This window comes from Pseudomonas sp. FSL R10-0056 (genome assembly GCF_009600105.1).
GTDB lineage: Bacteria > Pseudomonadota > Gammaproteobacteria > Pseudomonadales > Pseudomonadaceae > Aquipseudomonas > Aquipseudomonas bubulae.
Window position 1 is genome coordinate 115,051 of sequence record NZ_WIWL01000193.1, and the last position, 48,023, is coordinate 163,073.

Genomic DNA, 48,023 nt, shown 5'->3' on the forward strand with positions numbered 1-48,023 from the left:
CCAATTGCTGCGTGAAAAACGCCGCTTTCGCGCCCAGGAGCGGCGTTTGGCCCACGCTCACGTAAGTCGCTTGCAGCGTAAAGTCACACAAAGTATCGAGACCAGTTCTATGCATCTGGAGCTGATCGCGGACATGAAACGCCTTAACTCGCTGTTTTGCGGCAGCGCCTACGTGGTGCTGGAGACCTCTGAAACCGGGGCCCTGGAGCTTGATGACGCAGCCGACACGCAACATTCGCCTTGAACGTTGTACGTCGGGCTGTTGTCAGCCGTTATGCAGCGACTAAGCTGCACGGGCTCAAGGATTCGAGAATTCAGGGATTTTTTATGCGTTGCCTGCTGTTTATCTGCTTGCTGCTTGGCGCTGCCCAAGGCTTTGCCCTGGATCGCTACAGCGTTGAGGGCTATCAACTGCCCAATGGTCTGCAACTGATCCTCAAACCCAACAACGATCGCGATCATGTGGCCATTCGGCTGGTGGTAGGGGTGGGTATGGATGACTTTTCCTGCGCCGATCAGCAATTGCCCCATCTGCTGGAACATTTGCTCTTCAGCGGCATCGACGACACCGGTGAAGGGGGGCTGGAGGAGCGCATGCAAGCGCTGGGGGGCGAATGGAACGCTTTTACCAGCAGCGCCGATACCACCTTTGTAATCGAGGCCCCGGCAAAAAATCAGCGCAAGATTCTCGACCTGCTGCTGGGGTTGCTGACCCGCACACAGCTGACCGAGCAGCGTATCAGCGACGCCAAGCAGGTGGTCGAGCGCGAAGACGGCGGCCATTATTCGCACTTGCAGCGCTGGCTGGACCGTCAGGACCTGGGCCACAGCGCCAGCAACCAGTTGGCTGTCGAATTGGGCCTGAAGTGCGCCGAACGGGCCGAAGTGCATAACCTGACGCGCCAGCAGTTAGAGGCCGTACGCCAGAAGTGGTACGCGCCCAACAACATGACACTGATTATCGTCGGCGACCTTGACCGTTTCTTGCCAGCTTATCTGGAGCGAGCCTACGGTGCCCTCGAGCCGGTTGACCCCAGCGAGCACCGTCCCCTGGCCGCCATCGATGCCAAGGCCGACGCAGAGCGCGAGCTGGTGCGCGGTGTGGTCGGCGACACGGCAACCCTGCACTGGTTGCTGCCCGAACCGGTTATCGAAGGGCAATCCGATGAAACCTGGACCCTGCTGCGCGATTATCTGGAGTGGGCGCTGTACAGCGAACTGCGGCTCAAGCACGGCTTGTCTTACGGCCCCTGGGCTGAGCGCGAGGTGTTTGGCGGCGTGAGTTTTCTGAGTCTGAATGCGGATCTTGAACGCGAGAACGTGCCCAGGGCCCGTGAGGTGATGCAGCAACTCACGTCACGGCTGCTCAAGGACGGGCTGGATCCGCAGGTGTTTGCCCGACTCAAGCAAACGGCCATTTCCCGTCAGGCGTGGACGGTGCAAGGCAGCAGTGCGCTGGCCGATTACTACTGGGCCTCGCTGGGAGACTACGATGAAGGCCGTTTTGCCGACCCTGCCCGGCAGTTGCAGGCCATTAACCTGGAGCAGGCAAATGCCGCACTGCGCGAGTTGTTTGCCGAGCCCGGGTACATTCGCATCGAAAAGCCGCTATTCAGCTATCACGGCTTGAGCATGGCCATTTTGGGCGGGTTGCTACTGTTGATCAGCGCTGCGGTGGGTTGGCGCCTCTGGCGCCGGCGTTAAGGCTTGATTGCCGGAGTCGCAAACGTTTTGATACCGTAAAATCATTGCCTATTCGCGGCTGGTTGATCCAGCCGCCAGCGTGCGGAGTATTCATCGTGAGTGATCGTTCCAATCCTTGGCAATTGCAGGCCATCGTCTGCCAACTGCGCGCGGCGCGAAACCAGTGGCGTACGCAAAACGGCCGCGTCAGTGGCGAACAGGGCGGTCGCGAGCTGCCGTCGCGTGCTGCAATGGCCGATATTCTTGAAGCTCTTTGCGGTGCTTTGTTTCCGATGCGTTTGGGCCCGGTGGACCTGCGTGAAGAGAGCGAAGATTTCTACGTGGGCCACACCCTGGACGTAGCCCTCAATGCGTTGCTGACCCAGGCCCGGCTGGAGTTGCGTTATGTCGCGCGTCAGGGCGGGTTGCCGGATGAGGGAGTGGATGCGACGGCGACCTTGCTGATTCAGGACTTCGCCCTGGCATTGCCGGGTTTGCGCAGCATTCTCGATACTGACGTACTGGCCGCTTACCACGGTGACCCGGCGGCGCGCAGCGTCGATGAAGTGCTGCTGTGCTACCCGGGAATTCTGGCGGTGATTCATCACCGGTTGGCGCACCACCTGTACCGTGCCGGGCTACCGCTGCTGGCGCGCATCAGCGCAGAAATCGCCCATTCGGCCACGGGGATCGACATTCACCCCGGCGCGCAGATTGGCCGCAGTTTCTTTATCGATCACGGCACGGGTGTGGTGATTGGTGAAACTGCGATTATTGGCGAGCGTGTGCGGATTTATCAGGCGGTGACGTTGGGTGCCAAGCGGTTCCCGGCGGATGAGTCGGGACAGCTGCAAAAAGGCCATCCACGTCATCCGATCGTTGAGGATGATGTGGTGATTTATGCGGGAGCGACGATTTTGGGGCGTATCACCATTGGTCAGGGTTCGACCATTGGTGGCAACGTATGGTTGACCCGCAGCGTACCGGCAGGCAGCAACCTGACCCAGGCCAACCTGCTGCATGATGACGGGACGCAGAAGTAATACTGTGTAAGCCTCTTGCCCTCACCCCAGCCCTCTCCCGGGGGGAGAGGGAGCCGATGTGTGGTGACATCCCCCAATCAGTCCCCTCTCCCTCCGGGAGAGGGGCTCTTGATCTAGCGGGCGCTACGTACACCTTCAGCCAGCGCAGCACACAAACTCAGCACACCATCCACCGCCTGTTCAGGCGTCGCTGCATTCTCGATCTTGTCGATCAGGGCCGAGCCCACCACCACGCCATCGGCCAGGCGGGCAATTGCCGCAGCCTGTTCAGGGGTACGGATACCAAAGCCCACGCTGATCGGCAAATCAGTATGCCGACGCAGACGCTCGATAGCCGCGCTCACCTGTTCCGTGGTGGCCGAACCGGCACCGGTCACGCCCGCCACCGAAACGTAATATACAAAGCCCGAACTGCCAGCCAATACGGTCGGCAGGCGTACGTCGTCCGTGGTTGGCGTGGTCAGGCGGATAAAGTCCAGGCCTGCAGCCTGCGCCGGGTCGCACAGCTCGTTGTTGTGCTCGGGTGGCATGTCGACCACGATCAGGCCGTCTACGCCCGCCTCTTTGGCTTCGGCGATAAAACGCGCCACGCCATAGTGGTGGATCGGGTTGAAATAGCCCATCAGCACCAGCGGAGTGTCGTTGTTACCGGTACGAAATTCACGAACCATCTGCAGGGTTTTTGCCAGGTTCTGCTTGGCGCCCAATGCACGGATGTTGGCCAGCTGGATCGCCGGGCCGTCGGCCATCGGATCGGTGAAGGGCATGCCCAGTTCGATCACATCGGCGCCTGCTGCCGGCAAGCCTTTGAGGATGGCCAGCGAGGTGTCGTAATCCGGGTCACCGGCGGTGACAAAGGTCACCAGCGCCGCGCGGTTTTGTTCCTTGAGAGCGGTAAAGCGCGTTTGCAGGCGGCTCATCAGTGTTGCTCCTGTTGAGACTGTTCCATGTGGTGCATCACGGTTTGCATGTCTTTGTCGCCGCGACCCGAAAGGTTGACCACCATCAGGTGATCGGCCGGCAGGGTCGGTGCGCGCTTGAACACTTCGGCCAGCGCGTGGGCGCTTTCCAGGGCCGGGATGATGCCTTCAAGGCGGCAGCATTTGTGGAAGGCATCCAGCGCCTCAGCGTCGGTCACCGAGGTGTACTGGACACGACCGATATCGTGCAACCAGGCGTGTTCAGGGCCGATGCCCGGGTAGTCCAGGCCTGCGGAAATCGAATGGGCGTCGATGATCTGGCCATCGTCGTCCTGCAACAGGAAGGTGCGGTTGCCGTGCAACACGCCCGGCTCACCGCCATTGAGGCTGGCCGCGTGCTTGCCGGTTTCGATACCGTAGCCGGCGGCTTCTACGCCGATGATTTCAACGCTGGTGTCATCCAGGAACGGGTGGAACAGGCCCATGGCGTTGGAGCCACCGCCGATGCATGCCACCAGGCTGTCCGGCAGGCGGCCTTCCTGTGCTTGCATCTGGTCGCGGGTTTCCTTGCCGATCACGGCCTGGAAGTCGCGCACCATCGCCGGGTAAGGATGCGGGCCAGCCACGGTGCCGATCAGGTAAAAGGTGCTGTCAACGTTGGTCACCCAGTCACGCAAGGCTTCGTTCATTGCATCTTTGAGGGTGCCAGTGCCGGCCACCACCGGGATCACTTCGGCGCCCAGCAGCTTCATGCGGAACACGTTGGCCTGCTGGCGCTCGATGTCGGTGGTGCCCATGTAGATCACGCACTGCAGGCCAAAGCGCGCAGCCACGGTGGCAGTGGCCACGCCGTGCATGCCGGCGCCGGTCTCGGCGATGATGCGTTTTTTGCCCATGCGCCGTGCCAGCAGGATCTGGCCGATGCAGTTGTTGATCTTGTGGGCGCCGGTGTGGTTCAGCTCTTCGCGCTTGAGGTAGATCTTGGCGCCGCCACAGAACTCGGTCAGCCGCTCGGCGAAGTACAGCGGGCTTGGGCGGCCCACGTAGTCGCGTTGGAAGTAGGCCAGCTCCTTGATGAACTCAGGGTCTTTTTTCGCCAGCTCGTACTCGCGATCCAGGTCAAGGATCAGCGGCATCAGGGTTTCAGCCACATAACGGCCGCCAAATGAGCCAAACAGGCCATTGGCATCAGGGCCGGTACGCAAAGTGGATTGAGTCATGTGACGCTCCAGATAAAAAATGGCGAAGGTCTATGGGCCTGACTGTACCCGTGACAGCCCGGGATGAAAACCGATAAGATCGCCGTAACCTGTCAGGAAAACTCACAGATACCATGAGCCGCGATCTCCCCCCTCTTAATGCCCTGCGTGCCTTTGAAGCCACCGCCCGCCTGAGCAGCGTCAGCCAGGCGGCTGAGCAGCTACACGTCACCCACGGTGCCGTCAGTCGGCAATTGAAAGTGCTGGAAGAGCACCTGGGGGTGAGCCTGTTCGTCAAGGAAGGGCGCGGGCTAAAGCTGACCGAAGCCGGTATCCGCTTGCGGGATGCCAGTAGCGAAGCCTTTGAGCGCTTGAGAAATGTATGCGCTGAACTCACGCAAAGCCAGGTTGACGCTCCGTTCGTGCTCGGCTGTTCAGGCAGTTTGCTGGCGCGCTGGTTTATTCCGCGCCTGGGCCGATTGAATGCCGACTTGCCTGACTTGCGCCTGCACCTGTCGGCCGGTGAAGGCGATCTGGACCCGCGTCGCCCCGGGCTGGATGCATTGCTGGTGTTTGCCGAGCCACCCTGGCCAGCAGACATGCAGGTTTACGAATTAGCCAGCGAGCGCATTGGCCCGGTGGTCAGTCCCCGTTATGCGCGGTACGAACAACTGCGCCATGCCCCGGCCAGCGCCTTGCTCGACGAACCGTTGCTGCACACCACTTCGCGGCCGCAGGCATGGCCGAGCTGGGCGCAAAAAAACGCAATTGAGACGAAGGATTTAAAATACGGGCAGGGGTTTGAGCACTTGTATTACTTGCTGGAAGCCGCCGTTGCGGGGCTGGGTGTGGCGATTGCTCCCGAGCCGCTGGTGGCCCAGGACCTGCAAGCAGGACGGCTGGCTGCGCCCTGGGGCTTCAATGAAACCCCGGGGCAACTGACGTTATGGTTGCCCAAGCGCGCCGCAGACGGACGCGCCAGGCAACTTGCGCAATGGCTCAAGGCAGAGCTTGCGCGCAGCGCAGATTAATTGCCGCGCTTGCACAACAGGAAGGCTGCCAGCAGACCCAGTGCGCCGATGGCAACGCCAGCGGTGGCATACGGATGCTCTTGGGCGTATTCACGGGTAGCGATCGCGGTTTCGCGGGTTTTGTCCTTCACTTCTTCCAGCGCATCGCTGAGCAGATGACGTGAATGCTTCAGCGCGTTCTCGGCGTTGTTTTTGAGGATGCCAAGGGTCTTTTTGGACTCGTCCGAAGCGTCGTGCTTGAGGCTTTCAAGAGACTTGAGCAGGCTCTCGATCTCTGCTTCCATGCTTTGCAATGAGGCTTTACGTAAAGAGTTGCTAGCCATTAGGGCTCTCCTGCATTGATGAGTGAGGTGCTTGTTAAGTCGGACTACAGGGGCGTGAGAAAGTGCAGTTAACCTGAACTTTTCCTTTTAGATTGCCTACAAAGTATTTAGCACATTCGCTGCTAGGCTTTGATTTACGACAAAGGAGAACGTTATGTCTGACCATCACACCTACAAGAAAGTCGAATTGGTAGGCTCGTCCCCGACCAGCATAGAAGACGCCATCGGTAATGCACTGGCCGAAGCCAACAAAAGCATCAAGCACCTTGAATGGTTCGAGGTGATCGACACCCGCGGCCATATCAAGGACGGCAAGGTGGCGCACTATCAGGTAACGCTCAAAATCGGCTTCAGGATTGCCAGCAGTTGATTTGAGGCAAGGTTTTGCCCCGCGGACTGGCCGTTTGCCATAAAGTCCGCTACACAGTCTGGGTGCAATGCGGCATGTTCGCATTGCACCCTTTTTGTTTTGACCGGGGAATGTGACCGATGAAAAAGCTTTTATTGGCTGTAGGTTTGCTGAGTCTGGCAGGAACGGCGTTCGCGGCGGGCAAGCCGTGCGAAGAACTGAAAAGCGAAATTGCGGCGAAGATTGAAGCTAACGGCGCCAGACATTATTCGCTGACGGTTGTGGAAAAAGGTGCTGCCGCTGACGGCAAGGTAGTGGGCTCTTGCGAAGCCGGCACCAAAGAAATTGTCTACAAGCGCGGGTAAGTCCAGCGCAGTAGTAGATCTTGTGGGAGCGGGCTTGCTCGCGATGCGCACGCTGCGGTGTTTCAGATCAATCGCGTCGATACCATCGCGAGCAAGCCCGCTCCCACACTTCCCTTTGCGTCAGGCTCCTTTCATCACCTGCGACAGCAATTCATACGAGTGAATGCGGTCTGCGTGTTCGTACAGATCACAGGTAAAAATCAACTCATCGGCCTGGGTCTGCTCGACCAGCACGTCCAGCTTGGCCTTGATCTTCTGCGGGCTGCCGACCATCGCCAGGCCCAGGAAACTCATCACCGCCTCTTTTTCGTGGGGCAGCCACAAACCGTCCATCGTCGCCACCGGCGCGCGCTGCACCAGACTCTGCCCGCGCATCAGCGCCAGGATTCGCTGGTACACCGAGGTGGCCAGGTACTCGGCCTGCTCGTCGGTGTCAGCAGCCACCAGCGGCACGCCCAGCATCACGTAGGGCTTGTCCAGCACGGCAGAAGGCTTGAAGTGGTTGCGATAAACGCGAATCGCTTCATGCATCAACCGTGGTGCGAAATGTGATGCAAAGGCGTAAGGCAAACCCAGTTCACCGGCCAATTGTGCACTGAACAGACTGGAGCCCAGCAGCCAGACCGGCACATTGGTGCCAGTGCCCGGCATGGCGATGATCCGTTGGTCGGGAGTACGTGGGCCCAGATAGCGCATCAGCTCGGCCACATCCTGCGGGAAATCATCGGCACTGCCCGAACGCTCACGACGCAGGGCGCGGGCGGTCATCTGATCCGAGCCGGGCGCGCGGCCAAGGCCCAAGTCAATGCGTCCCGGGTACAGGCTTTCGAGGGTACCGAATTGCTCGGCGATAACCAGCGGCGCATGGTTGGGCAGCATCACGCCGCCCGAGCCGACACGGATGGTTGACGTACCGCCGGCGAGATAACCGATCAACACCGAGGTCGCCGAACTGGCAATCCCATCCATGTTGTGGTGTTCCGCTACCCAGAAACGGTTGTAGCCGAATTTTTCCACATGCTGTGCCAGATCCAGCGAATTACGCAACGATTGGGCTGCACTGCCGTTTTCGCGGACAGGGACCAGGTCGAGGGTCGAGAATTTGATGTCAGACAGTCGTTTCATCAGCCGGCTACTCCAGGTGGGATGCAGGTCAGGGTGCTCGCATAACCTGCCAGTACTTACAGCAATATGGGCATATACCCGAGTTTCAATGGTCGACTGGGAATTGAGCTACTAAAAATGAAGATTGGTCCGACAGGGTGAACTTTGTGGGGCGAACTACCCTCACTAGTTCATTCAAGGCGTGAAACCTTCGCGCCGTTCTTCAGGAGGCACGCATGAGTATTAAAAAGAAAGCATCGGCTCATTGGGCAGGCGACCTTAAAACCGGCATTGGCTCCATCTCCACAGAAACCGGCGTGCTGCGCGAAGCGCCTTATGGCTTCAAGGCGAGGTTCGAAGGCGGTAAGGGCACCAACCCCGAAGAGCTGATCGGCGCAGCCCATGCAGGCTGTTTCTCGATGGCCTTGTCGATGATTCTCGGTGATGCCGGCCTCAAGGCCGACAGTATCGATACCACTGCTGAAGTAACCCTGGATCAAGTGGACGGCGGCTTTGCAATTACGGCCGTGCATCTGGTGCTCAAGGCCAAGGTGCCCGGCGCCACCCAGGCGCAATTCGACGAACTGACCACCAAAGCCAAAGAGGGCTGCCCGGTGTCCAAGGTACTGAACGCCAAAATCACCCTCGACGCGACGTTGGTGAGCTGACACCACCTGTGTGCCCCGCTAACCGCTAGCGGGGCACAATCGATACCCGGCTGCGACAGATCAGTCCTGCGCTGTGCGATATGTGATCGAATGGTCGTTACTCGCGTCAGATCATGACTTTGCGTTCTGCCTCAAGGGAGTCTCACCATGAAACGTTTTGCTCTAGCTGTAGTTTGCTGCGCCTTGGCCACCTCGGCTCTGGCGGCGCCCAAGCCGTGCGAAGAACTGAAAGCCGAAATCGAAGCCAAGATCCAGGCGAACAATGTGTCGTCCTACACCCTCGAAATCGTGAGCAATGAAGAAGTTCATGACGAGAACATGGTGGTTGGTTCGTGTGAAAGCGGCACCAAGAAAATCATCTACCAGAACAACGACCGTCAGCCTTCAAGGTAAGCAGTTGACCAGCCGCTCCTCGGCGACCACCTTGCCCGTTGCGTCGTACAGCCGGGCGTAGGCGTTGAAGCCCAGTGAGCGGGCCTGTAGCCGGTAACGCTGGCCGGGCTGGAAGTTGTCGTAATCGACGGTGACGTAACACAGGCGCTCCTGTGGGTCACTGAACATACCCATGCCGCCGACAAACACCTCGAAATCGAAGCGCACCATCAACTCGTGGCTACCTGGCGTTACTTGAAAATAGCGGCCATCGGCCTGTCGCTTGTTATCCAGACGCTCGGCCATTACCAGCTTGCCGGTTTGGGTCTCAAGCTCGACCCAGGCCATGGCGGGATCAGCCGGGGGGATTGGCGTGCTGGTACAGGCGCTGAGCAGACAAGCAGCCAGCAACCACAAAAGCGTGCGCATGATGATGTCCAAAAAAAGTGTTACGCAAGCATAGCGTGCATTATGGTCACATCACTCGCCTACTGGATCGCTTTATGACCTCGCGTGTTCGCGGCTTGTTGGTCCTTGCCTTGCCGCTTCTGCTCAGCGGTTGCTCCAGTGCGGGCTACTACTCGCAATTGGCCGCCGGCCAATGGAATTTATTGCAGGCCCGTGAACCCGTGAGCAAGGTGATTGTTGATCCCCGGCGCCCGACAGCGTTGCGTGAGCAATTGGCAAAAGCCCAGGCTGCGCGCTCCTTCGCCAGCGAGCATTTACACCTGCCGGACAACCAGAGCTATCGTCTGTATGCCGACCTGAAACGGCAGTACGTGGTGTGGAATGTCTTTGCCACCCCGGCGTACTCCCTCGACCCCGTCACCCATTGCTTTCCCATAGCCGGGTGCGTGGCCTACCGGGGTTATTACAGCCAGGGAGCGGCGCGAGGCGAGGCGGCCCTGCAACGCCAGCAGGGCATGGACGTGTTTGTCAGCGGCGTTGAAGCCTATTCCACCCTGGGATGGTTTGATGACCCGATCCTCAATGGCATGCTCAATTGGGGTGATGAGCGCTTGGCCACACTGATCTTTCACGAGCTGGCCCATCAGCAGTTTTATGTGAAGGACGACACTGAATTCAATGAGTCTTTTGCCAGTTTCGTGGAACAGGAAGGCACCCGCCAATGGCGCGTCGAACAAGGCTTGCCACCCTCCGACGGCAGCCATGTGCAGCAACGTGAACAATTTATCACCCTGGTGCTCGACACTCGCCAGCGCTTGAAGACCCTTTATGCACAGCCGTTGCCGGCAGCCGAAATGCAGCAGCGTAAAACCGCTGCATTCGAACGAATGCGCCGTGATTATCGTCAGTTACGGGATGAGCAATGGGCGGGAAATCCGCGCTATGACGCGTGGGTCAATGGCCCTCTCAATAACGCCAAATTGTTGCCCTTCGGTCTTTACGATCAATGGGTGCCTGCCTTCGCAGCCCTGTTCAAGCACGTGGGCGGCGACTGGCCGAGTTTTTATGCCGAAGTTGAACAGCTGGGTAAATTGCCCCCCGAACAGCGTAAGGCTGCCTTGTATAAATGGGCTGAACGCTGAGCTTTTTGAGGCTGCACTACATAGATAGCCCCCCTGAAATCCCTGTCTCAATAGGCTGAGAACCCACCGATACTCAGCCCGAAATGAAGCAGAACTTTCAAGGAATGCTGCCATGGAGCCAACCAACCCGCTGTTGAGCGCGCCCCTTCTGCCCCTTTACAGCAAGGTACGTCTAGAACATCTCAAGCCGGCAATCGAACACATTGTTGCCGACAACCTGCAGTCAATCAGCCGAATCGTCAGTGCCCAGTCCCAACCCACATGGTCGGGCCTGGTGTTGCCGATGGAAGCCCTGACGGCGCGGCTGGATGAAGCCATTGCCGTCATCACGACACTGGGGCAGGTACCAAGAGAAGTGTCATGGGAAACAGACATCGGCCAATGCTTTCTGGCTGCCTACAATTACAAGGCGCAAGTCTTGCAAAATCGCGAGCTTTATCTGGCCTGCAAGGCTTTGGCAGAAAGCCCTGAAGCCATGCAATTTGATCGCTCGCAGCAGGCTCTATTGGGCAAGATACTGCGCGACTACCGGTTGGCTGGGAGTGAGCTGTCAGCCTCTGGCAGAGGCGAACTCATCGAGCTCAACCACGAGATATCACGACAGGAATGGGTTTTTTACGAAAACGCACGACAATCCAGAAAATCCTGGAGCAAGCTGGTTACCGATGAGTCCTTGCTTGCGGGGCTTGCGAGTGAACTCAAGGGGCAGTTGGCAGACATTGCCACGGACGCCGACCTGCAAGGCTGGCTGATAACTCTTCAGGAGCGCGCTACCTACACCGCGATCATGCGCTCATGCGAAAACAGGGCGCTGCGCGAGGAGTTGTTCACGGCCTACAACACGCGGGCTTCCGAGCAGGGCCCCGCAGGCGGGCAATATGGCAATGGCCCGGTGCTCCATGATCTGCTCAGGCTGCGTCAGCAGAAGGCGCGCCTGCTGGGGTATGACAGCCATGCCGAGCTGAGCCTGCAGGGCAAGACGGCAACCTCGGTTGATGAGGTGCTGAGTTTTCTGCGCACTCGAATTGAACGCAAGTCGGCATTTTTTTCAACTCAAACCGCAGAGCTGCATGCCCTGGCGTCGGCCATGCAATACGACGGACTCAAACCATGGGATCTGTTGTTTCTGGCGCAAAAACGCGCTCTGCAACTAAGCCCGCTGGCGGGCGATCAATTGAAATCATATTTTGCGTTCACACGTGTTTTTGAAGGCATCGTGTTACTCGTCAAGCGCCTCTTCGCGGTCGATCTGGTCGAACAGGTATCGTTTGATACCTGGCACCCGGACGTTCGTTTGTTTGAAGTGGTCGAGTCAGGTATTCGGGTGGGGCATCTTTATCTCGATCCTTACCTTCGTGAATCCAAGCCGAATATGTGCTGGATGCAGTCGGCACGTAACCGCAGAATCAATCAGCAAGGGGGCCTGACCACCCCGGTGGCCATTCTCTATGGCAACTTCTCACCCGAATCCCCTGGCTCCCCATCACTGCTGACGCCGCAGCAGTTAACCCTGCTTTTCCATGAGTTGGGTTGTTGCATGAAGCAACTGCTGACCCGCAGTCCCTACGGTGCATTTTCCCGCGTGGATGTACTGAATGCTGAGGCGTCCGGGTTTTCAGGCAAATGCGCTGAAAAGTGGTGCTGGTCACGGGACGGTCTGCGCTGGTTGGCCAGGCATGCCCAGCATGACAGTGAGCTGACCTATGAGCAGATAGACCAAGTACTTGAAGCGCGCAGTGCCGAGCGTTGGCTTGAAACGGCCCGCGAGCTTGGGCTTGCGCTGTTTGATTTTGAACTGCACCGCACCTGGGGCGATGGCCGCAGCGTGGAAGAGATCTGGCGCAGTGCACACAATGAACTCCAGCCGTTACCGTTGGCGCAGAACGACCGATCTGCCAACACTTTCGACGCGATCGTCTCGGGCCATGATGGCGCTTATTTCGTCAATGAATGGGCCGAAGCGATGGCTGAGCAGGTTTTTGCACGGTTTGAACAGCAAGGTGTGTTTGACCCACAAACGGGCTTGGCCTATCGCGAAGCCTTCCATGCACCGGGCATCGAACGCCCGCTGCATGAGTCTTTCGAGATGTTTATGGGCCAGCCGCCCGCGAGCGTGTAGGTATCTTCAGGACTTGAGCCAGTTCTTCACCACGCATGAAGCAAAAGGGCTGGTACTGCATGCGCCGCTGCTCAGGGCTGCGCGCAACTGTGGGATATCCGCCTTCATCATGTAGCTCTCGCCATCTTTGTGGTGCGAGTTTTCGCCAAAGCCGCCCTGGGTCATTTCTTTCAGGGCGTCTTCCTTGCTCCAGTCCTGCACGACCACGCGATACATCGCCGCCATCAGCCCGGTACGGTCCGAACCGTGCTTGCAGTGCATCAATACAGGGCCCTGTGCTTGTGCCGTCTGGATGGCACGCAGCGCGGCCAGCACATCGGTGTCATCTACATGGTTGGTGCGATAAGGCAGTTGGACTTGAGCGACGCCTGGAGTCTTGAGCCAGGAACTGTCGGCATCAGGCAAGAAGTTGATGACGGTGGTTATCTGTAATTTTTCCAGCAGCGGCTGCGCGGCACTGTCAGGCAGTGCGCTGCGGTACAGGGTCGGGGACATTTGATAGAGGTTGTATTGCGTGGCAATGGGCTGTGCCCACTGTACAGGCCGGGCCTGGGCTGTTTCGTCGGCCAGGGCCTGAGGCACAGAAAACGCTGCCAGCAAGGTCAGGCACAGAGCAGGAAAAAACCGGGCTTTGGGCATATCAGTTCGACCATTTACAAAGAATTTGGAAGTTGAAACGCTAGATTGAGGGATGACTTATCAAAACTGTGTCAGGCATTTGTCAAAAAAGCGTGAGGGCGCAGCCAGTGATGGCCTGATGCTATTGGTGCGGCAAATTTACGCATGAAACGATTCATCTGGTCGCCTGGCCTGTTAGTATTTGTAACCAAACTTTGCCTGCGTTTTTTTTCTCAGGTCGATTTCGACCCGTATCGCTGCCAAAACGAAAAGCTGCCCATGAGCGGCTGTAATCCGTGAATGCCTGATGAGGTGCCCCGCATGTCTGAGCAAGACAACCCCCGGCGTGAGTTTTTGCGCAAAACCCTGACCCTGATTCCAGTGGTCACTGTTGCGAGCACGGGCCTGGGTGGTTCCGTTCTGATGGCTACGCCAGACGCTCAAGCCGCACCGGTCGCTGCGCCGCCTGTTGCCGCATCAGGCCCGGCCTATGAACCAACGTACTTCACGGCTGAAGAGTGGGCGTTCGTTAACGCCGCCGTCGCGCGTCTGATCCCGGCTGACGAGCAAGGCCCGGGGGCGCTCGAAGCTGGCGTTCCGGAATATATCGACCGTCAGATGAACACGCCTTACGCCAGCGGCGCGCTGTGGTTTATGCAGGGGCCGTTCAATGCCGACGCTGCGCCGGAAATGGGCTGGCAGAGCAAACTGGTGCCAAAACAGATCTATCGCCTGGGTATTGCTGCCACGGAGGAGCTCTGCAAAAAAGCCTATAACTCAACATTTGCTGGGCTAGACAGCGCTACCCGAGACGAAGTGCTCAAACAGCTGGAAGCCGGCACGCCTAAATTCGATAGCGTCCCGGCCAAGATGTTTTTCAGCTTTTTGCTGCAAAACACCAAGGAAGGCTTCTTTTGCGACCCTATTCACGGTGGCAACAAAGGCATGATCGGCTGGACCATGATCGGCTTCCCCGGCGCGCGCGCTGATTTCATGGACTGGGTAGAACGCAACGAGCAATACCCCTTCCCGGCAGTTTCCATTCGCGGCGAGAGGGCTTGAGCATGTCGACCGTTATGAAAAAAGTTGATGCAGTAATCGTTGGTTTCGGTTGGACCGGCGCGATCATGGCCAAAGAGCTGACCGAAGCTGGCCTGAATGTTGTGGCCCTGGAGCGCGGTCCGATGCAGGACACCTATCCTGACGGCAACTATCCACAGGTCATCGACGAACTTACCTACAGCGTGCGCAAAAAGCTGTTCCAGGACGTCTCCAAAGAAACCGTCACCATTCGCCATAGCGTCAATGACGTGGCCCTGCCCAACCGCCAGTTGGGTGCTTTCCTGCCGGGTAACGGTGTGGGCGGTGCAGGCTTGCACTGGTCGGGGGTGCACTTTCGGGTCGACCCGATCGAACTGCGCATGCGCAGCCATTACGAAGAGCGTTACGGCAAGAACTTTATCCCCAAGGACATGACCATCCAGGACTTCGGCGTCAGCTACGAAGAGCTGGAGCCGTTCTTCGACTATGCCGAAAAGGTTTTTGGTACGTCGGGTCAGGCCTGGACCGTCAATGGCCAACGGGTCGGTGAAGGCAAGGGCGGCAACCCTTATGCGCCGGACCGTTCGGACCACTTTCCGTTGGTGTCGCAGAAGAACACCTACTCCGCACAGCTGTTTCAGAAAGCGGCCAATGAGGTTGGCTACAAGCCTTATAACCTGCCGTCGGCAAACACCTCCGGGCCATACACCAACCCCTATGGCGCGCAGATGGGGCCGTGCAACTTCTGCGGTTTTTGCAGCGGTTATGTCTGCTACATGTATTCCAAGGCATCGCCCAACGTAAACATTCTTCCTGCCCTGAAGCCGTTGCCGAACTTCGAGCTGCGCCCGAATGCCCATGTGATCCGGGTCAACCTGGACAGCAGCAAAACCAAGGCTACCGGCGTGACCTATATCGATGCCCTGGGCCGAGAAATCGAGCAGCAGGCCGATCTGGTGATCCTGGGCGCGTTCCAGTTCCACAATGTGCGTCTGATGTTGTTGTCGGGCATTGGCAAGCCGTATGACCCGAAAACCGGCGAAGGTGTTGTCGGTAAAAACTTTGCTTACCAGAACATGGGCACCATCAAGGCCTACTTCGACAAAGACGTGCACACCAATAACTTTATCGGTGCAGGCGGCAATGGCGTGGCAATTGATGATTTCAACGCCGACAACTTCGACCACGGGCCGCACGGTTTTGTCGGCGGCTCGCCGATGTGGGTCAACCAGGCCGGTAGCCGGCCGATTGCAGGCACGTCCAACCCGCCGGGTACGCCGGCCTGGGGCAGCGCGTGGAAGCGTGCAACCGCCGATTACTACACTCACCAAGTGTCGATGGACGCCCACGGTGCGCATCAGTCCTACCGTGGCAACTACCTCGATCTGGACCCGGTGTATCGCGATGCCTACGGCCAGCCGTTGCTACGCATGACGTTCGACTGGCAAGAAAACGACATCAAGATGAACCGTTTCATGATGGAAAAAATGGGCAAGATCGCCGAAGCGATGAACCCCAAGGCCATTGCGCGTATCGGCAAACAAGTGGGTGACCACTTCAATACGTCGTCGTACCAGACCACCCACCTTAACGGTGGAGCGATCATGGGGACCAACCCGAAAACCAGTGCACTGAACCGTTACCTGCAAAGCTGGGACGTGCACAACGTGTTTGTGCCGGGTGCATCGGCTTTCCCACAAGGTTTGGGCTACAACCCTACGGGACTGGTGGCTGCATTGACCTATTGGTCGGCGCGGGCAATCCGCGAGCAGTATCTGAAGAACCCCGGCCCACTGGTTCAGGCATAAGGAGCGATGACCATGAAAGCACTTGTTATCGCAACCCTGAGCCTGCTCGCCAGCTTTTCGGCGGTGGCCGCTGAAAGCGACCCGCAGGCGTTGATCAAACAAGGTGAATATCTCGCCCGTGCCGGTGACTGCGTGGCGTGCCATACGGCCAAGGGCGGCAAGCCGTTCGCCGGTGGCCTGGCGATGGAGACGCCGATCGGCACCATTTATTCGACTAACATCACGCCAGCCAAAAACGGCATTGGCACTTACAGCTTTGAAGATTTCGACAAAGCCGTGCGTCACGGTGTTGCGCAGAACGGCAGCACCTTGTATCCGGCCATGCCGTATCCGTCCTATGCGCGGGTTAACGAGGCCGATATGCGGGCGTTGTATGCCTACTTCATGAAGGGCGTTAAACCTGTCGAGCAAGCGAACCAGGAAGCCGATATCCCGTGGCCGTTGAGCATGCGCTGGCCGCTGGCGATCTGGCGCTGGCTGTTTGCCCCTGCGGTTGAAGATTTCAAGCCGCAAGCCGGGCAGGACGCGGTAGTTAGTCGTGGGGCGTATCTGGTGGAAGGCTTGGGCCACTGCGGTGCATGCCATACGCCACGGGCCCTGACCATGCAGGAAAAAGCCTTGAGTGCCAGTGATAGCCCGGCATTTCTGTCAGGCAGTGCACCGCTGGAAGGCTGGATCGCGAAGAACCTGCGCGGTGATCACAAGGACGGTCTGGGCAGCTGGAGCGAAGACCAGCTGGTGCAGTTCCTCAAGACCGGTCGCAGTGATCGCAGTGCGGTATTTGGCGGCATGAGCGATGTGATCGTACACAGCATGCAGTACATGTCCGACGCTGATCTGACGGCCATTGCCCGTTACCTGAAGTCGTTGCCAGCGGTGAATCCGGCTGACAAACCGCATCAGTACAACCCGGCAGCGGCGGATGCCCTGTGGAACGGTGATGACAGCAAGCGTGGCGCTGCGGTGTACATCGACAACTGTGCGGCTTGCCATCGTACCGACGGTCACGGCTATACCCGTGTGTTCCCTGCCCTGGCGGGCAACCCGGTATTGCAGTCGGCCGACCCGACGTCGTTGATACATATCGTGCTTAAGGGTGGGACGTTGCCTGCAACGCATACAGCGCCATCGACGTTCACCATGCCCGCTTTCGACTGGCGTTTGTCGGATCAGGAAGTGGCCGATGTGGTCAATTTCATCCGCACCAGTTGGGGCAACCAGGCGGCTGAGGTGAAGGCCGGGGATGTGAAGGCGATTCGTTAACCCTGAGTATTCGGTGGGAGCGGGCTTGCTCGCGATGCAGACAACTCGGTATGCCTGACTTACCGAGTCGCTCCCATCGCGGGCAAGCCTGCTCCCACATTGGGTATTCAGGGCTGTCTTGCAGACATCCCGAACCACTTCTGCGACAACGCCTCCAGCCTCCCGTCTGCCTTGATCCGCTGCAAGGCCTTGTCCAGGCTGGCCTGGAACGCCGGGTTGCCTTTCTGGAAGGGGATTACCAGGGCAACTTCCTCATCTGTGACCGGCGTTTTCTGCGCCACCGTGACCAATGGCCCACGTTCGACAAACCCATTGCCCTGAGCTACGCCTAAAGTCTGGCCTTGAAACATTGCAAGGCTGTTGAGTGAGCGCGGCTGCTCTTGCCGGGCAATCGTCTGCGCTGGCAGATGGCTGTAAGGTTCGCTGAAATCGAACCGATCCTGGAGTTCCTGGGTCAAAGCCACATGATTGATCGCGACATCGTATTTGCCGCTCTCAACCCCTGACAGCAAGTCAGCGTTATCGGTGACCAGAATGGAGGAATGTACTTCCAGTTCCTGAGCCAGCAACTCGGCCAGTTCAACGTCAAAGCCGGTCAGACGCCCGTCCTGCTTGAAGCTGAACGGTGCCATGTCGGCTTCCAGGGCTATGCGCAGTTCACCACGGTCGTTGATGTCGTCGATCAGTTCGGCCTGAGCAAAAGGGCTCGCCAGTGGCAGTAAAAGCATCAGGCCCGGCAATAAACGCATGGTCACTCCTTTGGTTGGGATGCAAGCGAATCGCATTTAACGTTCGCTTTGCTTTATGTTGGTCACTTGCGGGGTTGGACAACGGTTTGGCTCTAAGTTGTCAGGCACCGAAGAATTTTGCAAAAAACCGGAGAAAAAAATGAAAGCTCTACTGTCTCGTGTTGCGCTGGCTTCTGTATTGATGGGCGCTTCGGTCATGGCCACAGCGGCTGGCCTGGAATCGGAGCCTGCACCAAAAGGCGCCAAAGTGTTTATCGTCGAACCTAAAGACGGTGCCACGGTTGATCAAACTTTCACCGTTAAATTCGGTATTGAAGGCATGCCTCTGGCGCCTATCACCGAGGCCACGCCGCATGCGGGCCATCACCACCTGCTGATCGATGTCGACCAGTTGCCGGCCGAGAACGCACCGATCCCGGCCGATGCCAACCATATCCATTTCGGCAAGGCCCAGACCGAAACCCAGGTCACCCTGCCACCTGGCAAGCACACCCTGCAACTGGTGCTGGGTAACCAGGTTCATGTGCCGTTCAAGCCAAGCATCGTGTCGGAAAAAATCACGGTTAATGTGAAATAAGCTTTTTCGACGCATAAAAAAGGGAGACCCGAGGGTCTCCCTTTTTAGTGAGAGGCGTTTAGAACAACACGCGGCAGCGAATAGTGCCGTTGATGGTCTGCAGCTTCTCTTGCGCCAGGTCCGAAGACTCGGCGTCGACGTCGATCACTACATAGCCAACTTTCTCGTTGGTTTGCAGGAATTGGCCGGAGATGTTGATCCCGTTTTCGGCGAAGATCTTGTTGATCTCGCTCATCACGCCCGGGATGTTCTGGTGGATGTGCAGCAGACGGTGCTTGCCAGGGTGGGCCGGCAGGGCCACTTCCGGGAAGTTCACGGACGATACCGAGGTACCGTTGTCGCTGTACTTGACCAGTTTTTCTGCCACTTCCAGACCGATGTTGGCTTGCGCTTCAGCGGTAGAACCGCCGATGTGCGGGGTCAGGATCACGTTGTCCAGGCCACGCAGCGGGCTTTCGAACACGTCGTCGTTGGAGCGCGGCTCAACCGGGAACACGTCGATGGCGGCGCCGATCAGGTGCTTGTCCTTGATTGCGTCAGCCAGGGCGTCCAGCTCAACCACGGTGCCGCGAGCGGCGTTGATCAGAATGCCGCCCTTTTTAATGGCACGGATTTCTTTCTCGCCGATCATCCACTGGGTGGCTGCGGTTTCCGGTACGTGCAAGGTGACGATGTCGGACATGCCCAACAGTTCGTGCAGATTGCCGACCTGGGTGGCGTTGCCCAATGGCAGCTTGGTCACGGTGTCGTAGAAGAACACCTGCATGCCCAGACCTTCAGCCAGAACCGACAGCTGAGTACCGATCGAGCCGTAACCCACGATACCCAGCTTTTTGCCGCGGATTTCGAAGGAGTTGGCTGCGCTTTTGATCCAGCCGCCACGGTGGCAGGAAGCGTTTTTCTCAGGGATGCCACGCAACAACAGGATCGCTTCAGCCAGCACCAACTCGGCCACCGAACGGGTGTTGGAGTAAGGGGCGTTGAAAACAGCGATACCGCGTTCGCGAGCAGCGTTGAGGTCGACCTGGTTGGTGCCGATGCAGAAACAACCAACAGCGACCAGTTTCTTGGCGCAATCGAACACTTCTTCGGTCAGCTGGGTACGAGAACGGATGCCGATAAAGTGGGCATCAGCGATCTTTTCCTTCAGCTGGGCTTCAGGCAAGGAACTGGTGATGTACTCAATGCTGGTGTACCCGGCGGATTTGAGCACTTCAACAGCGGATTGGTGGACGCCTTCCAAAAGAAGGAACTTGATCTTGCTCTTATCGAGAGAAGTCTTGCTCATCTGCGTAAACCTGTGTCCCAGAGAAAAAATGGCAGGGAATGGACAGCGAGAGCTGACCTGGCCGGCGTGAAAACCGGCCCCGAGAATCGTCCTGTGGCTCGATTCTGCGAGGGGGTCGTATGCTAGCATAAGCGCCCCGCTAAACACCCATTCCTGCGACGTGAAGCGTTCTCAGGATGACCATGAATTGTTCGAGAGTTCTGTTGATGACCCATCCTGCCTTGATTGATGAGCTGAAGACCCTGGTAGAGCCTGGCAAGGTTTTGACCGACGCTGACTCCCTTAATGCTTACGGCAAGGACTGGACCAAGCATTTCGCTCCCGCCCCGTTGGCCATTGTGTTCCCGAAAACCACCGAGCAGGTGCAGGCCATCGTGCTGTGGGCCAACGCCCATGACGTGGCACTGGTGCCGTCGGGTGGCCGTACCGGCCTGTCCGCTGCTGCAGTGGCCGCCAATGGCGAAGTAGTGGTGTCGTTCGACTACATGAATCAGGTGCTGGACATCAACCTGACCGACCGCACCGTGGTCTGCCAGCCTGGGGTGGTCACCGAGCATCTGCAGAACCTGGCCGAAGAAAACGGCCTGTACTATCCGGTGGACTTCGCTTCGGCTGGCTCCAGCCAGATTGGCGGCAATATCGGCACCAATGCCGGCGGAATCAAGGTGATTCGCTACGGCATGACCCGTAACTGGGTGGCCGGCATGAAAGTGGTCACCGGCAAGGGCGATGTGCTGGAGCTCAACAAGGACCTGATCAAGAACGCCACCGGCTATGACATGCGCCAGCTGTTTATCGGTGCCGAAGGCACCCTGGGCTTTGTGGTGGAAGCCACCATGCGCCTGGACCGTGCGCCGAAAAATCTGACGGCGATGGTGTTGGGCACGGCAGATTTCGATTCGATCATGCCGGTACTGCACGCCTTCCAGAACAAGCTCGATCTGACGGCTTTCGAGTTCTTCTCCGACAAGGCGCTGGCCAAGGTCATGGGTCGTGGCGACGTGCCTTCCCCGTTTGAAACCGACTGTCCGTTCTATGCGCTGCTGGAATTCGAGGCGACCACTGAAGAGGTTGCCAATGCGGCACTGGAAACCTTCGAGCACTGCATGGAAGAAGGCTGGGTACTTGATGGCGTGATGAGCCAGAGCGAAACCCAACTGCAGAACCTGTGGAAACTGCGCGAGTACATCTCGGAGACCATTTCCCACTGGACGCCATACAAAAACGATATTTCGGTCACCGTGTCGAAAGTCCCGGCATTTTTGAAAGAAATTGACGCGATCGTCGGCGAACACTACCCGGATTTCGAAATTGTCTGGTTCGGCCACATTGGCGACGGCAACCTGCATTTAAACATCCTCAAGCCTGAAAACCTGAGCAAGGATGAGTTCTTCGCCAAGTGCGCGACGGTGAACAAGTGGGTGTTTGAAACCGTTGAGAAATACAACGGCTCGATCTCTGCCGAGCATGGCGTGGGTATGACCAAGCGTGACTACCTGACCTACAGCCGTTCGCCGGTTGAGATCGAGTACATGAAAGCGCTCAAGGCCGTGTTCGACCCTAAAGGCATCATGAACCCCGGCAAGATTTTTGCGGTTTAAAGTTAACTGTATTTAATAGCGGAGTCGGTCAATGAGCTATCAGCACCAGTATGTCGACGGTACCCGGATCCACTTTCCCATCGGTAAAGTGGTGTGCATCGGCCGCAACTATGCCGAGCACGCCAAAGAGCTGGACAACCCGATCCCGACCGAGCCCCTGCTCTTCATCAAACCGGGCAGTTGTGTCGTGCCACTGGAAGGCGGCTTTGCGATCCCCACCGAGCGCGGTTCGGTGCATTACGAAGCCGAAATTTCGGTACTGATCGGCAAGCCCCTGTCGAACAACCCGAGCGCCGAAGAAGTGCTGGATGCGATCTCCGGTTTTGCCCCTGGCCTGGACCTGACCCTGCGCGACAAACAGGCCGAGCTCAAAGGCAAAGGCCTGCCGTGGGAAATTGCCAAGTCGTTCGATGGCGCCTGTGTGCTGGCTCCTTTCGTACAGAGCAGCACTTTTGCTGACCTGGCCGATATCGGCATTCGTTTGACCATCAATGGCGAAGTGCGTCAGGACGGAAATAGCGCCCTGATGCTCAACCCGATCGTACCGATGATCCAGCACATGGCTGCGTGCTTCTCGCTACAAGCCGGTGATGTGATCATGACTGGCACACCGGTGGGCGTCGGCCCACTGAATGTGGGCGATGAGCTGGTGCTGGAGCTGACGGGCGTTAGCCGCTTCGAGAGCCGCGTTCGTTAGTCCGGGCCTGGCAATTGAAACAGCCTGTGGCAACGGCCACAGGCTTTGGCATTACACCGCCATCGGCGCGGTCATTGGTGCGTGGTGCTGGTAGCCTTCGAGGCTGAAGTCGCCCGGCTCGATCATGCCCAGCCACTCCGGCTGGTACACGCCGGTCTTGGCGAATTCCGGTACGCGGTCCGAGATTACCAGTTTGGGCATCGGGAACGGCTCGCGGGTTAGCTGCTCGTTAAGCATGTCCAGGTGGTTTTCGTACACGTGGGCATCGCCGATAAAGTAGGTGAACCAGCGTGGTGTATAGCCGGTCAGGCGGCCGATCAGGCTCAGCAGCGCAGCGCCTTCGGTCAGGTTGAACGGTGTCCCCAGGCCCAGGTCGTTGGAGCGGATGTAGAGGGTCAGGGAAATCTCCCTGGTCTCGACATTCGGGTGGAACTGGTACAGCAGGTGGCACGGTGGCAGGGCCATTTCGTCGAGCTGGGCGCAGTTCCAGCCGTGGAACAGGATACGGCGGCTGCCCGGGTCATTGATGATGGTGTCGACGCACTGGCGTACCTGGTCGATGGCCTTGTACAGCACCACATAGGCCTGGCCGTCTTCTTCGCCTTCGGCAATCTGACGATAGCCCTGGCTCAGGCATAGCTCGATAGCGGCCACATTGCTGCGATCAACTTGCTTGTAGGCCGGCCATTTGCGCCATTGCACACCATAGATCTCGCCAAGGTCGTCTTCGCCCTGACGGAACGGGTTGGCCAGCCACTGGGCGTTTTCGTTGGCGTTCTGGTCCCACACCTTGCAACCCAGTGCGCGGAAGTCTGCAGCGCTATTGACCGGGCGCAAGAAACCGCACATCTCGCCAATGGCCGATTTGAACGCCATGCGCCGGGTGGTGATGGCCGGGAAGCCTTCCTTGAGGTCATAGCGCAGCATGGCGCCGGGCAGACTGATGGTTTTTACGCCGGTACGGTTGGCTTGCAGGGTGCCGTTTTTAATGACGTTGGCAACGAGGTCGAGATATTGCTTCATGGTTTTCCTACCGTTTGAATGCGGGGCTCTATAAGCCCCGCCATCCGAATGTATTACGCAGCTTTTTGAGCCGCTGGATCGCGGTGGTAAGCCCACCAGATCAGGAACAGGCCGCCCGCGATCATCGGGATACAGAGAATTTGCCCCATCGTCACCCAGCCGAACGCGAGATAACCCAATTGGGCATCCGGCACACGGACGAATTCGACGATAAAGCGGAAGATGCCGTAGAACAGGGCGAACATCCCGGAAACCGCCATGGTTGGACGGGGTTTGCGCGAGTACAGCCAAAGAATCAGGAAGAGTGCCACACCTTCGAGGGCGAACTGGTAAAGCTGCGACGGATGACGCGCCAGTTGTTGTGGGTCGGTAGGGAAGATCATCGCCCACGGCACATCGCTGGCCTTGCCCCACAGTTCGGCGTTGATAAAGTTGCCGATGCGCCCTGCACCCAGGCCAATGGGCACTACAGGGGCGATAAAGTCCATGATCTGGAAGAATGACTTGCCGTTGCGCTTGCCAAAACCCCACACCGCCAGCATCACGCCGATCAGGCCGCCGTGGAACGCCATGCCGCCTTTCCACACTTCAAAAATCAGCAGCGGGTTGGCGATATAGGCGCTCAGGTCGTAAAACAGCACATAGCCCAGGCGCCCGCCGACAATCACGCCCATGGCCACCCAGAACACCAGGTCGGAGAGTTTCTCCTTGGTCCAGGTCGGGTCGAAGCGGTTGAGGCGGCGTGACAGGATCAGCCAGGCAGCGCCAATGCCGATCAGGTACATCAAGCCGTACCAATGGATTTTCAGCGGGCCGATGGCCAGTGCCACCGGATCAATCTGCGGGTAAGGCAGCATTGCGACTCCTTGTTAGATCAGGAAACTCAAGCCGACACAGAACAACAGTGCGGCAAACAGCCGTTTCAGCAGGCGTGGCGAGAGCTTGTGGGCCAGTCGCGCACCGAAACGGGCGAAAAACATGCTGGTCAGGGCGATCCCGAGCAGCGCGGGCAGGTAGACAAAACCGAGACTATGCGCGGGCAGGTCGGGGTTGTGCCAGCCAATGATCATGAAACTTGCTGCACCTGCCAGTGCAATCGGCAGCCCGCAGGCTGACGACGTGGCCACGGCCTGCTGCATCGGCACGCTACGCCAGCTCAGAAATGGTACGGTCAGCGAGCCGCCGCCGATGCCGAAAATCGCCGAAGCCCAGCCAATCACCGTACCGGCCAGGGTCAGCCCGACCTTGCCAGGTACCGTGCCAGTGGCCTTGGGTTGCAAGCCCAGGGCCATCTGAATGGCGATCACCACGGCGAACACACCGATGATTTTCTGCAAGTGGGGGCCGGCAATGGCTTCTGCGGTTAACGCACCGATGCCCGCACCGATCAGGATGCCCAGCGTCATCCAGAGCACCAGAGGCCAGCGCACGGCGCCTTTTCGATGGTGCTCGCGAATCGAGTTGATCGAGGTAAAAATGATCGTGGCCAGTGACGTGCCAACGGCCAGATGGGTCAGCACCTCGCTGTCAAAACCCTGCAAGGTGAAGCTGAACACCAGCACCGGCACGATGATCAACCCGCCGCCGACCCCGAACAGCCCGGCCAGCACCCCCCGCAAAACCTCCCAGTACCAGATAGAGCAGAAATTCCATGACGCCCCCCCCAAATTTGATCCGCATGGTAACGGAGCAAGGGCTTTGGCTCCACTGCGCTGCACGGTATGGCGCGAGCCGCCCGAGCAATCTATAAGTAGTGTGGTTAAAAAAACATTAAGGACTGCCCATGTGTCTGATTGTCTTCGCCTGGCGCCCCGGCCATGCACAGCCTTTGGTCGTTGCGGCCAACCGCGATGAATTCTATGCCCGCCCCGCCAAACCCCTGGCGCAGTGGGCCAATGCGCCACAGGTATATGCCGGGCGCGACCTTGAAGCGGGAGGAACCTGGCTGGGCATCGGCGCCGATGGACGCTTTGCGGCCCTGACCAATATCCGCGAACCGCACAAGCCGCCTTCACGGCGCTCACGGGGCGAGCTGGTGGCAGACTTTCTCACCGGCCACCAGTCAATTGCCGAGTATTTCACCCAGGTAGGCCGACGTTCTGTCGACTATGCCGGTTTTAATCTGCTGTTGGGCACCGCAGATCAGCTCTGGCATTTCAATTCCGGGGACCTGGCGCCGCAACCGCTGAGCGCGGGGATTTATGGTTTGTCCAACGGCGGGCTGGATACGCCGTGGCCCAAACTGCTCAAAGCCAAGGCCGCGCTGGCCGAGGTGCTGGACAACCCGCAGCCACAAGCGCTGCTGGCGTTGCTCAAGGACCCGCAGACGGCCCCGTTCAGCGAACTGCCGGACACCGGCGTAGGTCTGGCCACGGAGAGTCTGCTGTCGAGTGTGTTTATCACCAGCCCCAGCTATGGCACCCGTGCCAGCACCGCGCTTATTGTGAATGCAGACGGGTCAAGGGTGATGGTGGAACACAGCTTCGGGCCGCATGGGGGGCGGTTGGGAGAGGTAAGGCTGGCGGTGTGACGCTAGCCCTCACCCCAACCCTCTCCCTCCGGGAGTGGGTTAGGGTGAGGGCGCTTTTCAGTAAGGCTTGATCGCCGCCGGGTTCATCATGCGGGTCAGGCCCATGTTTTTCAGCGCCAGTTGAATGGTGCTGCGAATGACCTGCGGGTTGTCGATGGTCATCACTTCGGCCAGCAGTTCCTTGGCGCGACTCAGGCTGACCTGACGCAGCATCCATTTCACTTTCGGCAAGTTGGTGGCGTTCATCGACAGGCTGTCAAAGCCCATCGCCATCAACAAGATCGCCGCCGCCGGGTCACCGGCCATTTCTCCACAGATGCTCGCCGGCTTGCCTTCGGCATGGGCGTCACGCACCACCGACTGCAGGGCCTGCAGCACCGCCGGGTGCAGATAGTCGTACAAGTCCGCCACGCGTGGGTTGTTGCGGTCCACAGCGAGCAGATACTGGGTCAAATCGTTGGAACCCACCGACAGAAAGTCGACCTGACGGGCCAGCTCCTTGGTCTGATAAACCGCAGCCGGGATTTCGATCATCACCCCAATAGGCGGCATCGGCACGTCGGTGCCTTCGTCGCGCACTTCACCCCAGGCGCGGTGCAGCAGGTGCAGGGCTTCTTCGAGTTCGTGGGTGCCCGAGATCATCGGCAGCAAGATACGCAGGTTGTTCAGGCCTTCACTGGCCTTGAGCATGGCCCGGGCCTGCACCAGAAAGATTTCAGGGTGGTCGAGGGTCACGCGAATCCCGCGCCAGCCCAGGAACGGGTTTTCTTCCTTGATCGGGAAGTAAGACAGTGACTTGTCGCCGCCGATGTCCAGGCTGCGCATGGTCACCGGTTGCGGATGGAAGGCAGATAATTGCTCGCGATAAATCGCCAGCTGCTCCTTTTCGCTGGGAAAGCGCTGGTTGATCATGAACGGCACTTCGGTGCGGTACAGACCTACGCCTTCAGCGCCACGCTGTTGTGCTCGCGCCACATCGGCCAGCAGGCCGGTATTGACCCACAGCGGCATGCGATGCCCGTCAGGGGTGATGCAGGGTAGCTCGCGCAGGGCATCAAGCCCCAGGGACAGCTGGCGCTCTTCCTCGACCACCTCGGCGTATTGCTTGCGCAGCACTTCGCTGGGGTTGGTATAGACCTCGCCGTGGTAGCCGTCGACGATCATCTGGATGCCGTCGACCCTGGAGTACGGCAGGTCGACCACGCCCATCGCCGTCGGGATACCCATGGCGCGGGCCAGGATGGCAACGTGGGAGTTGCCCGAACCCAGTACCGACACCAGGCCTGCCAGCTTGCCTTCGGGCACTTCACCGAGCATGGTGGCCGTCAGCTCTTCGCTGACCAGAATGGTGTTGTCCGGGTAGACCATGGTTTGCTGGCGATCATGCTGCAAATAGGCCAGCAGACGACGGCCAAGGTCACGCACATCCGACGCCCGCTCACGCAGGTAGTCGTCGTCCATCAGTTCGAAACGGTTGACGTGATCGGTCACGACCTGGCGCAGCGCGCCCTGGGCCCATTGACCGGTCTTGATGACATTTTTGACTTCGCTGCCCAGCGACGCATCGTCGAGCATCATCAGGTACACGTCGAACAATGCCTGTTCTTCGGGGCGCAACTGGGTGGCGAGTTTCTTGGACACCGCGCGCATATCGTTGCGCACGCCTTCCAGGGCGGTCTTGAACAACGCAATTTCGGCGGGGATATCGGTGATGGTCTTGTCGGGCACCACATCCAGATCCGCGGGTGGCAGCATCACCACGGCGGTACCCACGGCAGCGCCCGGCGAACCCGGTACGCCGACGAACTTGGCTTCCTGGATGCCCTTGCCCTGACGGCCCAGGCCACGAATCGAACCCGTGGCTTCGGCGTGGGCAATAACCCCGGCCAACTGGGCGCTCATGGTCACCAGGAAGGCTTCTTCACCTTCGTCGAACTGACGGCGCTCCTTTTGCTGAATGACCAGGACCCCGACCACGCGCCGGTGGTGGATGATCGGCGCACCCAGGAAGGAGGCATAGCGCTCCTCACCGGTTTCGGCAAAGTAGCGATAGCGCGGGTGATCGGCGGCGTTTTCGAGGTTCAGAGGCTCTTCACGGGTGCCCACAAGGCCCACAAGGCCTTCGTTGGGCGCCATGCTGACTTTGCCGATCGAGCGCTTGTTCAAGCCCTCGGTGGCCATCAGGACAAAGCGGTTGGTCTCTGGATCAAGCAAATAGACCGAGCAGACCTGGCTGCTCATGGCCTCTTTGACGCGCAACACAATAATCCCCAACGCCGCCTTGAGATCCTTGGCGGAGTTAACTTCCTGGACGATCTTGCGCAGCGTATTGAGCATGGCTCGGGGTCGAACTCCGTGTCAGGCGCGCGTTAAAAGGCGCGGGGCAAGCTCTTTGAGAGCGCGACGGTAGACCTCGCGCTTGAATGTCACCACCTGGCCCAACGGGTACCAATAACTGACCCAACGCCAGCCATCGAACTCCGGTTTACCGGTCAAATCCATCCGCACCCGTTGCTCGTTGGAGACCAGGCGCAGCAAAAACCACTTTTGCTTCTGGCCGATGCACAGCGGTTGGCTGTGGGTACGTACCAGGCGTTGCGGCAAACGATAACGCAACCAGCCTCGCGTGCAGGCGAGTATTTCTACATCTTCGCGTTCAAGGCCAACTTCTTCGTTCAGCTCACGGTACAAGGCGTCTTCCGGCGTTTCGTCAGGGTTGATGCCACCCTGTGGAAACTGCCAGGCGTCTTGATTGATACGGCGAGCCCAAAGTACCTGACCAGCGTCATTTGTCAGAATAATCCCGACATTAGGGCGGAAACCATCGGGGTCGATCACGGCAACAACCTCGCAAACGCATGTCGCCGCATTGTTCCACAAAGGTTGTGAAAGCAGCAACGCGCCTTCCTGCCTTATGTGCACTCTTGTTAAAAGACCGTATTCTTGTGGCCTTTTCTCAGGCAACTCAACGGGTAACCTCAATGCGTCTGGCTTTATTCGACTTGGACAACACCCTCCTGGGCGGTGACAGCGATCACGCCTGGGGCGATTACCTGTGCCGCCGGGGCATTCTCGACGGAGACGCCTACAAGGCGCGCAACGACGCGTTCTATCAGGACTACCTGGCCGGCAAGCTGGACAACGCCGCCTACCTTAATTTCAGCATGGAAATCTTTGGCCGCCATGACATGGCGCAACTGGATCAATGGCACCGCGAATTCATGCGCGACTGCATTGATGGCCTGATGCTGCCCAAGGCCCATGCCCTGCTGGCCAAACACCGTGAAGCCGGCGACACCCTGGTGATCATCACTGCCACCAACCGCGTGATCACGGCCCCCATTGCCGAAAAACTCGGCGTGGAACATTTGATTGCCACCGAATGCGAAATCATCGATGGCCGTTACACCGGTCGCAGCACAGACGTACCGTGCTTCCGTGAAGGCAAAGTGACACGCCTGAACCGCTGGATCGAAGAAAACGGCTACAGCCTGGAAGACAGCTACTTCTACAGCGACTCGATGAACGACTTGCCGCTGCTGGAGCAGGTTGATCATCCGGTGGCGGTAGACCCGGATCCGAACTTGCGGGCGGAGGCCATCAAGCGTGGCTGGGAAGTCATCTCGCTGCGCGACTGACACACAACCTGTGGGAGCGGGCTTGCTCGCGATAAGATCGCCGCGGTTTTTCTGCAAGACCGCAGTGATGCCATCGCGAGCAAGCCCGCTCCCACACAAGCACGTGTGCTTAAACCGGCTTGGCGCCCATCAATCCCGCGATGGCGATAAAGCAGACTGCACAAAAAATGGCCAGCACCAGGGTAAACCACGGGTATCTGGCCATTCGCCCCAAGCGCAGACGGTTAAGGCGCACCACCAGCCACAGCCAGCTCAGGCTGCCGAGCAGGTACAAACAACTGCCCGCCAGCAGCCATATCTGGCTCAACGGCCAACCGGCCAGATGCACCAGAAACCAGCCACTGACGGGCAACGCCAGCAGACACAGGCCCATCAGCGCCCAAACATAACTCCAGGGCCGCTGCACCACTCCGCCTGACAGGTTTTTATCCCCTGCCCGCCAGCGGCGAATTACCACAACCAGCAAGGCAATGGCGCTGACAAACAGCAGCAGTGTCGACACGCCATGCAGCAGTTTTAACGCTGTGAACGTTTCCATTTGATTAATCCCTTGAGCCGTTCAATCAGCGTAGCGCCTATCAGCCAAGAAACAGCTGGTAGGCAGGGTTATCGCTCTCATCCCAGTACGGGTAGCCGATTTCTTCCAGCGCCGCCGGCACCAGATGGCGCTCGTCCGCCGGTACCTGCAGGCCGGCCATGACCCGGCCATCCGCCGCGCCGTGGTTGCGGTAATGGAACATCGAGATGTTCCAGCGCCCGCCCAGCTTGTTGAGGAAGTTGAACAGCGCCCCCGGCCGCTCCGGGAACTCGAAACGGAACAGCAGCTCATCGCTGACCTTCGCAGCATGGCCGCCAACCATATGACGGATATGCAACTTGGCCAGCTCGTTCTCGGTCAGGTCGACCACCGGGAAGCCCTGCTCAGTCAGACTGGCCAGCAGCGCGCTGCGGGGATCGTTCTCGGGGTGGGTCTGCACGCCAACGAAAATGTGCGCTTCGCTGCCAGTGTGGTAGCGGTAGTTGAACTCGGTGATCTGACGCTTGCCCACGGCCTGGCAGAACGCCTTGAAGCTACCCGGGACCTCAGGAATGGTCACCGCAATGATGGCTTCACGGCCTTCACCCAGCTCGGCCCGCTCGGCCACATGACGCAGTCGGTCAAAGTTGACGTTGGCACCGGAGTCGATTGCCACCAGGGTCTGGCCGCGCACGCCGCGCTGCTCGACGTACTTCTTGATTCCGGCCACGCCCAGCGCACCGGCAGGTTCGGTGATCGAGCGGGTATCGTCGAAGATATCCTTGATGGCTGCGCAGATCTCGTCAGTGCTGACGGTGATCACTTCATCCACATAGTCCTTGCAGATATCGAACGTGTGCTGGCCAATCTGCGCCACCGCCACGCCGTCGGCGAAAATCCCCACGGTTGGCAGCACCACGCGCTCGCCCGCCGCCATCGCGGCTTGCAGGCAGTTGGAGTCATCGGGCTCGACACCAATGATCTTGATGTCCGGGCGCAGGTACTTCACATACGCCGCAATACCGGCAATCAGCCCGCCGCCGCCGACCGGTACGAAGATCGCATCCAGCGGTGCCGGGTGCTGGCGCAGAATTTCCATCGCCACGGTGCCCTGCCCGGCAATGGTGTGCGGGTCATCGTAGGGGTGAACGTAGACGTAGCCTTCTTTCTCGACCAGTTGCAGCGAGTAGGCCAGCGCCTCGGGGAACGTGTCGCCATGCAGCACCACAATGCCACCACGGGAGCGCACGCCTTCGACCTTGATCTCGGGGGTGGTCTTGGGCATCACGATGGTCGCTTTGACCCCCAGCACCTTGGCCGCCAGGGCCAGGCCCTGGGCGTGATTGCCCGCTGACGCCGTCACCACGCCGCACGCGCGCTCGGCGTCGGTCAGGTGCATCAGTTTGTTGTAAGCGCCACGAATCTTGAACGAGTACACCGGCTGCAAATCTTCGCGCTTGAGCAAAATCTGGTTGCCCAACCGCTGGGTAAGCTGGTTGGCAGCTTGCAGTGGGGTTTCTACGGCAACGTCATAAACGCGCGAGGTGAGGATCTTCTTAACGTACTGTTCGAGCATCGGAAAGCTTCACTGGGCGGGTTGGCAGGGACCAAGGAGTCTACCCCAGCGTTTGCGCAGGCGACCATACGAATCCAAAGGTTTTAAAGCCTTGGGTTATACTCAGCTCCTTTCTTTTTCCCCCTTCCCGCCCCGGAGCCCGCATGACCCAGGATCAACTCAAACAGGCCGTAGCCCAGGCTGCTGTCGACTTCATCCTTCCAAAACTGGATGACAAGAGCATCGTCGGGGTCGGTACCGGCTCCACTGCCAACTGCTTTATCGATGCCCTGGCCCAGCACAAGGGCGCATTCGACGGCGCGGTTGCGAGCTCCGAAGCCACCGCCGCGCGTCTCAAGGGCCACGGCATTCCGGTGTACGAACTGAACACGGTCAGTGATCTTGAGTTCTACGTTGATGGCGCCGATGAAAGTGACGAAAACCTCAACCTGATCAAGGGCGGTGGCGCAGCCCTGACCCGCGAAAAAATCGTCGCCGCCGTGGCCAAGACCTTTATCTGCATCGCCGATGCTAGCAAGCTGGTTCCGGTGCTGGGCGCGTTCCCGCTGCCAGTTGAAGTTATTCCGATGGCCCGCAGCCACGTGGCCCGCGAGCTGGTAAAACTGGGCGGCGATCCGGTGTACCGCGAAGGTGTGGTTACGGACAACGGCAATATCATCATTGACGTGTTCAACATGCAGATCACCAACCCGGTTGAGCTGGAGCGTCAGATCAACGCCATCGTCGGTGTTGTGACCAACGGTCTGTTCGCCGCCCGCCCGGCCGACCTGCTGTTGCTGGGCACGCCTGAGGGCGTGAAAACCCTGAGCAAGTAACTGCGTCAGCAGGAAAATTTCAACTGTGGGAGCGAGCCTGCTCGCGAACGAACTTCGCGAGCAGGCTCGCTCCCACAAGAGAAAATGATCGGCCATTTCTCATCTACAAAGCCGGTTTTTTGAACACGTAAAACAGATTCGGCTCGCTCACCACATAGATAGTCCCTTCATCGTCCATCGCGACGCCTTCTGCCTGTGGCACTGAGCGGGTCAGACCGTGCTTGCCCTTCTTCAGCGACAGTGTGCTGATCGGTTGCCCGTCCAGACCCAGTTCAAGCAGCAATTTCGACTCATCTGACAGTGCCAGCAAATGCCCGGTGCGTTCGTCAAACTGCAAGCTCGACAAATCCCTTACAAACAACCGTGCATCCCGTCGCGGATTGCTCACAACATGGGTGGCATAAGGTTGCTGGGGGTTAGCTTGAGGGAAGCCGCGCACTTCATAAATCAGCATGGGGTCGCGCTCCTTGGCTACAAACAGGCGCTTGCCCACCGAGTCATAAGCCAAACCTTCAAAGCCCTTGTTGCCCGACTGATTGATCCCCAGCGTCAATTGCTCGGCATCCCGGGCATCAAGAACCCGGGTGTTGTCGTCGACCTTGACCTTGATCAGGCGCTGTTGACGTTCATCGGTAATGACGTAGGTATTCTCGCCAATAAATTCGACTGCCTCGGCATCGCCGAACCCGACCAGTGCAATGCGGCGCAAGACCCGGCCATCAAGGGACAGCTCGATCAGCTCGGCTTTCTTGTTGGTCACGGTAAACAGGCTCTTACGCAATGGATCGAAGGTCAGTGCCGAGACATCATCCTCAAGCCCTTCGATGACCTTGCCCTGCATTACGGCGCGGTAGTCTCCCAGGTTGATTGCATCAGGATTGGCGGGGTGCCACATCTGGCTGATCTGGAACCAGGTCCGTTCAAACAGGCGAAAATGTTGCGCGGCAAAGCCGGCGGCCAGCAAGGCCACCAGCGTTATACAGAGAGTAAAAACGGTAGTGCGGTTGACACGGCGCATGGGTCGAACTCTAAACAGATCAGGCCAATGAAATACCACGGCTGTCTGAATTGAACCTTAAACCTCAACGGGCAACATGTCTTGCGCGAGCGCGGGATTTATTTGGCCACCTTCTCGAAGCGATAAAACAGGTTCGGTTCGCTCACCATATACAGCGTGCCGTGTTCATCAATCGCGACACCTTCGGCCCGGGGAATGGTGTTCTTCAGGCCATTGAAGCCACCGAGCAAGGTGATGAAGCTGACCTGCTCACCCAGCTCATCGAGCTCCAGCAGCATGTGCGAATCGGCCGACAGAACGAGTGTATGGCCTGTACGCGGATCGATGCTCAGGGCCGACAGGTTGCGTAGATCCAGCTCATCGCTTGGCACTTTCTGCTTGCTGCCGGTTAGCACCTGGCTACCGTCGCTCTTCCATACAAACAACTGCGGCGGACGCTCTTCACCCAGCAGCAGTTGTTGGCGGCGAGGGTCCCAGGCAATGGCTTCGAAGGCCTTGTTCTGGTTTTTCGAAGGCCCAAGGTCGTACTTGGGGAAGTCGGCAATATTCAGGGACTTGGTGTCCGCGTCGATGTTGATGATGCTCAGCATATGCTCACGCTCATCGACAATGGCCAGCAGGCCGTTCTCCATGACTGTCAGGCCCTCCGGGTTGCTCCAGCCCACCAGCGGGATTTTGCGCAGTACGTCGCCATCCAGAGTCAGTTCCACGAGAAAAGGGTTTTTACCCATCACCGAGAACAGTGTTTTGGTCAGCGGGTTATAGGCCAGGTCCGATGCCTCGTCCTTTTCCATTCCCGGCAACACCTTGGCATCAATCACCGCCCTGTAGTCAGGTAGCCATATGCTTTCGTTCTGCTCGGACGGGCTCTCAAACCGCTCCAGTACCCACAACGCACCGCGGTCATCCCAATGCATGATCCACGCGAGCCCGTAGACCAATACCCCCACCAGTAATACCCAGGAATACCAGCGCATGCTGAAACGTGAGGACCGGGGAACAGGCGGTATCAACTGTGGGTTTGTTGCCATTTGAGTGGGCTTCCGAAATGTTGGGCCAGATCTAAATATCACAAAGCGGGCTGACCAGCTGCCTCGTGCATGGCGATTATGCAGACGGAGTGTGAAATAAATGGCAAAAACGCAAAAAAATCATGCTGGCTGAGGTCCCGAGTGATTGGGCGCGTGCAAAGGCCTGGTGAGAGAGGACCATTAAACAGCCTGTAAACTTAGACTGATGACTCATCGCTCATCGCCAGAACTACTTGTCATGCAACTTTAAAGTACTCTTTCAGTAGGAACATTCTGAATAATTCAGAGACATTTATATTACTTCTGTTCGCCCTTGACACTCATACCCACAGACTCTTATCTAATAAAAATAATCGAGCCCAGCCACTTGTCAAAAAGCAAATATTTATCGCGTTAACCATGTGCGGCCAGTACTCGGTGCTGAAAGCGAGGGCCGGTCTGCGCAGACGTGTACCGTTCCCTTACATACTGGAAAGGAATCTTTAAATATGCCCTTTACCTCATGTTTCAACAAACTCCCTCCGCCCGTACTTTCAAACTCCGCAAGGCATACTGTGTGCGCGCGCGCGGCCGAGCACTTGCTTATTACAATAAACCCTTACAAGAACATGGAAGAAGGTGACCTTGTCGAGTTGTTCTGGGATGGTTGCTATGTCGCCTCGCGGCAGATTTTCAAAGCCGGTATTGGCCAGCCTGTCATGTTAAGAGTGCCAGAGAGTTTTATTCAAAATGGTACGGCGCGCCTTTACTACCGGGTAATGCATATCGGCAGCAGCCCGGTTCTTTCTGCGCAACTTAAAATATTGGTCAAACTTGACTGCCCTGGCGGCGAAGCCATTGGCGACGAAAACCAGGGCCTGGCCCCGCTTGTAATTCCGCAGCCCATCCAGCGCTACGGGGTTAACCCAAGCCAGATGAAACGCGGTGTCCCGGTGAGTATCGAACCCTATCGCAACATGGCCAACAATGACGCCATCACCCTGCTCTGGGGGGGTGTACGCCTGGATTTGCCCAAACTGCGCAAAGTGGATATCGACAAACCCGTCAGCGTGTTCGTGCCCCCCCACATCATCCAGGAGGCTGGCGAAGACGCCAAGCTGGAAGTCACCTACTGCGTGATCGACCGCGTGGGCAACAATTCGCGCTGGGCACCGGCGCGAGTGCTCAAGGTAGGTGCCCCCAGGCTCTATCTCAACCCTGCCCCGAGGGAGGTACTGCACGCCGCAGAGCCCCGTCCCAACTGGCGTAACCAGGAGCAGGGAGCCAGGGAATCGTCTATCCATATTCCTAAAAGTTAGTTCTTAAAATTTTTATACTCGATTAGGGTATATGAACCGGACCACCGGACTCTCAGCTTTTATCCGCGCCGCACGAGCGGCGCTCCCATGAAACGTGAGGTAGGTATGGTCCGTAACACAATCACCCTTGTGCATAACGCCAGGGCATTGAGTGCAGCCAAGGAGCGCAACTAATGTCCAGCTTGGCCAATGCACACCTGCAAAGCGACCAGGATGTCGCGCCTCTGTTGCTGGCAGCGCAGGTTCTGCGCACCGACAACGAAGCCCTTGAGGCCGCACACACACTGGCAGCCAGTGCACGCGAACACGCGGGCAAACGCGACCAGCAACGCAAGCTGCCGTGGTCGCTCATAGAAGCCTTCACCCGCAGCGGCCTGGGCAGTATTTCCATTGCCCGCGAATTTGGCGGCCCCCAGGTGTCATTTGTGACCCTGGCTGAAGTGTTCGCGATCATCTCGGCTGCCGATCCGGCGCTGGGGCAAATCCCGCAAAATCAGGTCGGCATTCTCAGCCTGATCGCTGCCACGGCCACCCAGGCGCAAAAAGAACAACTGTTCTCCAGCGTGCTGCAAGGCTGGCGCATCGGCAATGCGGGCCCGGAACGCGGCAGCAAAAACACCTTGGACATTAAGGCCCGGATCATCGCCGATGGCGACGACTTCGCCATTAACGGTCAGAAGTTTTACTCCACCGGCGCCCTGTTCGCCCACTGGATTGCGGTAAAAGCCGTCAACGATGAAGGCAGGCAGGTCATGGCCTTCGTTCGTCGCGGTACACCAGGCTTGCGCGTCGTGGATGACTGGTCCGGTTTTGGTCAGCGCACCACCGCCAGCGGCACCGTATTGCTTAACAACGTGCGGGTGGAAGCCGAACAGGTGGTCGACAGTTCGCGTCTCAACGATGCTCCGAACATTCAAGGCGCCGTGTCGCAATTGATCCAGGCCGCCATTGACCTGGGCATTGCCCGCGGCGCCATTGCCGACACCCTGAGTTTTGTCCGCGAGCGCTCACGCCCGTGGATCGACGCCAAGGTCGAACGCAACAGCGATGATCCTTATGTGATTGCCGATATCGGCAAACTGCACATTGAACTGCACGCAGCCGAAGCCTTGTTGCGCAAAGCCGGACGCGTCCTGGACGAAGTCAGCGCGGCAGCGATCGACGCCCCTGGCGCTGCCCGCGCATCGATTGCGGTGGCCGAAGCCAAGGTGCTGAGCACCGAGCTGTCGCTGCTGGCCAGCGAAAAATTGTTCGAACTGGCCGGCAGCCGCGCCAGCCTTGCCGAGTTCAACCTCGACCGCCACTGGCGCAACGCCCGGGTGCACACCCTGCACGACCCGGTGCGCTGGAAATACCACGCCATCGGCGCGTATCGCCTCAACGGCACCCTGCCTGCCCGGCATTCCTGGATCTGACCCTGGAGACACCCATGTCACTGATATCCAAACAGGTCCCGGTTATCCACAGCGATGCCGAGGCCCTGAGCGTAGCCCGTGAACTGGCGGCGTTTTTCAAACGCGACAGTGCCCTGCGTGACCGCGAGCGGCGCTTGCCGTTTGATGAGCTTGAGCTGTTTTCCCATACCGGCCTGTGGGGCATCACCGTGCCCAAGGCCTACGGCGGCGCAGGCGTGTCCAGCGTCACCCTGGCGCAAGTGATCGCGCTGATCGCTGCGGCCGATGCCTCTCTGGGGCAAATCCCGCAAAACCACTTTTATGCACTCGAAGTTTTACGGGTCAATGGCACACACGAGCAAAAGCAGCGGCTCTATGCCGAAGTGCTGGCCGGAGAGCGCTTCGGCAATGCCCTGGCTGAAATCGGCACCAAGACTGCACACGATCGCACCACCCATCTGGCCCAGGCCGAACACGGCTACCGCATCACCGGCCGCAAGTTCTACGCCACTGGCGCACTGTATGCACAGCGGATACCTACCTCGGTTGTGGACGATAACGGCATCCAGCATCTTGCATTCGTGCGCCGCGACAGCGATGGCCTAAGCGTGATCGACGACTGGAGCGGTTTTGGCCAGCGCACTACGGGCAGCGGTTCGGTGGTTTTCGACAACGTACTGGTCGCAGCACAAGACGTGATCCCGTTTCAAAGCGCCTTCGAGCGTCCGACCCCGGTTGGCCCGCTGGCGCAGATCCTTCACGCGGCCATCGATACCGGTATCGCCCGCGCCGCCTTTGAAGACGCCCTGCATTTTGTGCGCAGCAAAACCCGGCCCTGGATTGATGCCACTACGGATATCGCCAGCGAAGACCCGCTGACCCTCAAAAGCTTCGGCCATTTGAGCGTACGTCTGCATGCCGCCGAAGCCCTGCTGGAACGTGCCGGAGCGTTTCTGGATATTGCTCAGAGCAACACCAGCGCCAGCACCGTCGCCGCAGCCTCGATTGCCATCGCAGAAGCCCGGGCCCTGAGTACAGAAATTTCCCTGGCCGCCGGCAGCACCCTGTTCGAGCTGGCGGGCAGCCAGGCCACCCTGGCCGAGCACGGCCTTGACCGTCACTGGCGCAACGCCCGCGTGCACACCCTGCATGACCCGGTGCGCTGGAAGTACCACGCGGTAGGCAATTACTACCTAAATGATGCCAACCCGCCATTGCGGGGGACCATCTGATGAGCAAAAAGAAGATTCTGATCAATGCCTTCAACATGAACTGCATTGGTCATATCAACCACGGTCTGTGGACCCACCCACGGGACAACTCGACCACCTTCAACACCCTTGAATACTGGACTGAGTTGGCGCAGCTGCTGGAACGCGGGCTGTTCGACGGGCTGTTTATCGCCGATATCGTGGGCGTGTATGACGTTTATCAACAATCGGTTGATATGCCGCTCAAAGAGGCGATCCAGCTACCGGTCAATGATCCACTGCTGCTGGTTTCGGCGATGGCTGCCGTCACCAAGAACCTCGGTTTTGGCCTGACCGCCAACCTGACCTACGAAACGCCGTATTTATTCGCGCGTCGCATGTCGATCCTGGACCACCTGACCCGCGGTCGCGTGGGCTGGAATATCGTCACCGGCTACCTCGACAGTGCAGCCAAAGCCATGGGCCTGACCGAACAGGTCGAGCATGACCGGCGCTACGATCAGGCCGATGAGTACCTGCAAGTGCTCTACAAGCTATGGGAAGGCAGCTGGGAAAACGACGCCGTGCTCAATGACCCGGCCCGGCGCATCTATGCCCGGCCCGACAAGGTGCACAAGATCAAACACGAAGGTGAGTTCTATCAGGTGGAGGGTTATCACCTTTGCGCACCGTCGCCGCAACGCACCCCGGTGCTGTTTCAGGCGGGCAGCTCGGATCGCGGCCTGGTGTTTGCCGGTCGCCATGCCGAGTGCGTGTTTATCAGCGGGCAGACCAAGGCAGCGACCAGAGCCCAGGTCGACAAGGTGCGCGCCAGCGCTGTGGCTGCGGGCCGCAACCCGGACGACATCAAGCTGTTTATGGGGATCAACGTGATCGTGGCGCCGACCGAGGCCCAGGCCCTGGCCAAGCGTGACGAGTACCTGAGCTATGCCAGTGCCGAAGCCGGCGTGGCGCACTTTTCCAGCTCCACGGGTATCGACTTTGCCGATTACGAACTGGACGAGCCGATCCAGTACGTGAAGAGCAACGCGATCCAGTCCGCGACCAAAGTGCTGCAAAACAACGACTGGACCCGGCGCAAGCTGCTTGAACAGCACGCCCTGGGCGGGCGTTACATCACGCTGGTGGGTTCGCCTGCGCAAGTGGCCGACGAGCTGGAATCCTGGATTGCAGAAACCGGCCTGGACGGGTTCAACCTGACCCGCATCGTCACCCCTGAAAGCTACGTCGATTTTATCGACCTGGTGGTCCCCGAACTGCAGCGCCGGGGCTCTTATAAAACCGCTTATGACACTGGCAGCCTGCGTCAGAAGCTGTTTGTGGAAGGCGATGCGCACTTGCCGCAACGCCATACAGGTGCGGCCTTCAGGCACAGCGCATAACTGTTTTTTTGTGGGAGCGAGCCTGCTCGCGAAGCTTGCAGGACTGCCAAACTTTCGCGAGCAGGCTCGCTCCCACAGGGTTCGAATTCCGACTCTTTGACTGGGCAATTATCATGAACAAAAAACACGCACTGGTTCTGGCCCTCGGGCTGTTTAGCGGTTTGCTCCACGCGGCCGACAAGCCGCTCAAGGTCGGTACCACCGCCGCGTTCGCCATTCCCCTGGAAACCGCAGTGGCCGAGGCCGACAAGCAAGGGCTCAAGGTCGAGCTGGTGGAGTTCACCGACTGGATCGCACCCAACGTCAGCCTGGCCAGCGGCGATATCGATGTGAATTACTTCCAGCACATCCCGTTCCTGGAAAACGCCAAGGCCGCCGCCGGGTTCGATTTGGCACCCTACGCCAAAGGCATCATCAACAACGTGGGCCTGTACTCGAAAAAATACAAAAGCCTCGACGCCCTGCCTGAAGGCGCAACTGTTGCCATCGCCAATGACCCGATCAATAGCGGGCGTGGCCTGCAACTGCTGGCCAAGGCCGGGCTGATTACACTCAAGCCGGGCGTTGGCTACAAGGCGACGGAAGAGGACATCATCGCCAACCCGAAAAAGATCAAGATCCTGCAGGTTGAGGCCGTGCAACTGGTACGCGCCTACGACGATGCCGACCTGGTGCAGGGTTATCCAGCCTACATTCGCCTGTCGAAAACCTTCGATGCCGAGTCGGCCTTGCTGTTCGACGGCATCGACCACCCCGAGTATGTGATTCAGTTCGTGATCCAGCCCAAGAACAAAGACGACCCGCGTCTGGCCAAATTTATTGATATCTATCAGCACTCGCCAGTGGTCAAAGCTGCGCTGGATAAGACCTACGGCACTCTGTACCAGCCCGGCTGGGGAGGCTGACCATGAATGTGGCCATTGCTCGCGAGCGGCTCGATCAGCCGCAGCCCGGCGCCAACCACACCGAGCTGCACCCTGAGTTGAGCCACGCCCATGTGCGTTTTATCGGTATCGGCAAAACCTATGACGGCCGCCAGGGCCCTGTGGATGCCCTCACGGGTATTGATCTGGCAATCCAGCGCGGGGAGATCTTCGGCATCATCGGGCGCAGCGGTGCTGGCAAGTCGTCGTTGATTCGCACCATCAACCGCCTCGAACAGCCTACCCGCGGCCGCGTGCTGATCGATCAGGTCGATATCGCCAGCTTTGACGAAGACAAGCTGGTGGCGCTGCGGCGCAAGATCGGCATGATCTTCCAGCACTTCAACCTGATGTCGGCCAAAACCGTATGGCAGAACGTCGAGTTGCCACTCAAGGTGGCGGGCGTGCCCAAGCTGCAACGGGAGCAGAAGGTGCGTGAGCTGCTGGAGCTGGTTGGCCTGCAAGGCAAGCACACGGCTTACCCGGCGCAACTGTCGGGCGGGCAAAAACAGCGTGTGGGCATTGCCCGTGCGCTGGTGCACGATCCGGCGATTTTGCTGTGCGACGAAGCCACCTCGGCCCTGGACCCCGAAACCACTCAGTCGATCCTCGGTCTGCTGCGCGAAATCAACCAGCGCCTGGGCCTGACCATCATCCTCATTACCCATGAAATGGCCGTGATTCGTGATATCTGTCACCGCGTAGTGGTACTGGAGCAAGGTCGCGTGGTCGAGCAAGGCCCTGTGTGGCAGGTCTTCGGCGATCCTCAGCATGACGTCAGCAAGACCCTGCTGGCGCCCTTGCAGGCGACCCTGCCTGAAGCGCTGCGTAACCGTATTTCGGCGCAGGCACAGTCCGCACAAGCCAGCGTGATCTTGCGCCTGCGTTTTACCGGCCGGCTGGCCCAAGAGCCCGACCTGGGAGCGCTGTTCAGCGCGCTGGGAGGGCAAGTGCGGCTGCTCCACGGCGGCGTCGAACACATCCAGGGGCATGCCCTGGGGCAACTGCTGCTCAGCGTAACCAGCACTTCGCTGGGCGCCGAAGAGCTGCGCAAACGGGCCGGGCAATGGGCACAACAGGTCGAGGTAGTGGGCTATGGGATTTGATCGTTTGTGGCAGGGGGTGATCGACACCTTCCTGATGGTCGGTGTGTCGTCGCTGATCGCGCTGGTTCTGGGCATACCGCTGGCGGTGATCCTGGTCACCAGCGGCAAAGGCGGGATTTATCAAGCCCCCACACTGAACAAGGCTCTGGGTGCGTTCGTCAATCTGTTCCGTTCAATCCCGTTTCTGATTTTGATGGTGGCATTGATCCCGTTCACCCGCCTGATTGTGGGCACTACCTACGGCGTATGGGCGGCGGTCGTACCGCTGACCATCGCCGCCACACCGTTTTTTGCACGCATAGCTGAAGTCAGCCTGCGTGAGGTGGATCACGGTTTGATTGAAGCCGCCCAAGCCATGGGCTGTAAGCGCCATCACATTATCTGGCACGTACTGCTGCCCGAAGCCTTACCCGGCATCGTCGGCGGTTTTACCATCACCCTGGTGACGATGATCAATTCGTCGGCCATGGCCGGTGCGATTGGTGCCGGCGGGCTGGGTGACATCGCGTACCGCTATGGTTACCAGCGCTTCGACTCGCAGGTGATGCTGACCGTGATCGTATTGCTGGTGATTCTGGTGGCCGTGATTCAGCTGGGTGGTGACCGCCTGGCCCTGGCACTGAACAAACGCTGAGGTATAGTCGGCGGCCAGCCCTGCCGCCGACCGAGCCTGCGATGACCCTCGATGCAAAAACTCTCGAACAGATTGCCGCCACGACCCTGAGCCACTATCAACAGAGCGCCGAGGGCTTCCGTGAAGGCACCCGCGACCATGACGTGAGCCAGAACATCGACGCCCTGTTGCGTCATATTCAAGGTTCGGCGCCCTTCACTGTCCTGGATTTCGGCTGCGGGCCGGGTCGCGACCTGCAGGCTTTCACCCGCCTCGGGCATGTGGCAATCGGGCTGGACGGCACCGAACGCTTCACCCAAATGGCCCGCGAAGACAGCGGCTGTGAAGTGTGGCACCAGGACTTCCTCAAGCTCGACTTGCCCGCTGAACGCTTCGACGGCATCTTCGCCAATGCTTCGTTGTTCCATGTGCCGACCCAGGAACTGGGTCAGGTGCTGGGCAAGCTGCATGCAGCCCTGAAATCCGGCGGCGTACTGCTCAGTTCCAACCCGCGCGGCGACAACCGCGAAGGCTGGAACGGTGAGCGTTACGGGGCTTATCACGATCTGCAGAACTGGCGGACGATGCTGACGGCTGCAGGGTTTGCCGAGCTGGAGCACTACTACCGCCCGGCGGGCTTGCCCCGTGACCAGCAACCGTGGCTGGTGAGTGTGTGGCGTAAAACCCTGTAAACCTGTGGGAGCGGGCTTGCTCGCGATGCAGGCAACACGGTTTACCTGCGTGGCCGCGGTGATGCCATCGCGAGCAAGCCCGCTCCCACAAGGTGGCCTGGGTTAGCCGAAGAACCAGTAGCACACCGCAATCGCCGCCACCACGCCGGCAAACTCGGCCAGCAGGGCGCAACCCACCGCATGCCGGGCACGCTGGATGCCCACGGCGCCGAAGTACACCGCCAGCACATAGAACGTGGTTTCCGTGCTGCCCTGCACCGTGGCCGCCACCAGCGCCGGGAAGCTGTCCACACCCTGGGTCTGCATGGTCTCGATCAGCAAGGCCCGCGCCGCACTGCCCGAAAAGGGTTTGACCATGGCCGTTGGCAGCGCATCGACAAAGCGCGTATCCCAACCCAGCCACTCAACCACATGGCGAATACCGTCCAGGCCAAAATCCAGTGCCCCGGAAGCACGCAGCACACCCACCGCGCACAGCATCGCCACCAGATACGGCAACAGGTTTTTCGCGACGTCGAAGCCTTCCTTGGCCCCTTCCACAAACGCTTCGTAGACCTTGACCTTGCGCAGCGCCCCGATCACCAGAAACAGCATGATCAGGCCGAACAGCGTGAGGTTGCCCAGGATCGACGACAAGCTGGCCAGCGCCGTGGCTGACAGGGTCGCCAGCAATGCCATGAAACCGCCCAGGATCAGCGCGCCAGGCACCAGGTACGCCAGCACCACCGGGTCCCACAGACGCAGGCGCTGGACAATGGCCACCGACAGCAAGCCGACCAGGGTCGAGGCGCTGGTGGCCAGCAGGATCGGCAGGAATACCAGTGTCGGGTCCGGCGCCCCTTGCTGGGCACGGTACATGAAGATAGTGACCGGCAGCAGGGTCAGGGACGAGGCGTTGAGCACCAGAAACAGGATCTGTGCATTACTCGCACTGGTCGGGCTCGGGTTGAGCTCTTGCAGGGCACGCATGGCCTTGAGGCCGATGGGCGTGGCCGCGTTATCCAGCCCCAGGCCGTTGGCGGCGAAGTTCAGGGTGATAAAGCCCAGCGCCGGATGCCCAGGCGGGACTTCCGGCATCAGGCGCTTGAACAGAGGTCCCAGGGCCCTGCCCAGCCAATCGACGATGCCGGCTTTTTCGGCAATGCGCAGAAAACCCAGCCATAACGTCAGCGTGCCGAAGAGCAAGATCATCACTTCGACGGACAACTTGGCCATGGCGAAGATGCTTTCCACGATCGCCGAGAAGATCCCCGCGTTGCCCCCCACCAGCCATTGGGCGAGCGCCGACACCGTAGCGACGACGAAAAAGCTGAGCCATAGGCCGTTGAGCATCAAGAAAACTCCTGGAAGATGATGCGAATGATAGCGGCCTACCCCCAGAAACAACAAACCCCGGCCAGGGCCGGGGTTTGTGGGAGTTGCACTACCAGGCGAGGTTACTCACCTTTTGGCAGGGCTTCCTTGCTGCGCCAGTGCGGCAGCGAGTTCCAGTAGCGCTCGCCCTTGGCGTTGTCGTACATGCCTTCCCAACGGGAGATTACCAGTACCGCCAGGGCGTTACCGATCACGTTCAGGGCTGTACGGGCCATGTCCATCACACGGTCAACACCGGCGATAAAGGCCAGGCCTTCCAGCGGGATACCCACGCTGCCCAGGGTCGCCAGCAGTACCACGAAGGATACGCCTGGTACACCGGCGATGCCTTTGGAGGTCACCATCAGGGTCAGTACCAGCAGCAGTTGCTGGCTGATCGACAAGTCGATGCCATACAGCTGGGCGATAAAGATTGCCGCGATGCTCTGGTACAGGGTCGAGCCGTCAAGGTTGAACGAGTAGCCGGTCGGTACCACAAAGCTGCAGATCGCTTTCGGGCAGCCGTAGGCTTCCATCTTCTCGATCACGCGTGGCAGCACGGTTTCGGAGCTGGCGGTGGAGTAAGCCAGAACCAGTTCATCCTTGAAGATACGGATCAGCTTGAACACCGAGAAGCCGAACAGCTTGGCAATCAGGCCCAGCACCGCAACGGCGAAGAACAGGATGGCGCCGTAAACCAGCAGCACCAGCTTGGCCAGAGGCACCAGCGAGGCGAAACCGAAGTTGGCGACGGTCACGGCGATCAGGGCGAACACACCGATTGGCGCGTAGTTCATGATCATGTGAGTGACTTTGAACATCGACTCGGACACGCCCTGGAAGGTTTTCACCAGCGGGTCGCGCAGTTCGGCGTTCAGGCTCGACAAACCGAGACCGAAGAGCACCGAGAAGAAGATGATCGGCAACATCTCACCGCGAGCCATGGCCGCGAAGATGTTCGATGGAATCAGGTTGAGGATGGTCTCGATAAACGCATGTTCATGCGTGACTTCAGCTGCCGTGGCTGCGTACTTGGAAATATCGACCGTGCCCAGGGTGCTCATGTCGATCCCGGCACCGGGTTGGAACACGTTGGCCAGCACCAGGCCGACCAGGATCGCGATGGTGGTGACCACCTCGAAGTAAATGATGGTTTTAAAACCGATACGACCGAGTTTCTTCGCATCTCCCACGCCTGCAATCCCGACAACCAGTGAAGAAATCACGATTGGGATTACGATCATCTTGATCAGACGGATAAAGATATCGCCGGCAGGTTGCAGAACGTTACTGATCCACCAGGCCTTTTCAGCACTGAAATGGTTAAGCAGCGCGCCGATTGCAATCCCGAGGACCAGACCAATCAGGATCTGCCAGGCGAGGCTAAGTTTTGCCTTCTTCATGTCATTACCCTTACTTCAAGTGGACTCGGGCAGAGGCTCTGAATAGAGCGCTTGAAAGCGCAAAAAGCAGAAACCGCCACCCCCGTAGAAGGTCGCCCAAACCGAGCCCGAAAGGCTCTTTGGCAGGCGAAAAAAGGCGCAACTATTCCCATGCATGAGGTGGCCGTCTAATGCCGTAAACGCCTACCCTATGCCGAATCGGCATGGGTTTTGTCCGACAAGACCTCAAATCGCCCCTCCTGAGAATCCACAGAATAGACGACATAAGTGCCGTAGACCGGCTGTTTCAAGGTCTTTTTGGCTAAGGAGGGGGTGGCATTAAGCCGCTTATATCCAAGAAATATCCGACAACACAAATCAGATATAAGTCCGGGCTATTTTTCTACTAGTCGATATACGGTCGACGTTTCGAAGTGCTGTTCAGGCCACATTTGTTTTCAAAAAAATGAACCCTGATAAGGCATTACAGCCGCCGAAAGATTTTCTCCGGGCACAAAAAAACCAAGGTAGAACCTTGGCTGCCTGCATCCATGTAACCGGTTTCATGCCCCTCGGCCGCCGCCCGTTACCAGGACAGCGACCGTAGCCTTAAAGGAGGGGGCGGTCATCTCTAGCCTCGACCGCGGCGACCAAAGATAAAGGACACCACAAACATCACCAGGAACACGACAAAGAGAATCTTGGCGATGCCGGTAGCGGTGCCCGCAATACCACCGAAGCCCAGGACAGCAGCGATGATGGCGATAATCAGGAAGGTAATGGCCCAACTCAACATGGTGATTCTCCTTATTACTGTGCGAAACAGGGTGATGAGGGTGTGTCTCGACGCCCGATCAGGGCCTCAAGGTTGTGAACACTTAAAACACCCAACGTTCAGGTGCTGGTTGCGAGCGGGCGATTTGGGTTTCGTCCGAGGCTGCGAGTTCGTAACGGCCAGTGGTATCAGACACTGGGCCAAATGCCTTGAAGTGCTGCTGGGGAGCGATGTAGTGCTGTGCAGCGGCAACCGGCTGCGGTGCTTGCTCCAACCGGCCCAACTGCTGACCACCGATCAGGGTCACCGACAACGCAAGGCTGGCGAACAGACCTTGTTGCAGATGCAATGACGAAACACGCAAGTTGGAGAATTCGTGAATATTCATGTTCAAACTCCTGCCACCCGGTGGTCAATGTGAGGTTGAGCCGCTCTGTGCGACGCTCTGTACAAGGGTAATTGCAGGGGCCGTGCCAGCTTTTGGCACAATAAAAAACCGTTATAAATCAATATGTTATCTATTTGTTCGGATGGATTTGACGCGCAACCTGCACGATGCCCGGCCTGCGGGTCGGGCGTTCTGCACGATCAGGGGATACCACACGTCGCGTAGCAGCTGACTCGCGGAGCGAGGCTGCGTGCGGCGGCACAGCCGTCGCAAATCAGACACCACGGTGTGCCAGTAAAATTCGGTTTTCAGGGTTTACGACGGCTTCGCCGTCGGACGCAGCCTTGCTCCGCGAGTCAGCTGCTGCGAGAGGGATTAATTTCGACCTGCGACTCAACGCAAAAAGCCGCAAAATCAGCCAGTTACCTTATGCAGGCCAGAGCCTTCGGTGCTAGCCTCGGAATCAATCAGAAAAATCATGCAACTTGCCCGATTATTCCGACACTAACCAAGACCACATATAAAGGAACGTAGGAAATGGATTCAGCCAAAGAGCAACAGGGCCGCATTCTGCTGGTCGACGATGAGTCCGCCATCCTGCGTACATTCCGCTATTGCCTCGAAGACGAGGGCTACACTGTCGCCACCGCCAACAGCGCAGCGCAGGCCGACGCACTGCTGCAACGACAGGTGTTTGATCTGTGTTTTCTCGATCTGCGCCTGGGCGAAGACAACGGTCTGGATGTGCTGGCTCAAATGCGTATCCAGGCGCCGTGGATGCGTGTTGTGATAGTCACTGCCCACTCGGCCGTCGATACAGCCGTTGATGCGATCCAGGCAGGTGCCGCCGATTATCTGGTCAAGCCGTGCAGCCCCGACCAGCTAAGGCTGGCCACGGCCAAGCAACTGGAAGTGCGCCAGTTGGCGGCCCGGCTTGAAGCCCTGGAGGGTGAAGTACGCAAGCCCAAAGAAGGCCTCGACTCCCATAGC

At 58.7% G+C, this 48,023-nt stretch carries 47 protein-coding genes and 2 pseudogenes (1 of these 49 running past the window's edge); 28 read left to right on the forward strand and 21 right to left on the reverse strand.

The window, feature by feature from the left end; all coding sequences use genetic code 11:
- The 3 genes from GHO42_RS16935 to epsC form a co-directional block, all read left to right on the forward strand.
- Positions 1-244 carry the 3' end of a Na/Pi cotransporter family protein gene (locus tag GHO42_RS16935; RefSeq protein WP_094999625.1) on the forward strand. 1,415 nt of this gene lie to the left of the window's left edge, so 244 of the gene's 1,659 nt are visible here — the last part of the coding sequence; its start codon lies beyond the left edge, outside the window; the stop codon is at positions 242-244.
- Positions 245-327: 83 nt separating this feature from the next.
- On the forward strand, positions 328-1,704 hold the full coding sequence (locus GHO42_RS16940) for a pitrilysin family protein (RefSeq protein WP_153326282.1): 1,377 nt from the start codon (positions 328-330) through the stop codon (positions 1,702-1,704).
- Between the two features lie 95 nt (positions 1,705-1,799).
- On the forward strand, positions 1,800-2,726 hold the full coding sequence (epsC, locus tag GHO42_RS16945; RefSeq protein ID WP_094999627.1) for a serine O-acetyltransferase EpsC: 927 nt from the start codon (positions 1,800-1,802) through the stop codon (positions 2,724-2,726).
- A gap of 113 nt (positions 2,727-2,839) precedes the next feature.
- Here the strand turns inward: epsC and trpA are convergent, their stop codons facing one another.
- Positions 2,840-3,646 carry a tryptophan synthase subunit alpha gene (gene trpA / locus GHO42_RS16950; protein ID WP_153326280.1) on the reverse strand — a complete coding sequence of 269 codons (807 nt, stop codon included), beginning with the start codon at positions 3,644-3,646 and terminating at the stop codon, positions 2,840-2,842.
- Positions 3,646-4,866: a tryptophan synthase subunit beta gene (gene trpB, locus GHO42_RS16955; protein WP_095020612.1), complete on the reverse strand. Its 1,221-nt coding sequence runs from the start codon at positions 4,864-4,866 to the stop codon at positions 3,646-3,648. Before trpB ends, trpA begins: the two co-directional genes overlap by 1 nt.
- 113 nt (positions 4,867-4,979) lie before the next feature.
- On the opposite strand from trpB, the gene GHO42_RS16960 reads away from it, so the two are divergent.
- Positions 4,980-5,876, forward strand: coding sequence for a LysR family transcriptional regulator (locus GHO42_RS16960; RefSeq protein ID WP_095038472.1), 897 nt, complete (start codon positions 4,980-4,982; stop codon positions 5,874-5,876).
- On the opposite strand, the gene GHO42_RS16965 is transcribed toward GHO42_RS16960, so the two are convergent.
- Entirely contained in the window at positions 5,873-6,199 is a 327-nt protein-coding gene (locus tag GHO42_RS16965) for a YqjD family protein (RefSeq protein ID WP_016782799.1), read from the reverse strand. The two genes, GHO42_RS16960 and GHO42_RS16965, sit on opposite strands and share 4 nt — an antisense overlap.
- 154 nt (positions 6,200-6,353) lie before the next feature.
- On the opposite strand from GHO42_RS16965, the gene GHO42_RS16970 reads away from it, so the two are divergent.
- Complete coding sequence (locus GHO42_RS16970) at positions 6,354-6,569, forward strand: dodecin (protein ID WP_094999631.1); 216 nt, start codon at positions 6,354-6,356, stop codon at positions 6,567-6,569.
- Between the two features lie 119 nt (positions 6,570-6,688).
- Positions 6,689-6,913 carry a DUF1161 domain-containing protein gene (locus tag GHO42_RS16975; RefSeq protein ID WP_094999632.1) on the forward strand — a complete coding sequence of 75 codons (225 nt, stop codon included), beginning with the start codon at positions 6,689-6,691 and terminating at the stop codon, positions 6,911-6,913.
- 120 nt (positions 6,914-7,033) lie between these two features.
- On the opposite strand, the gene GHO42_RS16980 is transcribed toward GHO42_RS16975, so the two are convergent.
- A complete protein-coding gene (locus tag GHO42_RS16980) occupies positions 7,034-8,038 on the reverse strand; it encodes an LLM class flavin-dependent oxidoreductase (protein ID WP_095020613.1) in 1,005 nt (334 codons plus the stop codon).
- Between the two features lie 215 nt (positions 8,039-8,253).
- On the opposite strand from GHO42_RS16980, the gene GHO42_RS16985 reads away from it, so the two are divergent.
- Both GHO42_RS16985 and GHO42_RS16990 read left to right on the forward strand, forming a co-directional pair.
- Positions 8,254-8,685 (forward strand): OsmC family protein, encoded by a 432-nt coding sequence (locus GHO42_RS16985; protein WP_094999634.1) that lies wholly within the window; start codon positions 8,254-8,256, stop codon positions 8,683-8,685.
- A gap of 147 nt (positions 8,686-8,832) precedes the next feature.
- Positions 8,833-9,078 carry a DUF1161 domain-containing protein gene (locus tag GHO42_RS16990; RefSeq protein WP_094999635.1) on the forward strand — a complete coding sequence of 82 codons (246 nt, stop codon included), beginning with the start codon at positions 8,833-8,835 and terminating at the stop codon, positions 9,076-9,078.
- Here the strand turns inward: GHO42_RS16990 and GHO42_RS16995 are convergent.
- Positions 9,070-9,486: a hypothetical protein gene (locus GHO42_RS16995; protein ID WP_095026761.1), complete on the reverse strand. Its 417-nt coding sequence runs from the start codon at positions 9,484-9,486 to the stop codon at positions 9,070-9,072. The genes GHO42_RS16990 and GHO42_RS16995 overlap by 9 nt on opposite strands.
- A gap of 74 nt (positions 9,487-9,560) precedes the next feature.
- On the opposite strand from GHO42_RS16995, the gene GHO42_RS17000 reads away from it, so the two are divergent.
- Both GHO42_RS17000 and GHO42_RS17005 read left to right on the forward strand, forming a co-directional pair.
- Complete coding sequence (locus GHO42_RS17000; RefSeq protein WP_095023158.1) at positions 9,561-10,607, forward strand: aminopeptidase; 1,047 nt, start codon at positions 9,561-9,563, stop codon at positions 10,605-10,607.
- Positions 10,608-10,719: 112 nt separating this feature from the next.
- Positions 10,720-12,726 (forward strand): M3 family metallopeptidase, encoded by a 2,007-nt coding sequence (locus GHO42_RS17005; RefSeq protein WP_153326278.1) that lies wholly within the window; start codon positions 10,720-10,722, stop codon positions 12,724-12,726.
- A gap of 6 nt (positions 12,727-12,732) precedes the next feature.
- On the opposite strand, the gene GHO42_RS17010 is transcribed toward GHO42_RS17005, so the two are convergent.
- Complete coding sequence (locus GHO42_RS17010; RefSeq protein ID WP_094999639.1) at positions 12,733-13,365, reverse strand: dual specificity protein phosphatase family protein; 633 nt, start codon at positions 13,363-13,365, stop codon at positions 12,733-12,735.
- A gap of 300 nt (positions 13,366-13,665) precedes the next feature.
- Here GHO42_RS17010 and GHO42_RS17015 point away from each other — a divergent pair, with 300 nt between their 5' ends.
- The 3 genes from GHO42_RS17015 to GHO42_RS17025 are packed head-to-tail and all read left to right on the forward strand — an operon-like array spanning position 13,666 to position 17,456.
- Positions 13,666-14,406 (forward strand): gluconate 2-dehydrogenase subunit 3 family protein, encoded by a 741-nt coding sequence (locus GHO42_RS17015; protein ID WP_094999975.1) that lies wholly within the window; start codon positions 13,666-13,668, stop codon positions 14,404-14,406.
- Between the two features lie 2 nt (positions 14,407-14,408).
- Positions 14,409-16,193, forward strand: a complete 1,785-nt coding sequence (locus GHO42_RS17020; RefSeq protein WP_094999640.1) for a GMC family oxidoreductase — start codon at positions 14,409-14,411, stop codon at positions 16,191-16,193.
- Positions 16,194-16,205: 12 nt separating this feature from the next.
- Positions 16,206-17,456 (forward strand): cytochrome c, encoded by a 1,251-nt coding sequence (locus GHO42_RS17025; protein ID WP_153326276.1) that lies wholly within the window; start codon positions 16,206-16,208, stop codon positions 17,454-17,456.
- Between the two features lie 107 nt (positions 17,457-17,563).
- Here the strand turns inward: GHO42_RS17025 and GHO42_RS17030 are convergent, their stop codons facing one another.
- Positions 17,564-18,205: a transporter substrate-binding domain-containing protein gene (locus GHO42_RS17030; protein WP_094999642.1), complete on the reverse strand. Its 642-nt coding sequence runs from the start codon at positions 18,203-18,205 to the stop codon at positions 17,564-17,566.
- A gap of 139 nt (positions 18,206-18,344) precedes the next feature.
- On the opposite strand from GHO42_RS17030, the gene GHO42_RS17035 reads away from it, so the two are divergent.
- Positions 18,345-18,782, forward strand: a complete 438-nt coding sequence (locus GHO42_RS17035) for a DUF4399 domain-containing protein (protein WP_094999643.1) — start codon at positions 18,345-18,347, stop codon at positions 18,780-18,782.
- Between the two features lie 58 nt (positions 18,783-18,840).
- Here GHO42_RS17035 and serA read toward each other — a convergent pair whose 3' ends face one another.
- The gene (serA, locus tag GHO42_RS17040) at positions 18,841-20,070 is read right to left on the reverse strand and encodes a phosphoglycerate dehydrogenase (RefSeq protein WP_083369705.1); all 1,230 of its coding nucleotides are present in this window, start codon (positions 20,068-20,070) and stop codon (positions 18,841-18,843) included.
- A gap of 206 nt (positions 20,071-20,276) precedes the next feature.
- Between serA and GHO42_RS17045 the strand changes: the two genes are divergently transcribed.
- Positions 20,277-21,671, forward strand: coding sequence for an FAD-binding oxidoreductase (locus GHO42_RS17045; RefSeq protein ID WP_094999644.1), 1,395 nt, complete (start codon positions 20,277-20,279; stop codon positions 21,669-21,671).
- Positions 21,672-21,702: 31 nt separating this feature from the next.
- A complete protein-coding gene (locus GHO42_RS17050) occupies positions 21,703-22,368 on the forward strand; it encodes a fumarylacetoacetate hydrolase family protein (RefSeq protein WP_094999645.1) in 666 nt (221 codons plus the stop codon).
- A 51-nt stretch (positions 22,369-22,419) separates the two neighbouring features.
- Here the strand turns inward: GHO42_RS17050 and GHO42_RS17055 are convergent, their stop codons facing one another.
- From GHO42_RS17055 to GHO42_RS17065, 3 genes and pseudogenes are all read right to left on the reverse strand, one after another.
- Positions 22,420-23,391 carry a thymidylate synthase gene (locus tag GHO42_RS17055; RefSeq protein ID WP_095020616.1) on the reverse strand — a complete coding sequence of 324 codons (972 nt, stop codon included), beginning with the start codon at positions 23,389-23,391 and terminating at the stop codon, positions 22,420-22,422.
- Positions 23,392-23,444: 53 nt separating this feature from the next.
- Positions 23,445-24,248, reverse strand: a complete 804-nt coding sequence (gene lgt, locus GHO42_RS17060) for a prolipoprotein diacylglyceryl transferase (RefSeq protein WP_094999647.1) — start codon at positions 24,246-24,248, stop codon at positions 23,445-23,447.
- A gap of 12 nt (positions 24,249-24,260) precedes the next feature.
- Positions 24,261-25,044, reverse strand: a pseudogene (locus tag GHO42_RS17065) (sulfite exporter TauE/SafE family protein).
- A gap of 130 nt (positions 25,045-25,174) precedes the next feature.
- Between GHO42_RS17065 and GHO42_RS17070 the strand changes: the two are divergent.
- Positions 25,175-25,921, forward strand: a complete 747-nt coding sequence (locus tag GHO42_RS17070; protein WP_095017900.1) for an NRDE family protein — start codon at positions 25,175-25,177, stop codon at positions 25,919-25,921.
- A gap of 57 nt (positions 25,922-25,978) precedes the next feature.
- Here the strand turns inward: GHO42_RS17070 and ptsP are convergent, their stop codons facing one another.
- On the reverse strand, positions 25,979-28,258 hold the full coding sequence (ptsP, locus tag GHO42_RS17075) for a phosphoenolpyruvate--protein phosphotransferase (RefSeq protein ID WP_094999650.1): 2,280 nt from the start codon (positions 28,256-28,258) through the stop codon (positions 25,979-25,981).
- A gap of 21 nt (positions 28,259-28,279) precedes the next feature.
- Positions 28,280-28,759 (reverse strand): RNA pyrophosphohydrolase, encoded by a 480-nt coding sequence (locus tag GHO42_RS17080; protein WP_019828104.1) that lies wholly within the window; start codon positions 28,757-28,759, stop codon positions 28,280-28,282.
- A 143-nt stretch (positions 28,760-28,902) separates the two neighbouring features.
- Between GHO42_RS17080 and GHO42_RS17085 the strand changes: the two genes are divergently transcribed.
- The gene (locus GHO42_RS17085) at positions 28,903-29,559 is read left to right on the forward strand and encodes an HAD family phosphatase (RefSeq protein ID WP_094999651.1); all 657 of its coding nucleotides are present in this window, start codon (positions 28,903-28,905) and stop codon (positions 29,557-29,559) included.
- 109 nt (positions 29,560-29,668) lie between these two features.
- Here the strand turns inward: GHO42_RS17085 and GHO42_RS17090 are convergent, their stop codons facing one another.
- Both GHO42_RS17090 and ilvA read right to left on the reverse strand, forming a co-directional pair.
- Positions 29,669-30,097: a DUF2269 family protein gene (locus GHO42_RS17090; RefSeq protein ID WP_095017898.1), complete on the reverse strand. Its 429-nt coding sequence runs from the start codon at positions 30,095-30,097 to the stop codon at positions 29,669-29,671.
- 40 nt (positions 30,098-30,137) lie between these two features.
- Positions 30,138-31,652 (reverse strand): threonine ammonia-lyase, biosynthetic, encoded by a 1,515-nt coding sequence (gene ilvA / locus GHO42_RS17095; RefSeq protein WP_094999653.1) that lies wholly within the window; start codon positions 31,650-31,652, stop codon positions 30,138-30,140.
- A 143-nt stretch (positions 31,653-31,795) separates the two neighbouring features.
- On the opposite strand from ilvA, the gene rpiA reads away from it, so the two are divergent.
- Complete coding sequence (gene rpiA / locus GHO42_RS17100; protein ID WP_048361307.1) at positions 31,796-32,467, forward strand: ribose-5-phosphate isomerase RpiA; 672 nt, start codon at positions 31,796-31,798, stop codon at positions 32,465-32,467.
- A gap of 103 nt (positions 32,468-32,570) precedes the next feature.
- On the opposite strand, the gene GHO42_RS17105 is transcribed toward rpiA, so the two are convergent.
- Both GHO42_RS17105 and GHO42_RS17110 read right to left on the reverse strand, forming a co-directional pair.
- Positions 32,571-33,485, reverse strand: a complete 915-nt coding sequence (locus GHO42_RS17105) for an SdiA-regulated domain-containing protein (protein WP_095023162.1) — start codon at positions 33,483-33,485, stop codon at positions 32,571-32,573.
- Between the two features lie 98 nt (positions 33,486-33,583).
- Complete coding sequence (locus GHO42_RS17110) at positions 33,584-34,516, reverse strand: SdiA-regulated domain-containing protein (RefSeq protein WP_094999655.1); 933 nt, start codon at positions 34,514-34,516, stop codon at positions 33,584-33,586.
- A 488-nt stretch (positions 34,517-35,004) separates the two neighbouring features.
- Between GHO42_RS17110 and GHO42_RS17115 the strand changes: the two genes are divergently transcribed.
- From GHO42_RS17115 to GHO42_RS17150, 8 genes are all read left to right on the forward strand, one after another.
- Positions 35,005-35,814: a hypothetical protein gene (locus GHO42_RS17115; RefSeq protein WP_153326270.1), complete on the forward strand. Its 810-nt coding sequence runs from the start codon at positions 35,005-35,007 to the stop codon at positions 35,812-35,814.
- A gap of 173 nt (positions 35,815-35,987) precedes the next feature.
- Entirely contained in the window at positions 35,988-37,229 is a 1,242-nt protein-coding gene (locus GHO42_RS17120) for an SfnB family sulfur acquisition oxidoreductase (protein WP_095023164.1), read from the forward strand.
- Positions 37,230-37,243: 14 nt separating this feature from the next.
- Positions 37,244-38,440, forward strand: coding sequence for an SfnB family sulfur acquisition oxidoreductase (locus GHO42_RS17125; RefSeq protein WP_094999658.1), 1,197 nt, complete (start codon positions 37,244-37,246; stop codon positions 38,438-38,440).
- A complete protein-coding gene (locus GHO42_RS17130) occupies positions 38,440-39,801 on the forward strand; it encodes an LLM class flavin-dependent oxidoreductase (protein WP_153326268.1) in 1,362 nt (453 codons plus the stop codon). Before GHO42_RS17125 ends, GHO42_RS17130 begins: the two co-directional genes overlap by 1 nt.
- A gap of 113 nt (positions 39,802-39,914) precedes the next feature.
- Positions 39,915-40,706 (forward strand): MetQ/NlpA family ABC transporter substrate-binding protein, encoded by a 792-nt coding sequence (locus tag GHO42_RS17135; protein WP_094999660.1) that lies wholly within the window; start codon positions 39,915-39,917, stop codon positions 40,704-40,706.
- 2 nt (positions 40,707-40,708) lie between these two features.
- Positions 40,709-41,830, forward strand: a complete 1,122-nt coding sequence (locus tag GHO42_RS17140; protein ID WP_095024836.1) for a methionine ABC transporter ATP-binding protein — start codon at positions 40,709-40,711, stop codon at positions 41,828-41,830.
- The gene (locus GHO42_RS17145; RefSeq protein WP_094999662.1) at positions 41,820-42,464 is read left to right on the forward strand and encodes a methionine ABC transporter permease; all 645 of its coding nucleotides are present in this window, start codon (positions 41,820-41,822) and stop codon (positions 42,462-42,464) included. Before GHO42_RS17140 ends, GHO42_RS17145 begins: the two co-directional genes overlap by 11 nt.
- 41 nt (positions 42,465-42,505) lie before the next feature.
- Positions 42,506-43,135, forward strand: a complete 630-nt coding sequence (locus GHO42_RS17150; protein ID WP_095017892.1) for a bifunctional 2-polyprenyl-6-hydroxyphenol methylase/3-demethylubiquinol 3-O-methyltransferase UbiG — start codon at positions 42,506-42,508, stop codon at positions 43,133-43,135.
- A gap of 102 nt (positions 43,136-43,237) precedes the next feature.
- Here GHO42_RS17150 and GHO42_RS17155 read toward each other — a convergent pair whose 3' ends face one another.
- The 4 genes from GHO42_RS17155 to GHO42_RS17170 form a co-directional block, all read right to left on the reverse strand.
- Complete coding sequence (locus GHO42_RS17155) at positions 43,238-44,467, reverse strand: nucleoside recognition domain-containing protein (protein WP_094999664.1); 1,230 nt, start codon at positions 44,465-44,467, stop codon at positions 43,238-43,240.
- A 104-nt stretch (positions 44,468-44,571) separates the two neighbouring features.
- Positions 44,572-45,891: a glutamate/aspartate:proton symporter GltP gene (gene gltP / locus GHO42_RS17160; protein WP_094999665.1), complete on the reverse strand. Its 1,320-nt coding sequence runs from the start codon at positions 45,889-45,891 to the stop codon at positions 44,572-44,574.
- 610 nt (positions 45,892-46,501) lie between these two features.
- Positions 46,502-46,666 carry a DUF1328 domain-containing protein gene (locus GHO42_RS17165; protein WP_019828122.1) on the reverse strand — a complete coding sequence of 55 codons (165 nt, stop codon included), beginning with the start codon at positions 46,664-46,666 and terminating at the stop codon, positions 46,502-46,504.
- A gap of 82 nt (positions 46,667-46,748) precedes the next feature.
- Complete coding sequence (locus GHO42_RS17170; RefSeq protein WP_094999666.1) at positions 46,749-47,033, reverse strand: hypothetical protein; 285 nt, start codon at positions 47,031-47,033, stop codon at positions 46,749-46,751.
- Positions 47,034-47,570: 537 nt separating this feature from the next.
- Between GHO42_RS17170 and algB the strand changes: the two are divergent.
- Positions 47,571-48,023: pseudogene (algB, locus tag GHO42_RS17175) on the forward strand (sigma-54-dependent response regulator transcription factor AlgB); the annotation flags it as partial.

Excerpts from the sequence above, each read along its gene's own strand:
- GHO42_RS16940 (WP_153326282.1), top strand. The coding sequence starts at position 328 with ATGCGTTGCCTGCTGTTTATCTGCTTGCTGCTTGGCGCTGCCCAAGGC.
- trpA (WP_153326280.1), bottom strand. The coding sequence starts at position 3,646 with ATGAGCCGCCTGCAAACGCGCTTTACCGCTCTCAAGGAACAAAACCGC.
- trpB (WP_095020612.1), bottom strand. The coding sequence starts at position 4,866 with ATGACTCAATCCACTTTGCGTACCGGCCCTGATGCCAATGGCCTGTTT.
- GHO42_RS16960 (WP_095038472.1), top strand. The coding sequence starts at position 4,980 with ATGAGCCGCGATCTCCCCCCTCTTAATGCCCTGCGTGCCTTTGAAGCC.
- GHO42_RS16965 (WP_016782799.1), bottom strand. The coding sequence starts at position 6,199 with ATGGCTAGCAACTCTTTACGTAAAGCCTCATTGCAAAGCATGGAAGCA.
- GHO42_RS16970 (WP_094999631.1), top strand. The coding sequence starts at position 6,354 with ATGTCTGACCATCACACCTACAAGAAAGTCGAATTGGTAGGCTCGTCC.
- GHO42_RS16975 (WP_094999632.1), top strand. The coding sequence starts at position 6,689 with ATGAAAAAGCTTTTATTGGCTGTAGGTTTGCTGAGTCTGGCAGGAACG.
- GHO42_RS16980 (WP_095020613.1), bottom strand. The coding sequence starts at position 8,038 with ATGAAACGACTGTCTGACATCAAATTCTCGACCCTCGACCTGGTCCCT.
- GHO42_RS16985 (WP_094999634.1), top strand. The coding sequence starts at position 8,254 with ATGAGTATTAAAAAGAAAGCATCGGCTCATTGGGCAGGCGACCTTAAA.
- GHO42_RS16990 (WP_094999635.1), top strand. The coding sequence starts at position 8,833 with ATGAAACGTTTTGCTCTAGCTGTAGTTTGCTGCGCCTTGGCCACCTCG.
- GHO42_RS16995 (WP_095026761.1), bottom strand. The coding sequence starts at position 9,486 with ATGCGCACGCTTTTGTGGTTGCTGGCTGCTTGTCTGCTCAGCGCCTGT.
- GHO42_RS17000 (WP_095023158.1), top strand. The coding sequence starts at position 9,561 with ATGACCTCGCGTGTTCGCGGCTTGTTGGTCCTTGCCTTGCCGCTTCTG.
- GHO42_RS17005 (WP_153326278.1), top strand. The coding sequence starts at position 10,720 with ATGGAGCCAACCAACCCGCTGTTGAGCGCGCCCCTTCTGCCCCTTTAC.
- GHO42_RS17010 (WP_094999639.1), bottom strand. The coding sequence starts at position 13,365 with ATGCCCAAAGCCCGGTTTTTTCCTGCTCTGTGCCTGACCTTGCTGGCA.
- GHO42_RS17015 (WP_094999975.1), top strand. The coding sequence starts at position 13,666 with ATGTCTGAGCAAGACAACCCCCGGCGTGAGTTTTTGCGCAAAACCCTG.
- GHO42_RS17020 (WP_094999640.1), top strand. The coding sequence starts at position 14,409 with ATGTCGACCGTTATGAAAAAAGTTGATGCAGTAATCGTTGGTTTCGGT.
- GHO42_RS17025 (WP_153326276.1), top strand. The coding sequence starts at position 16,206 with ATGAAAGCACTTGTTATCGCAACCCTGAGCCTGCTCGCCAGCTTTTCG.
- GHO42_RS17030 (WP_094999642.1), bottom strand. The coding sequence starts at position 18,205 with ATGCGTTTATTGCCGGGCCTGATGCTTTTACTGCCACTGGCGAGCCCT.
- GHO42_RS17035 (WP_094999643.1), top strand. The coding sequence starts at position 18,345 with ATGAAAGCTCTACTGTCTCGTGTTGCGCTGGCTTCTGTATTGATGGGC.
- serA (WP_083369705.1), bottom strand. The coding sequence starts at position 20,070 with ATGAGCAAGACTTCTCTCGATAAGAGCAAGATCAAGTTCCTTCTTTTG.
- GHO42_RS17045 (WP_094999644.1), top strand. The coding sequence starts at position 20,277 with ATGACCCATCCTGCCTTGATTGATGAGCTGAAGACCCTGGTAGAGCCT.
- GHO42_RS17050 (WP_094999645.1), top strand. The coding sequence starts at position 21,703 with ATGAGCTATCAGCACCAGTATGTCGACGGTACCCGGATCCACTTTCCC.
- GHO42_RS17055 (WP_095020616.1), bottom strand. The coding sequence starts at position 23,391 with ATGAAGCAATATCTCGACCTCGTTGCCAACGTCATTAAAAACGGCACC.
- lgt (WP_094999647.1), bottom strand. The coding sequence starts at position 24,248 with ATGCTGCCTTACCCGCAGATTGATCCGGTGGCACTGGCCATCGGCCCG.
- GHO42_RS17070 (WP_095017900.1), top strand. The coding sequence starts at position 25,175 with ATGTGTCTGATTGTCTTCGCCTGGCGCCCCGGCCATGCACAGCCTTTG.
- ptsP (WP_094999650.1), bottom strand. The coding sequence starts at position 28,258 with ATGCTCAATACGCTGCGCAAGATCGTCCAGGAAGTTAACTCCGCCAAG.
- GHO42_RS17085 (WP_094999651.1), top strand. The coding sequence starts at position 28,903 with ATGCGTCTGGCTTTATTCGACTTGGACAACACCCTCCTGGGCGGTGAC.
- GHO42_RS17090 (WP_095017898.1), bottom strand. The coding sequence starts at position 30,097 with ATGGAAACGTTCACAGCGTTAAAACTGCTGCATGGCGTGTCGACACTG.
- ilvA (WP_094999653.1), bottom strand. The coding sequence starts at position 31,652 with ATGCTCGAACAGTACGTTAAGAAGATCCTCACCTCGCGCGTTTATGAC.
- rpiA (WP_048361307.1), top strand. The coding sequence starts at position 31,796 with ATGACCCAGGATCAACTCAAACAGGCCGTAGCCCAGGCTGCTGTCGAC.
- GHO42_RS17105 (WP_095023162.1), bottom strand. The coding sequence starts at position 33,485 with ATGCGCCGTGTCAACCGCACTACCGTTTTTACTCTCTGTATAACGCTG.
- GHO42_RS17110 (WP_094999655.1), bottom strand. The coding sequence starts at position 34,516 with ATGGCAACAAACCCACAGTTGATACCGCCTGTTCCCCGGTCCTCACGT.
- GHO42_RS17115 (WP_153326270.1), top strand. The coding sequence starts at position 35,005 with ATGCCCTTTACCTCATGTTTCAACAAACTCCCTCCGCCCGTACTTTCA.
- GHO42_RS17120 (WP_095023164.1), top strand. The coding sequence starts at position 35,988 with ATGTCCAGCTTGGCCAATGCACACCTGCAAAGCGACCAGGATGTCGCG.
- GHO42_RS17125 (WP_094999658.1), top strand. The coding sequence starts at position 37,244 with ATGTCACTGATATCCAAACAGGTCCCGGTTATCCACAGCGATGCCGAG.
- GHO42_RS17130 (WP_153326268.1), top strand. The coding sequence starts at position 38,440 with ATGAGCAAAAAGAAGATTCTGATCAATGCCTTCAACATGAACTGCATT.
- GHO42_RS17135 (WP_094999660.1), top strand. The coding sequence starts at position 39,915 with ATGAACAAAAAACACGCACTGGTTCTGGCCCTCGGGCTGTTTAGCGGT.
- GHO42_RS17140 (WP_095024836.1), top strand. The coding sequence starts at position 40,709 with ATGAATGTGGCCATTGCTCGCGAGCGGCTCGATCAGCCGCAGCCCGGC.
- GHO42_RS17145 (WP_094999662.1), top strand. The coding sequence starts at position 41,820 with ATGGGATTTGATCGTTTGTGGCAGGGGGTGATCGACACCTTCCTGATG.
- GHO42_RS17150 (WP_095017892.1), top strand. The coding sequence starts at position 42,506 with ATGACCCTCGATGCAAAAACTCTCGAACAGATTGCCGCCACGACCCTG.
- GHO42_RS17155 (WP_094999664.1), bottom strand. The coding sequence starts at position 44,467 with ATGCTCAACGGCCTATGGCTCAGCTTTTTCGTCGTCGCTACGGTGTCG.
- gltP (WP_094999665.1), bottom strand. The coding sequence starts at position 45,891 with ATGAAGAAGGCAAAACTTAGCCTCGCCTGGCAGATCCTGATTGGTCTG.
- GHO42_RS17165 (WP_019828122.1), bottom strand. The coding sequence starts at position 46,666 with ATGTTGAGTTGGGCCATTACCTTCCTGATTATCGCCATCATCGCTGCT.
- GHO42_RS17170 (WP_094999666.1), bottom strand. The coding sequence starts at position 47,033 with ATGAATATTCACGAATTCTCCAACTTGCGTGTTTCGTCATTGCATCTG.